Raw genomic sequence first — 41,562 nt, forward strand, 5'->3', positions numbered from 1 at the left:
GCCGGTGTGGTGCACGAAGATTTCCTCGCCCGTGCCGTCGGCGATGAGGAAGCCGAAGCCTTTGGCGTCGTTGTAGAACTTGACAGTGCCGGTGAGCATGGGGTAAGCCTGATTGGGATAAAACGGGGCCGAAGATACGGGCCGCCAGGCGGCTGCCGGGCCAACGGGGGGGTAGGGCGCCAGGGTGCCAGGCGCTGAGGAAGATGTCTAAAAACTTCGCTTGTGGGCCGGCGTATAGTTAAGCTGTCCAGTTACTCCCTTGTCCCACTCCTGCCACTCTTAGCCCCGTCTTTATGAAAAGCGAAGAACAAAACCAGAACACTGGCTCCAATGATATTGCCGGCAACGCTGAGGCAAACGCCCAGAACAAGCTGGCCAACAGCGCTACCCAGGCCGAAACGCCCGCCATGCAGCCTGGCGCTGCCGGCAGTAGCACCGCTGACCCGCAGAATCCCAGGTCGCCGGCCTCCGGCCAGTCGCTGGTCGCCTCCGCAATGAGCGTCGGCCGGGGCACCGCGGAAGGCGCAGGCGACCAGCAGGAAAACAAGGAGGCTGGCCCGGCCGATGTGACGGCCGCCGAGCCCGGCCGTCGTGGCCGCAAGCCCGGCACCCCCAACAAGCCCAAGGACGGCGCCCCGCAGGCGGGCAAATCGGCCGACGCGAAAAGCCCTACCCCCGGCCGGCCGCGCAAGGCCGTGCCGGAAGCCTCCTCCGACAGCCGCCAGCCCGATACTTACGGCGGCAACTTCGGCAACAGCGTCCAGACCAGCTTCCAGGACCAGGAGCGCTACCAGAACCAGGTGAGCGGCGCCGGCCGGGGCGAGTTTGGCGCCCCGGCTCAGCAGGGCGGCACCCACGGCGGCTACGGCAACCAGTACCGCGAGCTGGACTTTGAAAACCGCAACTCGGCCGAAGACCGCTACTACGGCGGTCCCGGCCGCTACGGCCCGCAGCACAACGCTTACCGCGACTACGACGGCCGCGACGAGCGCGGCGGCCAGCCCTACCGGGGCGGCAATCAGGGCAGTAATCAGGAAAACCAGGGTGGCAATGGTGGCTACGGAAACCAAAACCGCTACAATGACCACGGCTACGACCGCCACGGCTTCAACCAGCAGGGCGGCCACTACTACGGCCCCAACGAAGGCTACGACCCCCGCCACGCCGGCGGCTACGGCTACAGTGACCAGCAGCGCCAGGCAGCGGGCTATGACCAACGTAGCCAACGCGACCAGGACAGCTACTACGGCAATCGTAACCCGGGCAACTACGGCGCCGGTCGCAGTGGCTACCCGGACAGCGACAACCGCTATTCGCAGCCGCCGCAGCGCGGCTACGACGACGGCCGCGGCAACCGCCAGGATAACCGCAACCAGCCTGACCGCGACGACCGCCGCGCTAATTTTCAGAATGACAACGGCGCCGGGCCCGGCCGCCCCGGTCTCGGCTACGCCAACGACTACGGCCAGTCCAGCATCGGGGGTGGCGACTACGGCTACGGCCGGGGCCGCGAGCAGCGCCCCAACCAGAACTATGGCGGCTCCGGCTACGAGCGCCGCAACCAGGACGAGGACCAGCGCTCGTCGCGCGGCGGCTACGACAACCAAGGCAGCGGTGGCGGCCGGGCCGGCCACCGCGATGATGACCAGGGCCGCTACGGTCAGCAGGGCTACCAGGGCCAGGATGGCTATGGCAGCGGCGCCGACGAGCGGGGCCGCCAGCAGCAAGGCGGCCCGGCCCAGGACCAGCAGGGCGACCCGCGCCGCCGCCCCACCGAAGGCTACGGCTACGGGCACGGCCGCGACGAGCGCGGCGGCCAGGCCAACTACAACACCGGCGACCAACGCAACGGCTACGGCCGCAGCCACATGGGCGACAGCCAGCAGGGCTACGGCTCGCGCGGCGGCTCCTATAATGATGAGTATGACAATGGCAACGGTGGCCAGGGCGACCAAAATGGCCGCGCCGGCTCGCCCGCCCAGGGCGACTACACCCAGCAGGAGCGCAACCGCAACTACGGGCCGGCCGCCCGCCAGCAGTTCCGGCCCGACAAGGCTGAGGGCGAAAACGACGACTATGGCAGCGCGCCGCGCCGCAACCGCGGCCGCGACGGCGAGAAACAGGAGTAGCGGTTGGCTGAAAGCAAATAATAAAACGGCTCCCCGGACTTGGGGAGCCGTTTTGTGTTTTAGAACTTGCGGGCCAACCGGCAGTTTGCCGTCGCGGACGGGCAGAAGTGCCGGTTGGTGCCGCTGAACCGCACTTCCTGCCCCAACTAGTGGGCATGAGCAGGACACCATAGTGGTGGGAAAACCAGACGTAAGAAAGACCCGGCCCGGCGGCGAGCTGCCTATATTCAATATAGCCTGAACTGGCCGCGCCGCAAAAGCCAAATAAGGCCGTAAATTGTCGCGCCGGTTTAGAACCCCGGCTGATTGCATGGCCGCTGCCACTCCTCTTGCCACCGACGTCTTCTTTGATGAGCTGACCACCGAGCTGCTCAAACTGCGGGTGCTGGCCCAGCAGCGCTTCCGGCCCCTGAGCGAGCAGCAGCTCAACCGTCGCCACAGCCCCAGCCGCTGGAGCGTGGGCCAGTGCCTGGAGCACCTCAACATCGTGGGCGGCCACTATTTGCCCGAAATGCGTGCGCGCCTCGACCGGGCGCAGGCCCGCAAAACGTCGCCCGCGCCCCTGATCAAGCGCGGCGTTTTCGGGGCGCGGCTCGTGGCTCAGATGCGCAGCTCTGCGGCCGAGAAGCCGCTGGTTTCGTCCCAGCGCTACGCCCCCACCGGCAACCGCCTGCCCCGCACCGTGGCCGAGGTCTTCAGCCGCCAGCTCGATGAGCTGCTGCGTCTCGTGCTTCAGGCCCGGCAGGTCGATGCCAACGCCGTGCGCATCCCCAACCCGCTCGTGCCGCTGCTGGTGCGCCTGCGCCTGCCCGACACGCTCGAGTTTCTCGTCGCCCACATCCAGCGCCACGTCCGGCAGGCCGAAGCCGTGCTCGCGGCCATGCCGCCCGCGGCCCCCGGCAGGGAAGATGGCGGGACGGCCGCCGCAGACGCCGGAGAAGAATAGCTCCGCGAAACACTAAAACCGCCTTTCCAGGCGGCCCGCCTGGGTGCCGGCCAGCCGCTGGAGGCTAGTGCTCAGGTGGGCCGCTCCGAACACTTCACGGAATAAGGATTTTGAGGTAGCTGGAAAAATCTGACGGACAGCAGGTTAACATTATAAAGCGAGCTTACAAACCGGGTGAGCAAGAGCTGCCGGCTGGTAGCGGCAGCCTTTTTCTGGGCGGGCGTGTGGAAAGCGGCGCGGCCCGGCATCTTTACTCTGAACTTTCGGCCCACCCATTCCTTGCTGCCCATGCGCCCTTTGCTGCTCTGTTGTTTGCTCGCGCTGCTGGCATTCGCTCCCGATTCAGGCTCGTCGGGCGGTTCCCTACCCCCCCCCAGCGGCCCCTACGCTACGCAGTGGAAGCAGATAGACCGGCTGCTGGCCCAGGGCCGGACCGCTACCGCTGCTCCGCTGGTGGCTACCATCTACCGGCGGGCCCGGCAGCGCGGCGCCACCCCCGACTACGTGCGGGCGCTGCTCTACCAGGTGCGGCTGCTGGCAGCCAGGGAAGAAAACGCCGACGAGCAAGCCATTGCCCTGCTCGAAGAAGACCTGCGCACGGCCACCTTTCCGGCCCGGCCCATTCTGCACTCGCTGCTGGCCGAGCTGTATACTAAGTACTTAAACCAAAACCGCTACCGGCTCTACGACCGCACCGCCAGCGCCCAGCTCCCTACCCCCCCTCTCGGCGCCCAGGCCGGCGCCAATCTCGCCACCTGGGACCTAAGCCGGCTGGGCGCCGCCATCGTGCGGCACTACTACCAGTCAGTCGAAGACGAGCCGCAAAAACAGCTCGCCACCACCCTGGCCCAGCTTGGCGAGCTGGCTGTGGGCGGCGACGCCGCGGGCCGGGCGCTGCGCCCCACGCTCTACGATTTGCTGGCCCAGCGCGCCATCGCGGGCCTGCAAAACCAGGAGCTGTCGGTGACCCGGCCCGAAGCCCAGTTTCAGCTCACGGAGCCGCAGCTGTTTGGCTCCGCCGCGGAGTTTGCGGCCCTGCGCCTGCCGGCACCGGCGGCCGACTCGCTCAACGGCGAGCTGCACGCGCTGCGCCTGTTGCAACGCCTCACCGCCGCCCGCCAGCGGCTAACTCCGCGCACGCCGGCGCGCCTCGCCGCCCTGGCCGACGTGGACTTGCAGCGCCTCGACTACCTGCGCCGTCTCAGCGAAAACACCGGCCTGGCGGAGCTATACGAGCCCGCGCTGGGCCGAATGGCCGAAACCTATAAATCCCTACCCCTCAGCACTGAGTTCATCGCCCGCCAGGCCGAGGCGCGCCGCGAAACCGACCCCGTGGCCGCCGTCGCGCTGGCCCAGCAGGCTGAGCGACGCTTTCCCAGGTCGCGCGGCGCGGCGCGGGCCCGCGCCTTGCGCCAGCAGATTCAGCGGCCGGAGCTGGCCTTTTCGGCCGCCGATATCGTGCTGCCCAATCAGCCCTGGCGCCTGGACCTGACCCTGCGCAACGTGGGCGAGCTGCACGCCCGCGCCTACCGGATTTCGCTGAAGGAGTGGCAAAGCTTCAACTCCTACGAAACCCGGCCCGAAGACGACCAGCCGCGCTACCTCCGCTGGCTGCGCACCGCGCCGGCCGCCACCTGGACCGTGCCGGCGCCCCCGCAGCCGGCCCAGTTTAAGGAGCAAAAGCTAGCGGCGGCCGGCCCGGCGCTGCCCGCCGGGTATTATCTGGTCGTCATCAGCAACCAACTCCCTACCCCCCTCCGCCAGAAGCAACCCGGTACGGCCACGGCCTACGCCGTGCTGGGCGCTAGCAAGCTAAGCGCCCTGAGCCGCCGCGACCCCGGCACCGGCGCGCTGCGCTTGCTGGCGCTGCACCGGCAGAGCGGCGCCCCGCTGGCCGGCATCCGAGCGCAGGCCACGTATACGCGTTACGACCGGAAGGCCCGGCGGCAATTAAGCCGCCAGGGGGGGGTAGGGGAATCGGCGGCTACTGGCGAGGTAACGCTGCCGGCCCCTGCCAATAGCGGCAGCGAACCAGCCGTTTCTGATGAGCGGGTCAGCGTTGCGCGCATCTGGCGCGGTGCCGACACCCTAGCGCTGCGCAACGTAGGGGGCTATTATCAACCTAGCCGCAACGAAGCGGAGCCCTCTCAGCGCCAAACCTTTCTCTTCACCGACCGCGCTATCTACCGGCCGGGCCAAACGCTTTATTTTAAAGGGATTTTCACCGAAAACCGGCGTGGTCAAGCCCGGCTCCTCCCCGGCCAGCCCGTAAGCGTGCGCCTGACCGACGTGAACGGCCAAACCGTGCAGACGCTGCCCTTCACGACCTCGGAGTTCGGCTCCTTTCACGGCTCGCTGGTGCTGCCCACCGGCTTGCTCAACGGCGAGATGAGCCTGCAAACCGACCACGGCAGCTTCAGCTTTGCGGTCGAGGACTACAAGCGGCCGACCTTCCTGGTGCAGCTCGACTCGGTTCCCGGCCGGCCGCAGCTGGGCCAGCCGCTGAGCGTGAGCGGCCAGGCCCGCGCCTACAGCGGGCAGGCCACTGATGGCGCCAAGGTCAGCTACCGCGTCACGCGCCGCGAACTGTGGGCGCTGTTCGACTACGATACGGGAGGCGGCAGGGGCCGCAGCATTTACCCGCCGCGGGGGGGTAGGGAAACCCAGGAAATTGCCCACGGCACCGCAACGACCGACGCCGAGGGTCGCTTTGTCATCCGCTTCACGCCGCCGTTGGTGCTGGCCGGGCCGGGTCGGCGCGGCGGCTGGGAGCCGGGCTACCTGTTTGAAATCACGGCCGACGTGACCGACGCGGCCGGCGAAACCCGCACCGGCACGCGCAGCTTCCCCATCGGCCGCAACCCGCTCAGCCTGCGCCTGATTGGCCCCGATATGGCTGACCAGCAGCGCCTACCCCCCTTCACGCTGCTGAGCACCAACGCGACCGGCGAGCCGCTGCCCGCCGCCGGCACCCTGCGCTTGTCGCTGATTCGCTACCGCCCTAACCCGCCCGGCGTACCCGGCCCCGCCCCCGAAACCGCCGACAACGAAGCCGCGCCGGAGCTGGTCAAAACCCTACCCTTCGACACGAAAAACGGCCCGAACCTGAACCTGAGCGCCACGCTGGCCGCCCTGCCCACTGGCCGCTACCGCCTCGAAGCCCTGGCCGCCAGCGCCGATTCGGCCCGCGCCCGGTTGGATTTTACGCTCTATGACTCGCGGGCCGCTACGGTGCCGTTTCCTACCCCCGACTGGTTTGTGAGCCTGCAAGACAGCGTGGCGCCCGGCCAGCCGGCCGCGGTGCTGCTGGGCAGCCGCGCGGCCGGCGCCCGCATCCTGCTCGAAGTGGAGCGCGACGGCCAGCTGCTGCGCCAGGAGTGGCTAACGCTGACCGCCGGCGAGCAGCGCCGCCTGGTTCTGGATAGCGGGCCCGCCACGGCCGCTGGCCCGCTCTACATCCACACCACGCAGGTGCGCGACAACCGCCTTTACCGCCACGATGCCACGGTGCAGGTGGCCGAGCCGAGCCAGCCGTTACGCCTGAGCATCAATACCTTCCGCGACCGGCTGCTGCCCGGCGAGAAAGAAACCTGGCGCCTCACCATCCGCCAGGCCAACGGCCAGCCCGCCGACGCCGAACTGCTGGCGACGCTCTATGACCAGAGCCTGGACGTGTTTCGGCCGCACAGCTTTATGGGGCTGGAAAGGGGAGGAAGCTATTACTCATCGCAGCTTGAGTGGCAAGGAGCTTTTGAGGAAGTAGCATCTACCCCGTTTGTGCCGACCGATGAGACGGAAGTAGCGGCAATCGACTATCCTGAGTTGAACACCTGGCAAGGGGGTAGGGAAAATTACCGAGGCCGGCCTTTATCAAGGCAGGCGCGGGCTGGCCGCGTAAGTGGTGTGCAACTGAGTGAGGCGGTAGTAGCCGACGCTGCGATGGCGGCTCCCGCTCCGAAAATGGCGGCAGTTCGGTTCACGGTCCCAGTTAGTAAAAAAGACGAGGAAGTATCAGCGGCCGGAGCATCAGCTAAAGCTGCGGATGCTACCGGAGAGCCCAAGGACCGTTCTGCGGCCCCTGACCTCACGCTCGTCCCCACCCGGCGCGACTTCCGCGAAACCGCCTTCTGGCAGCCGGCCCTGCGCACCGATAAAAACGGCGATATCGTGCTCGAATTTCAGATGCCGGAGGCCGTGACGCGCTGGCAGCTGCTGGCGCTGGCCCACGATAAGAGCCTGCGCAGCGGCCAGCTCGCCCGGCAGCTCGTCACCCGGAAGCAGGTGCAGATTACGCCCAACGCGCCGCGCTTTTTCCGGCCCGGCGACTCGTTCACGTTCCAGGCCAAGTTCTCCAACCTCACCGACCAGGCTGCTAGCGGCACGGCGCAGCTCTTCCTGCTCGATGCCGCCACCGGCCAGGACATCACCGGCCAGTTGCTGAACAGCCCGGCGCAGCAAGCCGTGACGGCCGGCGCGCATCAGAGCGCCGCTGTGGGTTGGCAGCTTTCCCTACCCCCCGATTTTGCACCAACCGCCGTGACGTACCGCGTGGTCGCGCAAAGCCAGTTAGCAGTGAACAGTGAGCAGTTAACAGGAAGGAAAAGCAAGCGCGCCAGCAAACTCATACCTCATACCTCACAACTCATAACTCATACTGACGGCGAGGAAAATACGCTGCCCGTGCTCCCCAACCGCATTCTGGTCACCGAATCCCTACCTCTGCCACTGGCCGGCGCCGGCACCCGCACCTTCGAGCTGAGCAAGCTCACGAGCACCAGCAGCCCCACGCGCCGCAACCACGCCCTGACGCTGGAGCTGACCGCCAACCCCGCCTGGCTGGCCGTGCAAAGCCTGCCCTACCTGCTGGAATACCCCTATGAGGGCTCCGAGCAAATATTTAGTCGCTTGTATGCCAACCTGATAGCGGCCCACATTCTGAAAGCTAACCCGCGCCTCCAAACTGTGCTGGCCGAGTGGCAGCGCCAGGCGCAAAGCGGCCCGGTGGCGCAGCAGAACGCCCTGGCCGGCAAGCTGGCGCAGAACCAGGAGCTGAAAAACCTGCTGCTCCAGGAGACGCCCTGGGTGCGCGACGCGCAGACTGAAACCGAGCGGCTGGCCCGCCTCAGCACCCTTTTCGACCAGCCCCGGTTGGCCGCCGAAACCAGCCGCGCCCTGGCCCAGCTGCAACGGATGCAGCAGCCCGGCGGCGCCTGGCCCTGGTTTGAGCGGATGCCCGACGACCGCTACATCACCCAGCTTATCGTGGCCGGCCTGGGCAAGCTGCGCCAGCTCGGCGTCTTCGATTCCCGCCAGGATGCCACGGCCAAGAACTTGCTCGACAATGCCTTGCGCTACGTGGACGCCCGGCTGGCCGACGACTACGCGGCCCTGCGCCGCCTTAAAAGCTTTAAACCCAGCAACGATTACCTCAGCGATTTGGCCGGGCAAGCGCTGTACGCGCGCAGCTTCTGGCCGCAGGAGGGGGTAGGGAAAGCGGCTCAGCCCGCCTACACCTTCTTCCGGCAGCAGGCCGCCGCGCACTGGCTGCGGCAGCCGCGCCAGCTGCAAGCGCAGCTGGCGCTGGCCGCGTTTCGCACCGAGGGCGCCCGGTCGGCCACGGCCGCCGCCATCCTGCGGGCGCTGCGCGAAAACGCCCTGCACTCGCCCGAGCTGGGCATGTACTGGAAGGAGGTGCGCGGCGGCTACTACTGGCGCGAGGCGCCCACCGAGACGCAGGCCGTGCTCATCGAGGCCTTCGCGGAGGTGGCTCAGGACCAAAAATCAGTGGCCGAGATGAAGCTGTGGCTGCTGCGGCAAAAGCAGGTGCAAAGCTGGGAGAGCACCCGCGCCACCGCCGACGCCTGCTACGCGCTGCTCTTGCGCGGCGCTGATTTGCTAGTCCCGGCCGCGCCGCTGCAAGCGCAGGTGGGCGCCGAAAACGTAACGTTCAGCAACGCGCAGGCCGGCACCGGCTACGTGAAAACCACCTGGCCTGCGGCCCACATTACGCCCGTACAGGGCCGGATCACTATCACCAAAACCGATTCTGGTGTGGCCTGGGGCGCCCTTTACTGGCAATATTTTGAAGACCTGGATAAGGTGACGCCGGCCGCCACGCCGCTGTCGGTCGAGCGGCAGCTTTTCCGTGAGACGCGCACGGCGGGCGGCCCGGTGCTGGCCCCGCTCACCAGTTTCCTACCCCCCCGCGTGGGCGAAACCGTGGTCGTGCGCCTCGTGCTGCGCACCGACCGCCGCCTCGAATACGTGCACCTCAAAGACCAGCGCGCCGCCGGCCTGGAGCCGCTGGCCCCCACCAGCGGCTACCGCTACCAGGGCGGGCTGGGCTACTACGAAAGCCCCCGCGACGCGGCCACCAACTTCTTTTTTGCGGAGCTGCCGGCTGGCACTCACGTGCTCGAATACCGCCTGCGGGCCGCCCAGGCCGGCGACTTTGCGGGCGGCCTGAGCCAGGTGCAGTGCCTTTACGCGCCGGCGTTTGGCGCCACTTCGGCCGGCGGGCGGCTGCGGGTCGGCCCCTGAGAGAAGAACTTGAGAAAGACAGGCTGCCAGGCAACGCTGGCGCCGCCGAGCCGTCGTTTTCAAGGCGGCGGCTGGGCTTCGGGCCGAAAGCCGGGGGTAGGGAATCAGGGCCTGACGGGCCGGATAATGCAGCCGGTCCGCCAGGGCAGCAGCCCGGCACGCTGGGTAAAAAGCAGCGGGCGAGTGGCCCATCTTTCGTTCAAGCGAATTGCACTTTTAGCCCCAACAGGCTATTTAATGAGCCTGAAACCGCCTTTGAAAACAGTACTGCCGCAATCATGGCTTGCATAAGTACTCAGGCCATAGTACTTTTACCATTTCCAAAGCTATTCTAAACTATGCTTATGCGGTTCCTACTCGTTTGCTTTTCGCTGTTTTTAAGCGCTTCCGCCGCCCTGGCCCAGACGGGCATGGTGCCCGCCACGGTCACGAAACTGCCGGGCGAGGAGAACCTTTCGGCCCGCGAGCGCGCCGAGCGCGACTTCCTCATGCCCGTGCGCCGCAAGCGCGCCGCTGAGGCCCCTAAGCCCGCCGCGAGCCCCGAAGACGCCACCGCCGCCCCCGAAAACGACGCCACCGCCCACTACGCCGAGGCCGCCCCCGAAGCCACCCGCGCCGAGGAAGCCGCCGCACCCGCCGCCCCTTCGCGGGCTGCCCGCCGCCGCGCCGCCTTGCTAGCCGCCCGCCGCGCCGAGCGCGCCGAAGAGCGCGCCGCCGAACGCCGCGCTGAGCGTCGGGCCGAGGCCCGCGCCGAAGCGCGCCGCGCCGCGCGCCATCACAGCAGCACGAAAGCTAAGAGCAGCAAGTCCGGCAAGAAAGCCAAGGCGGCTGCCGCTAAAAGCAAAGTCAAGACGAAGACCAAAGCTTCGGCCCATGCCAAGAGCAGCAGGAGCAGCGCAAAAGCCAGGAAGTCCTCCGCCCGCAAAGAGCCGGCGCGCAAGGTTAAAATGAAGTCGAAAGCGCCGGCCAAAAAGGCGAAGACCACCAGCAGGCGCCGCCGTTAAGCCGGGGCAGGGGGGTAGGGATTTCGATTTCAGTAGCCAGCTATAATCCATAAAAAAGGCCCCGCAGGTAGCTGCGGGGCCTTTTTTAGGAATGATGATATACGCCTACCCCACCGGGGCCAGCCGGACCACCAGCCCATCGGTGTGGGGCGTGAGGCGAATCTGGCAGCTCAGGCGGGAGCCCTCGAGCACGGCGGGCAGGGTTTCGAGCATGTCCAGCTCGTCGTCGCCGGGCTCAGGCAGCAGCGGGCCGGCCAGCACTTCCACGTGGCAGGTGGCGCACAGGGCCATGCCCCCGCAGGTGGCCTGAATGGGGTAGCCGCTGGCTTTGAGCAGCTCCATCAGGTTCAGGCCCATGTCGGTGGGCCCTTCGATTTCGCGGCGCTGGCCGGGGGCTTCTTCGACGTAAATGCGAACGTCACTCATAAGATTAATTATGAGTTATGAGTTATGAGCTATGAGTCTTTGGGCTGGCACCCGGCCAACTCATAGCTCATAACTCATAATTCATAACTGCCTAAAGACTGGGTGCTCCGTTGACAGTCGTGTACTTGAGCGTGTACTTTTTGTCAGGGAAAATGTACTTGAACGCGCCCTGGCACATGAGGGCGGCCTCGTGAAAGCCGCAGAGGATGAGCTTGAGCTTGCCCGGATACGTGTTGATGTCGCCGATGGCGTAGACGCCGGGCAGACTGGTGCTATAGTCGGTGGTGTTGACTTTCACGGCGTCGTCTTCCAGCGCCAGGCCCCACTCGCCGATGGGGCCGAGCTTGGGCGTGAGGCCGAACAGCGGAATAAACGAGTCCAGGGCTACGGTTTCGGCCTGCCCATTGTTGCCGGTGATGGTCACTTGCTCCAGGTGGCCATTGCCGTGCAGGTGCGTAACGTTGGAAGAGAGCACGAGCTTGATTTTACCCGCGTCAGCCAGGGTTTTTACCTTCTCAGCCGAGTCGGCGGCGCCGCGAAAGGTGGTGCCGCGGTGCACCAGCGTCACCTCCGCGGCCACGTTGGCCAGGAAGTTGGTCCAGTCCAGGGCCGAGTCGCCACCGCCGGCAATCACGATTTTCTTGCCCCGAAAGTGCTCCGGGTCGCGCACCATGTAGTGCACGCCCCTACCCCCCTCAAACTGCTCCAGGTTCTCGACGGCCGGCTTGCGCGGCTCGAACGAGCCCAGGCCGCCGGCAATGGCCACGGCCCGGCACTGAATCTCGGTGCCATCGGTGGTGTAGAGCTGGAACGAGCCGTCGTCGAGCTTGGCAAACCGCTCGACCCGCTCGCCCAGGGTGAAGGTGGGCTTGAAAGGCTCAATCTGCTTCATCAGATTGTTCACCAGGTCACCGGCCAGGATTTCGGGGTAGCCGGGGATGTCGTAAATCGGCTTCTTGGGGTAGATTTCCGAGAGCTGCCCGCCCGGCTGGGGCAGGGCATCGACCACGTGGCAGCGGAGCTTGAGCAAACCGGCCTCAAAAACGGCAAACAGCCCCACCGGGCCGGCGCCGATGATGCAGATATCAGTGGAAATAACGTTGGGCATGAACAGTAAAATTCGGGACGCGGAAACGGCCGCAACCGCGGCCAGCCGTTTTCAGGGGCAAAGCTACGGCCACCGGCCGGGGTATAACACCCCAGGGCGCCGAATCGTTGGCCGTCAGCCCGCTAAAGCCCCCGCCTTTTGCCAAAAGCTGCCGCGGCTCCCGGCGCGGCACGGCGCGAAAAGCCTGAGCTAAAACGAGAGCGCCACGCTCGCCGTCAGGTTGCCGTAGCGGCCGGGGTCGGCGCCGCTGCGGCGCCGGAAAATGCCGCTGGCGCCGTAGAGCGTGCGGCTTTCCAGCCGCACAAGTACGTTGCGCCCCGGCTGATAGTCCAGGCCCAGCGAGCCGCCCGCCACCCGGAAGTCGGCGGCGCCGCCCCGCGGCCGGATGCTGTTGATAATCACGCCGCGCTCGGCGGAGTAGTATTCGGCGCGCAAGATTGCCCCCAGGCCGTCGGCCAGCTTGTAGCGCAGCAAAGCAGCACCCGCGTGCCAGGTGTCGGCCCGCGCCCTGGTTTCGCTTTGCTGCTTGCCCACGTCGAAGACCAGGGCCAGGCTCAGGCGGTCGGTGGCGGCGTAGGTGAGGTAGAAATCGTGGAAGTAGCGGCGGCGCCGGGTTTCGCCGGGGGGCTGCTCGTTGCCGTAGAAGGTGCTGCTGTTGACCAGCACTTTAGCATTCGGCCGCCACTGAATCTGGGTGCCGAGGGCTTTGGCCTGATTGGTTTCGCGGATGTTCTGCCAGCCGTTGAGCACCAGGGCGGTCAGGGTCAGGCGGGAGCCGGTTTGGTAGGTGTAGGGGGTGGGGCCAAGCTCGTAGGTGAGGCGGGCGCCGGCCTCGTAGTAGGGCGAGTTTTCGGCCATCAGCGAGCGGGTCAGCGTCCAGTTATCCTTGCTGATGGCCGACTCAAACCCAATATGTGAGCCGAAGATGCCGACGTCGAGCCACGCTTTCTCGAAGGGCCGGAAGCCGGCGTAGGCCTCGTAGATGTGCCGGAACACCGGTTCCTCGGCCGCATAATTGGCCACCACGTAGGAGCCCGCGTGCAAGCCCAGCGCGCCGCGCACCCGGTCGTCGTCGTAGCGCACGCCGATGAGCGCCTGGTTGACGGTAAACTCGTTCTGGCGGTCGTGCGAGTAGAGGAAGCCGGGCCGCTCCTGGCCATTATCGGCCCGGAAGTCGTAGCCGTAGTAGGCGTCCACGAAGCCGTAGTAGCTCAGCGGGTCGGGCAGGGCCAGCGAGTCGCGGGTGGGGGCGGGCGCGGTTTGGGCCGCGGCGGCCAGCGGCAGCAGGGCCAGCAGCAGCGGCAAGTAGGCGGCAGGTTTCATGCGGGCAAGTTCTCACGTTTTCTCGCGCTTCAGCTCATCCCTACCCACCCTCGCCGGCTTAAGCCCCAACTGCCCGGCTCCGACTACCGGATGGCCCTGACGTACTGGTCAATCACGGCCCAGGTCGAGGTATCGGCGTCAAAGACCGAGTTGAGGCCCTGCTCCTCGCCGCCGGGGTCGCCGAGGTAGGCGTCGCCAGCTTTCCAGTACACCTGCCCCGGCCGGGGCCGCCCGGCGCCCGAAAAGGCCCAGAAGTTATAGCCCGCGATGACCTGGCCGGCCGGCGCCCTACCCCCCCGCATCAGCCCGAAGAGGGTGGCGTAGTACTGGTCGCGCAGCGTGGTGCTGGCCGCCGGCGTGAACACCTGCCCGTCGCGCGGCAAGCCAAACTCTTCGACCACCAGCGGCTTGCCGATTTTAGCGGCCACGGCCACGTGCCGGTCCACGTAGGCCGTGGCTTTGCCCAGCACCACCGGGAAGCCCTGAGCTGTAGCCGTGTCCTTGAACCAGCCCCAGTTTTTGGGCCAGATGTGGATGGTGGCGTAGTCGATGTTGGAGTCGGCGTGCAGGCGCTCATACACGGCCATATCGTTATCCGAGGCGATGTCGCCCTCGCTGCCGGTCGTCAGCAAGTGATTCTTGTCCAAGGTTTTAATCAGCGCCGCGGTTTGCTTCATCCAGGTTTCAAAAGCCGGAGTCGCCTCCCGTCGCATGGGCCGCGGCTCGTTGATAATTTCCCAGGCCATGATGGTCGGGTCAGCCACGTAGGTGCGGCCGGTGCGGCGGTTGGTGCGGGCCAGCACGTAGCGGATGGAGGTGTTCAGGGCGCTCTGGCACGGCGCGCAGGTGTAGAACTGCGCGATGTAGGTCCGGAACCGGTCCCAGCTGTAGTTCGGGTTTTTGGGCAATGAGGGGTTGGGGTAGCCGCGCCAGCTCAGGTACTGGCCCAGGCCGCCGCTCCACTCCCAGGTGTTGGTGAAGTGCAGCACGGCCTTCATCTCGCGCCGGGCCAGCTCGGCCAGCAGGTAGTCCAGCCCGGCCATAATCTGCTCGTCAAACTGGCCTTCCTGCGGCTGCAAGGGCTGAAGCACCCGAAACTGGTAGCCATTAGAGTAACCCTCGGCCCCGATCATCACGCGCAGGTTGGTCACGCCGTGGGCTTGCAGAAAGTCCAGCTCCTGGGCCAGGCGCGCCTGGCCGGCCGGCCCCTGCGTAGCCAGCAGCCCGCCGTACCAGTAGTTGGCGCCGAGGTAGCGGTAGGGCCGGCCGTTCAGCTCGAACTGCGTGCCCCGCACCCGCACGAAGCCCGCCGGCACCTGGCGTTCCCTACCCCCCCAGACCAGCGCCAAGCCGATAGTCAGGGCAATAGCCGCCCCGGCCAGCCACGGCGCGCTGCGGGAAGATAATTTACTCATGCTGCAAGTCAGGCCGCCATCCTATAGCGGCATATTGAGCCAGCAATTTAGCGGAACCGCCGCCCAGGTAGCGGTTGAAGCTCGCCTCGGCGCGGTGGCCGGTGCCCTACCGGTGTGTTGCAGCAGTTCGTCCAATGAAGGGTTCTAGAAACGGCCCCTGAAAACGGACCTGGCAGCGGTTTTTGAGGGGTGTAGTTTTCCCTCCAATAAAGATTCGTGGCTGTTGCAGAAGTGGCCCGTTGACTAGGGCGGTGCGTAGAGGGTAGATGCAAGGCCACAAGCAGTTTACCGATAAGGTCGTCGTGCACTTCCGCCTCAGCGAGCGCGTGCCCCGACACAATCTCTACCGCCGCCTCGACGAGGTGCTCGACCTGCGCTTTCTCTACCCGGAAACGCAAGTCCTCTACAGCCACACGGGCCAGCCCGCGCTCGACCCAGTCGTCTTTTTCAAGCTCCTCTTGGTGGGGCGCCTGGAAAACATCGCCAGTGACCGCCGCTTGCTGGCCCACTGTGCCCTGCGCCTGGATATTCTGCTGTTTCTGGGCTACGAGCTGGACGAGGAGCTGCCCTGGCACTCGACCATCAGCCGCACCCGCCAGCTCTACCCGACTGCCTTATTCGAGCACCTGTTTGACCGCGTCTTCCACCTGTGTGTGGCCCAGGGGCTGGTAGCGGGCGACACGCAAGCCATCGATTCGGCCCCCGTCAAGGCCAACGCTTCACTCGACAGCCTCTGCGAAAAGCAGGCCGCCGCGCCGCTGGTCCTGACCGTGGCCGGCCAGCCAGCCCCGGCGTCTACCCTCCCCACGGCCGCGCTGCTCTCGGCCCCGGCCCATCAGCTGCGCCGCGAAGCGGCGCGCAAGGCCAAGCATGGCTCGGAGCCCGGGGCCTTGGGCGGGAAGCGGCCCCACGCGCGCTTGGTGAGCAACAAAACCCATTACAGTCCCAGCGACCCCGAGGCCCGCATCTCCATCAAGCCCGGCAAAGCCCGGGCCCTCAACTACCTCTGTAGCTTGGCCGTAGACCCCGCGAAAGGCGTCATCAGCCATATCCAGGCCGATTTAGCCGACAGCCACGACAGCCTGCATCTGCCGGGCCTCATCGAGCGCTTGCAAGCTAGATTGACGGCCAATGAGGTGCCGCTACGCGAGGTGGTGGCCGACACCAGCTATGCGAACGGCTTCAACTACGCCTTTTTAGAGCAACGGGGCCTCACGGCTTGGATTCCAGCCTCTAAGCTCTATAAACCCACTATTGAGGGCTTTACCTACCTGCCCGACGTCAATGCCTACTACTGCCCAGCGGGCAAGCTGCTGCCGTTTCGCAACTATGGCAGCACGCCCGATGGGAGTTGGCAGAAGAACTACCGCGCCGATTATAAGGACTGCTCGCGCTGCCCGCTCAAAGCCCGCTGCGTGCCCAAAACGGCTCAACGCAAGATCACGCGCACAGCCTTCGATGCGCCTTACTTGCGGGCCTGGCAGCGGCAGCATAGTCGCCAAGGGCAGCACATGCGCCGGGTACGTCAAGGCACCGTCGAACCTGCCCTGGGCCAGTTGCTGCCGCACTACGGGCTGCGGCGCGTCGGCACCAAGGGCCAGGCGGGCGCTCACAAAACGATGCTGCTGGCCGCGGCGGCCTATAATCTTAGAAAGCTGCTCAAACACCGGGTGACACAGCCGCGGAGCATGGCCCTGGTCCTCCAGCCCGACCTGCTATCAGCCTTTAGTAGCCCATTTTGGCTCGCCTGAGAGCGAGTTGCCGGGCGGCGATAAGCAGGCTTAGACCGACCGAGCTATGCTACCCCGAGTTCTGCAACAGCCACATTCGTTTTTTGGAGGCACACTTGCAGTTGATGGTTATGTTTGTGGACACCTTACTTTAGCTATTTTCATGAAATTCCATCAGTTTGTCAATGTCACTCATTCTTGGTGGTCTAGCCACTTTAAAAAGGTTGCCCAGCATCAACAAGAAGGAACTTTGATAAAGCGCCGACCAATTGAGTATTCGGGTGGCGTCGAAATTATATTATATCCTAATATCATACTGGTCTCTGAAATAGGAGGCCTCTATGTTGCAGAGCTTATAGGAGCTTCAGAATTTTATCAGGGCTTGACGCTGAAACGCCACAAGGAGGATTCTCTTAATCGTTATCTTAATCAATTTGAAGATTCTGGTGAGAAGCAAAATCCGTCCATGACTATTAGCGGTACTAGTCGGGTAGAAGTTTTAGATGTGTGTCTTGCTCAAGGTGGCGATATAACCTCTTTAAGACATAGATTCCCTTATTTAGAATTGTATCCAACAATCCTCTCTTGGGGAGACGGAAGTGGAGGTCCCATTGTTTTTCAAGATGACTTCACTGGACATTTTACTATGATAAACGGGGTGTTAATAAATCATTCTGGCTCCTTATTTAGGAGTAAAAATATTTCATCACTATTTATTGTGCCCAATACCACAACTGAGGGATATCTGCTAAGTAATGTATTTGAAGCTGCTAACAAAGAATCAATAAGGGGAATTCAAGTGGTTGAAACGGACAAAGCAAAACTTCTTGTTGCTGGTCAGCTACAGAGTATGTATCTGTTCCCTGGCTTACGAGAAACTACAATCGGAGAGTTTATAAAACGTCACCCAGACATAGTGCATAAAGCATTTAAAACAGATTATTTCGAATATGAACCATCCTTTGAATGGTTGGAACATGACGGGACTTGTACTGACAGATTTATAAATCCTGACCTCATGATCAAAAGAGCAGATGGCCTATTTGATATTTATGACTTGAAAAAAGCTCTGTTAACTAAAGATAGCATAACGAGAGGCGAGAGGTCGAGAAGAACTTTTATCGCGGAGGTTGAAGATGGATTAGCTCAACTTGCTAATTATGCTGAGTACTTCACGTATAAAAGCAATATTGATTATGCATTTTCAAAATATGGTGTTGAGGTATCGAATCCTCGTTTAGTGCTCATAATAGGAAGTTTTGATAATGTTAACATTATAGAGGTGAATCAAGCCTGTCGTAAATATCGCACTGAAATCAGTGTTATAGATTATGATACATTCTGCAATATGTTTCTGGCTGCTAGTTAAAATTTAATGTAATAATTACCATTCATGCCCGTGTGTCAACGAAAGACAAAGGCCAGAGCATCGACAATCAGCTACCCGACCTGCGGCGCTACACCCAGGCCCACGGCTGGATTATCCATCAGGAGTAGACGGAGGAGTCCAGCGGCACGGCCCAGCGCAGCCAGTTTCAGCGACTCTTCGCCGATGCCCACCAGCAGCACCTTTTACAGGCGTTTCGGTGGCGACCATGCACCAGTGTACTCTTTCCGCAAAAAACTAACCCGTTCTGACACGTAGCAATAAAAAAGGCCTCTAGCGCAATGCTAGAAGCCTTTTTTGTGGTCGTGTAAGGAGTCGAACCTTAAACCTTCTGATTCGTAGTCAGATGCTCTATCCAATTGAGCTACACAACCATCTTCCCTGCTAAGGGAGCGCAAAGATAAGGGCCTAAAAACGGGTTGTGCAAATTTCAGGGGCATTTTCTGTTTCCCTACCCCCCGTCCGGCCGGCAACCGGCTGGCACTCAGGCGTCCATTTTTGCGGCGCCGTTTTTCCTCAGGGCGCGCTTGAGGGCCTGATTGAACACGAAAAACAGCCCGAACAGCGAGGCCGCCACCAGGCCCAGCAGCACCAGCTTGCTGAGCGCGCCCTGGTCGGGGTTGCGCAAGAGCGCCAGCACGTCCTGCGCCTGCGTGCCGAGCCAGTAGAAAAACAGGCTGCGCGGCAGCATCCCCAGCACCGAGGCCAGCAGGAAGCGGCGGCGCGGCACCTGCACCAGGGCCAGCACGAACGTCATGAGCGCGAACGGCAGCACCGGCGAGAGGCGCGTGAGCAGCACCAGCTGCCAGCTCTCGCTTTTCAGCTCGGATAGCACAGCGTCAGCCTTGGGGAAGTGGCGCACGAAGCCCAGCAGCTTGCCGTGGTCGAGGCGGCTGGCCAGCTCGTAGCCCAGGGCGGCGGCCAGCATGTAGGCCAGCACCATGCCCGGCAGCCCCGCCCAGCCAAAATAATAGCCCGTCACGATGGCCACGAACGTGGTGGGCGTGAGCGCAAAGGCCATCGTGAAGGCGATGATGGCGAAGTACAGCAGCACCTGCCCCCAGCTCAGGTGCTCCAGCAGCTGCTGGTTTTGGTAGAGCAGCCCCAGCAGCGAGGCCGAGCCCAGCAGCGGCACCGTCACCAGCGCCGCCATCGCCAGCAGGGTGGAAGTGTTTTTCTGGAAAAGCTCGCGCAGGAAGGCCATTGCTGTAAAGGTGGGGAGTAGGGAAGCAATACGGCGTTTGGCGTGTTAGTGCTGTTTCGGGCCGGACATCGGCCCACCGCCCCCCTACCTTTACCCCATGAAATTCGCCACCAAAGCCATTCACGCCGGCGTCTATCCGGACCCCACCACCGGGGCCATCATGACGCCCATCTACCAGACCTCGACCTACGTGCAGCGCTCGCCCGGCGACCACAAAGGCTACGAGTACTCGCGCACTCACAACCCCACCCGCACCCAACTGCAAGACGCCGTGGCGGCGCTGGAAAACGGCACCCACGGCCTGGCGTTTGCCAGCGGCATGGCGGCCATCGACTGCCTGATTAAGCTGCTCCAGCCCGGCGATGAGGTCATCAGCACCAATGACTTATACGGCGGCACCTACCGGCTTTTCACCAAAGTGTTTGAGCCCTACGGCATTAAGTTTCACTTCGTGCCGATGGGTGATATGAGCGCCGTGCGTGAAAAGCTCAGCGCGAGAACCAAGCTGATTTGGGTCGAGACGCCCACCAACCCGCTGCTCAACGTCATCGACATCCGCGCCGCCGCCGAGGTGGCCAAGGAAGCCGGCGCGCTGCTCGTAGTGGATAACACGTTCAGCACGCCTTATTTGCAAACGCCCCTCGACCTGGGCGCCGACGTGGTGATGCACTCGCTGACCAAGTACATGGGCGGCCACTCCGACGTGGTGATGGGCGCCCTGGTGGTGAAAGATGACCAGCTGCACGAACGCCTGCGCTTCCTGCAAAATGCCTGCGGCGGCACGCCCGGCCCCCAGGACTGCTTTCTGGTCTTGCGCGGTCTCAAAACCCTGCACCTGCGGATGCAGCGCCACTGCGAAAACGGCCGCGCCGTGGCCGAATATCTCCGGCAGCATGAGAAAGTGGAGAAAGTGTTCTGGCCCGGCTTCGAAAACCACCCCAACCACGCCGTGGCCGCGGGCCAGATGCGCGACTTCGGCGGCATGATTTCCTTCGTGCTCAAGGGTGATAAACAGGAAGACGCCGTGGCCGTGCTGGAGCGGTTCAAGCTTTTCGCCCTGGCCGAAAGCCTGGGCGGCGTCGAGAGCCTCTGCGGCCACCCCGCCACGATGACCCACGCCAGCATCCCGCCCGAAGAGCGCCGCAAAGCGGGCCTGAGCGATTCTTTGATTCGCTTGAGCGTGGGCATTGAGGATGCGGAAGACTTAATCGAGGATTTGGCCCAGGCGATAGGGTAACATGAGTAAGAAACTGCTTCTGCTAGGGCTGGGATTAGTTGGCTTTTGCACGGCTGCCCGCGCTCAACGCAATGGCGCTGAGGTGATGCCTTTTCGAAAAGCCAACGCGGTACTTTTATTTACCCGAATGGCGCCTGACTCTGTCTTGCGCCTGCTGGCAAATAATCTGCGGGAGCGGGGCTTCGAGACAGCAGAATTCAACCCATCAGCAGGCTATTTCCTTACCAAGCCCAGCATTGAAGCGGGTGGGAAGGGCTGGCCGCTAACCATTCGGGTAGCGCACATGACCGGTGGGGTAGTCCTGACTGGTCGGTATTTAATGCCTGAATTTATTGGTAATCCGGAATTTCCGGCTGAGTTCTTAGGCTTCGAGTGGTCGCCAGCTAAAAATAGCTTCCGTCAGCTTGAAAAAACGGCCCGCTTATTTGGAGGTGGGGAGGTGAGGTTTAGTCGGTGGCAGAAGTAACGCCAGCATTTTGGTTGTGAAAGCGCCGCTGAATTGCCGACCATTCAACTGGGTTTGCGCCCGCTCGCGGGGCGAAATAACCGCTAACTTAAATTGTCTTTTGGGCGGGGCAGGGTCAGCGTAGGTTTGAGTCATCATTCATTCCTGGTCACAATCCCTACCCCCCATGACAGCTGCCAACCTCTCCCGTTCCTTCGCCGCTGCCTTGCTGCTGGGCGCGGCCTGCACCCCACCGGCGCGGGCTACCTCGCCGCCGGCCCAACCAAGTTCAGCTGTCGCCGCCGCCGCCGATGACGACCCCGCCGCCCACCCCAGCTTCGCGGTGCGGGTCATGGGTCAGGGCCGGCCGCTGATTCTCATTCCGGGCCTGACCTACCCAGGGGCGGTCTGGGACGAGACCGTAGCCCGCTACCAAAGCCGCTACCAGTGCCACGTGCTGAGTCTGGCTGGCTTCGGCGGCGTGGCTCCGGCCCCGGCCCGCGCCAGCTTCTCCGAAACCGCCCCCGAAACCGGCACCGAAAGCTTTTTGCCCGCCGTGCGCGAGCAGCTGCTGGCTTACATCAAAACGCAAAAGCTCGACCGGCCCGCCATCATCGGCCACAGCCTGGGCGGCTTTCTGAGCTTGTGGCTGAGCACGGCGCAGCCCGATGCCATCGGCCCACTCATCATCGTTGATTCGCTGCCTTTCCTGGCCGCCATCCAAAACCCGGCGATGACCGCCGAGGCGGCCCAGCCGATGGCTGCCGGAATGCGCCAGCAAATGCGCGCCGGCCGAATGACGGCCGCCCAGCAGCGCCAGCTGGCGAGGGGCCTGGTCACGGACACCGCCCGCCAAAGCCTGCTTGCCCGCTGGGGCCAGGCCAGCGACCCCGCCAGCGTGGCCCAGGCCATGTACGAGCTGTACACCACCGACCTGCGCGCCAATCTCGGTGCCATCCGGCAGCCGGCGCTGGTGCTCGGTGCCTGGGCCGCCTACCAGCCCTACGGCGCCACGCTGGCCTCGACGCGAGCCATCTTCGCGGCGCAATACGCCCGGCTGCCCCAGCATCGCATCGAGATGTCGGCGGCCGGTCGGCACTTTCTGATGTATGATGACGCGTCCTGGTTCTTCCAGCAAACCGATGCGTTTTTAGGGGCGAACTACGCGGCGCGGAAGTAGCGCCGGCTATCTAGCTATTCATCCTTACACTACCCCCTTATCTTGGCCGCCCCCGCCGTGACCCCCACATTCGCCCTTAATCAGCTCCGCCTGGAGCTGTCGGTCAAAGCCAAAAATGGCCTCGACTTTATCGTGGCCGCCTTCGTTATCTGGGCCGTCATTGCCGTAGTCTGGACGCTGCCCAACTCAGCGGCCCGCAACGGCTTTATCACCTTCTTTGTGGGGGCGCTGCTGCTGCCGCTGGCCCGGCTGCTGTCCGGGCCGCTGCGCACCACCTGGACCTTGCCCCACAACCCCTTGCAGCCGCTGGGGCTGTGGCTGAACTTCGCCCAGCTGTTCTACTTTCCGCTGCTCATGTTTATTTACGGGAGCTACCCCCAGCACTTTATCATGGCCTACGGCATCATCACCGGCGCCCACTTTTTCCCCTACGCCTGGTTTTATCGCTCGCCGCCCTTCGCCATCATGGCCGGGGTGATAAGCGTGGGCTGCCTGGGGCTGGGGCTGCGCCTGCCGGCCACTCAGCTCTACTTGCTGCCCGCGTTTGTGGCGGCGGCGCTGGCCGTGCTGGCCGGCCTGCTCGTGCGCTCGTACCGCCGCAACCAACGGGCCTACGCATCGGCAGCCAGCTAGGAAAACTGAATCGACTTACGCTCATGCCCCTGTTTCACGCCCCACCGCCCCAGCGCTACTACTGGCTGACGCAGGGGCTGGCCTGGTCGCTCTACGGCGTTTTCAACCTGATTATGTTCTGGGTGTTCGTGCCCAAGGCAGCCGGGCCGCGGCCGGGCCTGCTGGGTGCGATGGGCGTGCTTATCGCGGCCGTGCTGCTGGGGGCCTCGCATCTGCTGCGGGAGCTGATATGGCGGGGCCAGTGGCTGGCGCGGCCCCCGCTGGCCTTGCTGGGCCGGCTGCTGCTGGCCAATGCCGCGCTGGCGGCAGGCAGCGTAATCGTGATTGGATGGATGCTGACGCTGCTCCCGTTGCCGCCGGCCGGTGCGGGCTCGCCGGCACGGGGCTGGGGCGCCAACCTGGGCTACGCCCTGAACATGAACATCCTGCTCTGGCTCTGGGCGGCGGCCTACGTGGGCTGGCACTACCTGCACCGCTCGCGCCAGGCCGAAATCGAGAAGTGGCGCCTGACGGCCGCCGTGCGCGAAGCCGAGCTGAACACGCTGCGCGCCCAGCTCAACCCGCACTTTCTCTTCAATGGATTGAATAATATTCGGGCGCTGGTCAGCGAAGACCCCGGCCGCGCCCGCCAGGCCCTGGCCCACCTGGCCGAACTGCTGCGCTACGTGATGCAGCACAGCGCCACGCCGCTGGTGGAGCTGGGCCAGGAGCTGGAAATCGTGGCCGATTACCTGGCCCTGGAGGCCTTGCAGCTCGAAGACCGCCTGCGCTATACCCTTGCCATTGACCCCGCCGCCCGCGCCGCCCGGTTGCCGCCGCTCACGGTGCAGCTGCTGGTCGAGAACGCCGTCAAGCACGGCGTGGCCCAGCGGCCGGCCGGCGGCTTTGTGGCAGTCACGGCCCAGCTCGACGCGGCCGGCTGGCTGAGCTTGCAGGTGCGCAGCACCGGCCACTTTGCCCCGCCGCCTACCCCCGCCGCTGGCGGCGGCCTGGGCCTGCGCGGCCTGCGCGAGCGCCTGACCCAGGCGTTTGGGTTGGCGGCTGAGTTCGACCTGGCCAACGACCCCGCCGCCCCCGACACCGTGCGGGCCACGCTGCGCCTGCCCGTCCCTACCCCCCTCGCGCCGTCCGAGGTGCCCGCCGCCCGGACAGAGCATCTGCCTGTCCGCGCGGCGCCCAGCCAAACCGAGCGTCATGCTGGGCAGCGGGAAGCATCTTGCTCGGGGAAGTAATTTGGTTGCCTTCGCGATTTGAGTACTACACTGCCGAGATGTTTCGCGCTGCTCAGCATGACGCTCGGTTTAAACTCTCAATCACCTATTCCCGGATGAACGTGCTGCTCGTTGACGATTCGCGCCTGGCCCGCGCCGAGCTGCGCCGCCTGCTGCAAGCCTTCCCCGACGTGGTGGTGAGTGGCGAAGCCCGCGACGCGCCCGCGGCCCGCGCCCAGCTCGCCGCCCAGCGCCCCGACCTTCTCCTGCTCGACATCCACATGCCCGGCGAAACCGGTTTCGAGCTGCTGGCCTCGCTGGACGCCGCCCCGCCGGTCGTGTTCACCACCGCCTACGACGCCCACGCCCTGCGCGCTTTCGAGGTGAATGCCCTCGACTACCTGCTCAAGCCCGTGCAGGAAGCCCGCCTGGCCGCCGCCCTCGACAAAGTCCGGGCGCAGCTCACGGCCGGGGGGCGGCCCAGCCCTACCCCCCCGCTGGCGTCCGAACCCGCCCCGACGGCCCCGCTCACCGAGCACGACCAGGTATTCGTCAAGGACGGGGAGCGGTGCTGGTTTGTGCGCCTGGCCGAGGTGCGGCTGTTTGAAATCAATGGCTCTCACACCCAGATTTACTTCGGCGAGCACCGCCCGCTCATCCCGCGCACGCTGGCCCAGCTCGAAGCCCGCCTCGACCCCAGGGTGTTTTTCCGGGCCAACCGCCAGCAGCTTATCAACCTCCACCACGTGGCCGGCATCGAGCCCTGGTTCAGCCATAGCCTGCGCCTGCGCTTGCGCGGCGGCCCGGAGGTGGTGGAAGTGTCGCGCCAGCAGTCCGTGCGCTTTCGCGAGCTGCTGAGCTTGTAGGCGCGCAGGGGGGGTAGGAAATGGTGGGTATATTTGGAAATCGAGTTACTCAGCGCGCTGACTTTTATTTCTACGCCCTTCATGACAAAGCCGCTACTCCTGGGCCTGCTGCTGGCCCTGGCCGGCCCCGCCGCCGCCCAGCACACCGAACTGATTGGCCGCGCCGGGCTGGGCCTGCTGCGGTTTGACGGGCGCGATGCGGCCCGCGTTTCAACCGTGAATTACGGCGGCGATTTTGAAGAGGGCGGCTACACCAACAATCCCTATGGGCGCCGGCTGGGCACGGGCTTTGGCCTGGCCGCGCGGGGGCCGCGCGTGGGGCCGCGCCGGGGGCTGGTCGCGCTGGAAGTGGGCTACGATTGGCTGCGCAGCCGCACCGACATTGCCTATGTGGACTATTTCGACCAGTTCGGTATCGCCCGGTATGCGGCCACTGGCACTACTCACCTGCTCACCAATCATATCGGTGCTTTCCTGGGGCTGGGACGCCGCTTCGGCCTGAAAAGTAAGAACATAAACCTGGACGTGCTGGCCGGCCCGGAGGCGGCGTTCGTTGTTGTTCTCTATGAGAAGGGCAGCGGCACCTTCAACGGCGCAGCCCGCTGGCGCACCGACCGGCCGCGAAATGGAGCGACGGCCGATGTTCGCCTGCGGGCCGACCTGACGGCCTGGCACCGGCGGCTGGGGCTCACGGCCAGCTACTCGCACGGCCTCAGCAACTACCGGCGCAATCTGGATGGCCTCGACCAGCAGCTATACTCCCGCGTCCTGCGCCTGGGTTTGGCGTACCGGCTGCGGGGCAAGCAGTAGGGCAAACGTTGGCATAGTCCGCGCGTGGACCGCTCGGACAAAGTATTCGGCGGACTATTCCAAGGTTGGCGCTACGGCCATTTCCAAAACAAATCAGTGGCTCCTGCGTCTGGCAGGAGCCACTTTGCTTTTCCTATGACCCCCAAAATCCAGGCCCGCTTCGACGGCACCCGCTATCACAACCCCGTGCCCACCACCGTCATGCCGCCCGGCGGCTACGCCGAAGCCCTCTGGCGCTGGGCGCGCACCGGCACCGGTCTGCGCGAGCCGGCCCGGCCGCTGGGCCCGTTTCGGCCCGACCCCACCGCGCTCGGCGCCCCGAGCGAAGACGTGGCCCTGACCTGGCTGGGCCACTCCACGGTGCTGATTGAGCTGAACGGCCAGCGCTTCCTGACCGACCCGGTGTGGGCCGAGCGCGCCTCGCCTACCCCCTACGTGGGGCCAAAGCGGTTTTTTGCCCCGCCGCTGCCGCTGCACCAGTTGCCGCACCTCGACGCCATCTTGCTCTCGCACGACCACTACGACCACCTCGATGCCCAGGCCATCCGCCACCTGGCGGGGCTCAACGTGCCGTTTTTCTGTCCGCTGGGGGTAGGGAATGTGCTGCGCAGCCTGGCCGGCCCGCGGGCCCGCGTCACGGAAATGGACTGGTGGCAGGAAACCGAGCTGGCGCCGGGCTTTAAGCTGGCTTGCACGCCGGCGCGGCACTTTTCCGGGCGTGGCCTGCTCGATAGGGACCACACGCTCTGGGCGTCGTGGGCGCTGCTGGGGCCGCGACAGCGGGTATTTTTCGGCGGCGACTCCGGCCCGTTCGAGGCGGGCTTCGCGGCGATTGGCCAAGCCTACGGGCCGTTTGACGTGGCGCTGCTCGAAATCGGGGCCTACGATGCGGAGTGGGCCGACATTCACATGGGCCCCACCGCCGCGCTGCAAGCGTATCAGCTGCTCGGCGCCCGGCAGCTGCTGCCCATCCACTGGGGCACGTTCAACCTGGCCTACCACGCCTGGACCGAGCCCGTGGAGCGCCTGCTGGCCGGCGCCGCGGCGGCGGGCGCCGCGTTGCTGCTGCCCCGGCCGGGGCAGCGCGTGCTGGCTGGCAGCGCGCCGCTTAACTCCGGCTGGTGGCGCTGAAAAACTGGAGTGCGGGCGCGCTGTCGTAAAATTGCAGGGTTAACTCCAGTCTGTATGCGCGCTGCTGCCCACCGGTTTTTGTGTTGTTGCGGCCCCGCTGCTGGCGGGAGCTGTTGTTGCTGAGGCCCACGAGCGCCGCACAAACGCCTTTCTACTGTACTTTTCCGGGAAACACTTGGCTCTTCGCCCTACCCCCTCGTCGGGGGCAGGCCGCAACTTTCGGGCGCGAGTCAGGTTGGGCTCCGGCAGCCGGCTGCTTTTCGCCAGGCTTCCTGCTTGTTCTTTCTTTTTCACTCTTTCTACCATTCACCAATTCTTTTCACTCATGAGAAATCTTTTACGCCTGTGGGTATGGCTGCTGCTGGCTTTGCCGGCCCTGGCGCAGGCTCAGCAAGTAACGGTCAGTGGCCGCGTAGTCGGTGCCCAGGGCGAGGCCCTGCCCGGCTCGACGGTGCTGGAGCGCGGCACCACCAACGGCACCAGCACCAACGCCGACGGCGGCTTCACGCTCTCCGTGGCGCCCGACGCAACGCTCACTATTCAGGCCATTGGCTTCACGGCCCAGCAAGTGCCGATTGGCGGCCGCACCGACTTGGGCAGCGTGCGCCTGGTTGCGGCCGCGCAGGATTTGAACGAGGTCGTCGTGACTGGCTCGCGCGCCACCGAGGGCCGCTCCAATATCCTGACCACCTCGCCGGTGGACGTGATTTCGGCCCGCGAAATCAGGGCCTTCGCCCAAACCGATGTCTCGCAGGTGCTCACGTATGCCGCGCCCTCATTTCAGTCGTCGCGCCAAACCATCTCCGACGGCACCGACCATGTCGACCCGGCCAGTCTACGCGGCCTCGGCCCCGACCAGGTGCTGGTGCTGGTCAATGGCAAGCGCCGCCACACCTCGGCCCTGGTGAACATCAACGGCACGGTCGGCCGCGGCTCGGTAGGCACTGACCTGAACGTGATTCCGCTGGCCAGCATCAAGCGCATCGAGGTGCTGCGCGAAGGCGCGGCGGCCCAGTACGGCTCTGACGCCATTGCCGGCGTCATCAACATTCAGCTCAAGGATGACTCGACGGGCGTGACGACGAGCGCCACCGCCGGCCAGACCTACGAGGGCGACGGCGAGGTATTTCAGGCCGACGGCAACGTGGGCGTGGGCCTGGGCGGCCGGGGCTTCCTGGATTTGAGCGGGCAGTTTCTCAACCGCGGCTACACCAACCGCTCGTTTGAGGACACGGCGCCGCTGATTTATCTGGGCGGCAACAGCGGTAACTACCCCGTCGGCACGGCCGCTGACACGGAGGTAGAGCGCCGGGCCCTGAAGGCGCAGGATGATGAGCAGGTGCGCCTGCGCGGCTTCGACCGCCGCAACCTGCGCGTGGGCAACTCGCAGACCCGCAACATCGGCGGCTTCCTCAACGGGGCTTACCGCCTCGGCGGGGGGGTAGAGGCCTACGTGTCGGGCGGCGCGACGCACCGCACGGGCAAGGCGGCCGGCTTCTATCGCCTGCCCAATCAGCTCACCCAGGTTGACTTGGTCGCCTTTCCCGATGGTTTTCTGCCCTTCATCAACACCACGATTAATGACCAGTCGGCCATCACCGGACTGCGCGCCACCTTTGGCGGCTTCGCCATTGATTTGAGCAACACCTACGGCCGCAACGAGCTGGCGTTTGACATTACGAACACGGTCAACGCCTCGCTGCTGCCGCAGGGCTTTCCGCAGCGCGAATTTTATGCTGGGGCGCTGAGCTTCAGCCAGAATACGACCAACCTGGGCGTGGTGCGCAGATTCAGCGAGGTCGGCCCGCTGGCGACGCTGAACGTGGCTTTCGGCGGCGAGTACCGCCGCGACAACTTCCAGATTGAAGCCGGCGAACCAAACTCCTACGTCAACGGTGGCCGCCTGATTGGCACCACGCCCGCGGCCTCGGGCTCGCAGGTATTTCCGGGCTACCAGCCGTCGGATGAGGTCGATAAGTCGCGCACCAACCTGGCCGGCTACCTCGATTTGGAAAGCGACATCACCGAAAGCCTGCTGGTGCGCCTGGCCGGCCGGGCCGAAGACTACTCTGATTTCGGCTCGAACGTGAGCGGGCAGCTGGCCGCCCGCTACAGCATCCTCAACGAGCTGGCGTTGCGCGGCTCCATCGGCAATGGCTTCCGCGCGCCCTCGCTCCAGCAGCGCTACTTTACCAACACCAGCACCCAGTTTGTGAGTGGCGTGGCCAACCAGGTGCTCACCGTGAACAACGACAACCCCATCGTGCGCAACAGCTTTGGCGGCACCGGCCAGCAGGGCTTCGGCGTGGGCTCGCTCAAGCAGGAAAAATCAGTGAACTACAGCCTAGGCCTGACCGCCCGCGTCGCGCAGTTCGTGACGCTGACCGTGGACGCCTACCAGATTGACATCGACGACCGGATTGTGCTGTCCTCGCAGTTTGCCAAAAGCAACCCGCCAGCCGCTACCCCCACGACGGTGGACCAGATTCTGGGAACGCTGCCCGTGAGCCGGGTGCAGTTCTTCGCCAATGCCATCGACACCCGCACCAGGGGCATTGATATCGTGGCCAACGGCCGCCTGCCGCTGGGCGACCGGGTCCGGGTGGGTTTGACGGCGGCTGCCAACTTTACCGAAACCAAGGTGCGGGGCCTCAACACCTCGTCTACCACCATTGATGCCGACCCACGCCTGCAAAACACGCTCTTCGACCGCCAGCAGGAGACCCGCATCGAGTCGGCCCAGCCGCGCAGCAAGATTAACCTGGCCGCCAACTTCAACTACGGCATCTTCGGCCTCGAAGCCCGCACCGTGCGCTTCGGCGAGGTGCAGTTCCGCGACGCCGACCCGGCCCGCGCCGAGCTGGTGGACCAGACGTTCGACGCCAAGTGGATTACCGACCTGACGCTGAGCGCCCAGATTCTGCCCCAGATTGGCCTCACCGTGGGCGTCAACAACCTGTTCGACGTGTACCCCGACCGGTTTCGCCTCAACCCGCGCAATGACCCCAACAACTTCTCCGTCGACCCCAACGCGAGCTTCAACTCCAGCCTCGACAATACCAACCGCGGCCGCTTCGTGTACAACGCCAACCAGTTCGGCTTCAACGGCGGCTACTACTTCGCCCGCCTGAACTTCTCGCTGCAATAGGGGGTAGGAAATTCGATTTGATGGTGCGAAAAAGGCCAGTCCCGGTGCGGGGCTGGCCTTTTTAATAGGTGTAGCGTGGACTCTGCGAGTCCGCGCGTGGGCAGGCTGGATAAGGTCGTGCGGGTATCGTTCCCGCGCGGACTCGCAGAGTCCGCGCTACTTGGCGCCGTAGCGCCGCCCGAAAAAGTCGCCCGCGTTCCAGGTGGGGCGGGCGGCAGCCTCGGCCACCTGGTAGCCGATGAGGAAGCTGAGCTGCACGTAGCGCCGGCCGGCCTCGAAGTCGAAGATGCCGCTCATATCGTCCTGGGGCTGGTGGTAAGTGGCCGCGCGCCAGGCTTTCACCTGCTCGGTGAGGTTGTTTTTGCCATCCGCCGTGCGGTCGCCATACTTGAGGTGCAGCGCCGGGATGCCCTGCGTGACGAAGCTGTACTGGTCGGAGCGGATAAAGCGGTTCTGGGCTGGCTCCGGGTCGGGCTCGACGGCGATGCCGAGGTAAGCGGCGGCCTGCGCCACGGGCGCCGCCAGCGTGGAGTGCGCCCCGCCCAGCGGCGTGACGGAGAGCAGCGGCGCGATAATCGTAGGCATGTCGGAGTTGATGTTGGCCACGATTTTCTCCCTGGCCACCGTGGGCCGGGCCGCGAAATAAGCCGAGCCCAGCAGGCCCTGCTCCTCGCTCGTGAGCAGCACGAACAGGACCGAGCGCCGCGGCTTTTCCTTCAGGCCCGCGTACAGCCGCGCCATTTCCAGCACGCAGGCCACGCCCGAGGCATTGTCGTGGGCGCCGTTGTATATCGAGTCGCCGCGCACCGGCGTGCCTACCCCCAGGTGGTCGAGGTGAGCCGAGTGCACCACGTATTCGTCGCGCAGCCGGGGGTCGGAGCCCGTGATTTTGCCGACTACATTATAGGAATCAAAATTCTGGTACGTGGCCTCATACTGCGCGCTCAGCGTGCCGTGCAGCGCCGCCGACGCCGGCCGCCCGGTCCGCAGCGCGCCATAAACCTGCGCCGTGTCCAGCGCCGACTGACTTAGAAACCGATTTAAGGTCGCCTCGCTGATGGCCGCGTAAAGTTGCAGGCCCGCGCCGGCCGCGTAGGTCCGCGAAGCTACCACCCGCCCATCGGGCCCGAGCGCCGCGTAGGTGCCGCGCGCCAGGCTGGGCACGGCGCCGGGCCCGGCCACCAGCAAGCCCACCGCGCCGTGCTGCCCGGCCGCCCGGAGCAAGCTCAGCAAATCCTGCGAGGCCGAGGCCACCGTGGACGCGAACGTGCCGGGCGCCCCGCGCCGCACCACCACGATTTTGCCCCGCACATCCAGCCCCGCGTAGTCGTCGTAGCCCAGCTCCGGCGCGCTGATGCCGAAGCCGGCGAAGGCCAGCGGCGCGTCGGCCACCCGCACGGCCGCAGTTTCCGGGTTAGGGTAGATAGCGGCGTCCTGGCCCAGGAGCAGGGGGGTAGGGACTGCGCTTTTCCAGCTCAGCGTGGCGCCCGGCCGCAGGGTGCTGCGGCGCAGGCGCACGCGCTGGGCGTAGGCGCCTTGGTCACCGGCCGGCTGCACGCCCAGCTTTTTGAGTTGAGCGCTCACGTAGTCTACGGCCAACTGGTAGCCGGGGGTGCCGGGCTGGCGCCCACGCAGGCGGTCATCGGCCAGGTAGGCAACGTGGCTTTTGAGGTTGGCCGGGCGCACAGTCTCCAGCGCCTGCGTCACGGGCTTGGGCAGGAGTAGGGGAGTGGGGGTTTGGGCCTGAATGTGGCTGCTTAGCAGCAAAGCACCGAAGACTAGGGAGCGGGGAAGCCGAGCCATTGAAAACTAAAAATTTACATAGTCAAAAGCGCCAACCAAAAAGAACGTCATGCTGAGCTTGCGAAGCATCTTCTCGCTGTAGAACGAAGTCAGATTACTGCGTCGCTCTAACCTGAGAAGATGCTTCGCAAGCTCAGCATGACGTTCTTCTAGTTCAATTGCTGCCGGACTACTTGGCCGCGCTGGAGCTGCCGTCTAGAATTTGAAACAGCTCGTCAAGCTTGGGCGTGAGGATGATTTCGGTGCGGCGGTTCTGAGCCTTGGCCTGGGGCGAGTCGTTGGCGGCGACGGGCACGTACTGGCTGCGGCCCGAGGCCGTGACGCGCGCCGGTGCCACGCCGCTGCCCGTGAGCAGACGCGCGATTTCAGTGGCCCGCAGCGCGCTCAGGTCCCAGTTATCGGTCAGGCCGGCCGTGCCGCGCGCGATGGGCACGTTATCGGTATGGCCTTCCACGACCACGTTGACGTCTTTTTGCTCCTGGAGCACGGCGGCCAGCTTTTTGAGCGCCTCCTGGCCCTTGGGGTCCACTTTCGTGGAGCCGGATTTGAACAGCAGCTGCTCGGAAAGCGAGACGTACACCTTGCCATCCTTGAGCCGGACCTGCAAATCATTGGAGTTGAAGCTGAGCAGCGCCTTGCTCACGCGGGCCTTGAGGTCGTTCACAGCCTGGTCTTTCTCGGCCAGGGCCTGGGTCAGCTCCGTGAGGCGGGTTTCGCGGACTTTGAGGTCGGCGGCGAGGCGCTGGTTGTCGGCCTCGCGGCGGGCCAAATCCTGGGCCACTTTGTCGTAGTCCGACGACTTGTTGGCCAGCTGCCGGTCGCTGTTTTTGAGCAGCTTGTCGTAGCTCTCGTTCAGGTCGCGGTTGAGGGTGCGGGTTTTGCGCAGGCTGAGGCCGGTCTGGGTCGAGTCGGTGACGAGGCGCTGGCGGTCGAGGCGCACCTGGGCTAACTCGTCGCTGGTTTTTTGCAGCGCCGCGGTGGCCGTGCGCAACTGGCGCTCGGCGCTGTCCTTGCCCTGGGCGTCGGCGGTTTGGCGGGCTTGCAGCTCGTCGTATTTGCGGGCGGCCACGCAGCCGGACAGTGTGGCCGCGCCCAGCAGCGTTGCGGCCACGAGCAGGGGTAGGGAAGCACGCTTAGTAGGGCTTGCTTGCATAGAGGGGGGTAGGGAATAGTGATGTTGGGTAAGAGGCTTAAAAGGCGGTCCTGCTTCATCTAGCGTCCGCTTGCCGAAGCATCTCGCCAGGGGAAGTAATTTAATCGTTGCAGTGCCAGTGACTACTACTGCCTGCGAGATGCTTCGGCAAGCGGACGCTAAATGAAGCAGGACCGCCTTTTATTTCAGATAAGCTTTAGAGGTAAAGCCCGATTTTTGGCCGGCAAGGTAGCGCCCCGCCGCTGCCTGGCGCAAGCGGCGGGGCGTTTCCCGCCGGCCCGCCAAGCGCTTTCCGGCCTATCTTTGCCGGCTGCCCGCTGATTTCTCTACCCCCTCTTTTCTGTCCGGCATGGCCCTGCGCATCACCTCCAGCGCCAACACCGGGCGGGCAAAGCCTGATGTCGGGCCGCAAAGCCTTCCCGTGCTCTTTCGCCGAAGGCGCCGGGCGGCTGCACGCCATCCAGGACGTGTACCTGGACGAGACTGTCACGCTCACTTAATTCAATTATGAGTTATAAATTATAAGTTACGAGTTACTGAATAGCTCTTTCTGCTTAGCCACTGCCTAAGCAGCTAATCAAACTCTGATTTAATACGATTCATAACTCATAACTTTTAACTCATACACTACAAAAGATGGCTTGGTTTAAGCGGCAGGAGAAAGGCATCAGCACGCCCACGGAAGAAAAAAAAGAGACGCCCGACGGGCTGTGGTGGAAGTGCCCGGAGTGCAAGACCGTGGCCACGATGGCCGAGCACAAGCGCCTGCACTACGTCTGCGGCCAGTGCAACCACCACGACCGCATCGCTGCGGCCGACTACTTTGAGCTGCTCTTTGATGAAGGCCAGTTCACGGAGCTGGACGCCAACCTGACTTCGGGCGACCCGCTGGACTTCGTGGACACCAAGGGCTACCCGCAGCGCGTGGCCGCCACCGAGAAAAACACCGGCCTCAAGGATGCGGTGCGCACGGCGCACGGGCTCTCGGCCGGGCAGCCGCTGGTGATTGCGGCAATGGACTTTAAGTTTATCGGCGGCTCGATGGGCTCGGTGGTGGGCGAGAAGATTGCCCGCGCCATCGACTATGCCCGCCAAAATCAAACGCCGTTCCTGATGATTTCGCGCTCCGGCGGCGCCCGCATGATGGAAGCCGGCTACTCACTCATGCAGATGGCCAAGACGTCGGCCAAGCTGGCCCTGCTCGCCGAAGCCGGCGTGCCCTACGTGAGCCTGCTCACGGACCCCACGACGGGCGGCGTAACGGCCTCGTTCGCCATGCTCGGCGACTTCAATATTGCCGAGCCGGGCGCGCTCATCGGCTTCGCCGGTCCGCGCGTCATCAAGGAAACCATCGGCAAAGACCTGCCCAAGGACTTCCAGAGCGCCGAATTTGTGCTCGAGCACGGCTTTTTGGACTTCATCGTGGACCGCCGCGAACTGAAGCAGCGCCTGGCGGATTTGCTGGGAATGCTGGCGCGTTGAATCAACAGGAGGAGGTAGGGCGCCCGGCGCCCGGACCGGCAGGCCAGTTCCCTACCCCCCTCCTATTAATTCAACGCATTGTGCCAGACTGGCTGGCTTTGGCACGCTCCTTGAAAAACCCGTTTCCACAACCGGAGCGGGTTTTTCCGTATAAGGCCCGGCTTGCCGGTGAGTTTCCACCGGATTTAAACTCATTTAACGATTCTCATGAATACGTCTCACAAATCTTTGCTGTCTGTGCTAATGGCCTTTGTGCTGCTGTTTAGCTCCTGCGCCACTTCGCAGCAGGCCAGCACCAGCGGCACCCAGCCCGACCTTTCAACCAGCAACGGCACGGGCGCCCGCAAAACGGGCATGAAGAAAACCACCAAGGGGGGCCTGATTGGGGCCGGCGCGGGTGCCGCGGCGGGCGCCGTGCTAGGGCGCGTGATTGGCGGCAAGGGCGGCACGGCCATCGGCGCCATCATTGGGGCCGCGGCGGGCGGCACCACCGGTGCTATTATTGGCCGCCGCATGGATAAGCAGGCTGAGGAATTGCAGCGCGACATGCAGAACGCCCGCGTCGAGCGGGTCGGCGAGGGCATCAAAATTACCTTCGACTCGGGTATCCTGTTCGATACTAACTCGGCCACCTTGCGGTCGGCCTCCAACACGGAAATCCAGAAGATGGCCGCTGTGCTCCAGAAATATCCGGACACGAACGTGCTCGTGGAAGGCCACACCGATAATACCGGCTCGGATGCCGTCAACCAGCCGCTGAGTGAGCGCCGGGCGCAGGCCGTGGCCAACTACACCACTTCGCAGGGCGTTGACGCTTCGCGCGTTACGACCAAGGGCTACGGCGCCAGCCAGCCTGTGGCCGACAACACCACGGCCGAAGGCAAGCAGGCCAACCGCCGCGTGGAAATCGCCATTTTCGCCAACGATAAAATGAAAAAGGCCGCCGAGGAAGGCCGCCTGTAAGCTTGCTGCGGCGGAGTTGATTTCAGCAGCTTTCACCTTCAAAAAACGGCTGTCCGCTTCGGACAGCCGTTTTTTTGCGGCGTGGCCTCGGTAACTCGGAATTCGGGGCTTGCGTTTAGAAATCCAACAGCCATCCAGAGGCTGGTGGTTCAGCTACGTTTCATCGAAATCCACTTGGTCATGAAAACCTTCAAACTGATTTTTGTCTTCCTGCTCAGCTTTTTTGTGCTCACCACGTCGGCCTACGCCCAGGAGGGCAAGCGCATGAGTGGTAAAAAGAAGGGCACGCTCATTGGCGCCGGTGCCGGCGCTGTCGGCGGGGCCGTGATTGGCAAGGGGGTAGGCGGCGCCATTATTGGCGGCGCGGCCGGCGCCCTCGGCGGCCGGGCGCTGGGCAAGCGCGCCGACCGCAAGAAAGCAGAGCGGGCGCGTCAGCAGCAGCGCTCAGTATCTAACCAGAACCTGTAGCCGCCCTGTCGCGGTTGGCCGGCTATCCGGCCTCTTTCATAGTTCAGGAGGGGGTAGGCGAACGAAGAAGCCTCGCTTATGGCGGGGCTTCTTCGTTGAGTAATCAAATATGAGGTCGGGACAGCCTGAGCTGTAAAGTTTGGCAAGGTGGTTGTCAATGGCTTATTTGCCGGCCTAACTGGCTTTTCAACCTTCCTGGCCCGGCATCTTTTTCACCAAACCCTTTTTCTGACATGAAAAATCTTCGTTCATCCATCGCCTTCCTGCTGACCCTGCTGATGTTGGGCACCAGCGTTGCGCAAGCTCAGGACGGCACGTCCAGCACCAGCACAGTAGGCAGCTCGCGGCCGAAAGGCACCATGAGCAAAACCGCCAAGGGCGGCATCATCGGCGGCCTGGGCGGGGCCGTGGCGGGCGGCGTGGCGGGCCGGCTGATTGGCGGTAAGAAAGGCACGGCTAAGGGCGCCATCATCGGGGCCGTCGTGGGCGGCTCGGCCGGGGCGCTCATTGGCCGCCGCATGGATAAGCAGGCCGCCGAGTTGCGCCGCGAGCTGGAAGGCGCCACGGTAGAGCGCGTCGGTGAGGGCATCAAGATTACTTTCGCCTCGGGCATTCTGTATGATACCAACTCAGCGGCTCTCAAGCCCGCCGCCGTGGCTAACATCGACGAGATGGCTGCTACGATGCAGAAATATGCCGACACCAACATCCTCATTGAAGGCCACACCGATAACTCCGGCTCGGACGCCATCAACCAGCCGCTGTCGCAGCGCCGGGCCCAATCGGTGGCCAACGAGCTGATGGCCAAAGGTGTTGAGTCCGAGCGGGTTGAGACCAAAGGTTACGGCTCGTCGCAGCCCGTTGCCGATAATACCTCCGCTACCGGCAAGTCGGCCAACCGCCGCGTGGAAGTGGCCATCTTCGCCAACGAGCAAATGAAGAAAGCCGCCAAGCGCGGCCTGCTGTAACGTCTGAACCACGAATCAAGCAGATTTAGTGGATTAGTCGGATTTTATAGTTGACCAACCCCCTAGCTCGGTTGATTTTCGTATCGCTGAAGGGCCGCTCATTAGAGCGGCCCTTTTTGCTGTTTACCCTTTAAGCTCGGCATCTTCCTCCGAACAGCATAAATAGCAAGCATAGACGATTGAAAGCCGATAAAATCTGAATCGTCCCCGAAATCCGACCAATCCGTTTAATCCGATAAATCCGTGGTTCAGACAACCTACGCCGCGCCGCCCGCCGAAAAAACCCTGGCCGACCACGCTATCCTCGACCACTTCTACGGCCACCTGCCGCCTACCCCCCGCCGCACGCCCATGCGCGAGCTGGTGTCGACTATTCTCTCGCACCGCACCACCCACGCCGACGAAGAGCTGGCCTACGACCGGATGCTGGCCGAGTTTGGCGACTGGGCCGGCGTGCTGGCCGCGCCTACCCCCGCCCTGGCGCACGCCATTCGCACCACGCGCTGGCCCGATACGCAGGCCCCGCGCATTCAGGAGGTGCTGCGGCGCATTCAGACGGAGACGGGCGGACCATTCTCGCTTGATTTCCTGGCCGACTGGCCCGTGGAGCGCGCCATGCAATGGCTGACCGACATGCCCGGCATCGGCCTGAAAACGGCTTCGCTGGTTTTGCTCTTCAACTTCTTGAAGCCCGTGCTGCCCGTTGATGCGCACGTGCACCGCGTAGCGCAGCGGGTCGGGTTTCTGGGCCCGAAAGTATCGGTAGAGAAAGCCCACGCCGTGCTGCTGGCCCTGCTGCCGGCCGATGGGGAGCAGCTCTACAACTTCCACAAGCACAATTACTGGCACGGGCAGCAAATCTGCTTTTTCCTCAAACCTAATTGCCCGCGCTGCCCGCTCAAGGGCTTTTGCAACTACTATTTAGAGCACTACGGCGAAGCCACGGCCGAAGCGCTGACCGCTACCCCCGCCAAGTGGAACGAAGCCTGGGGCAAGCTGCCGCACTAACTTCGTAGCGCGGACTTTGTAGTCCGCGACCGGGCCGTTCAGGCTTCGTTTACTCGCGAACTGCAAAGTCCGCGCTACTGCTAATGCGCCTCGTCAAACACCCCGTTTTGTGCAACTACTACGTCACGTACCGCTGCAATGCGAAGTGCGCGTTTTGCGACATCTGGGAAAAGCCCTCGCCCTACATCGAGCTGGCCGACGTGGAGCGCAACCTGCGCGACCTCAAAAAGCTGGGCGTCAGTGTGATTGACTTCACCGGCGGCGAGCCGCTGCTGCACCGGCAGCTGCCCGAGTTCCTGGCCCTGGCCCGGCGGCTGGGCTTTATCACGACCGTGACCACCAATGGCCTGCTCTATCCCAAAAACGCCGAAAAGCTGCGCGGGCTGGTCGATATGCTGCACTTCTCGCTTGACTCGGCCGACCGTGACACCCACGACCTCGGCCGCGGCGTGGCCTGCTACGATTTCGTGCTCGAAAGCATCCGCGTAGCTAGAAAGCTGGGCGAGCGCCCCGATATTCTGTTTACCGTTTTTCGAAAAAATCTGGCTGATTTAGAACGGGTTTATCAAGAAATAGCCCAACCCAATGGCCTGATACTCATCCTGAACCCCGCTTTTGAGTACGGCGACGTGGAGACCGGTGAGCAGCTAACCGAAGACGAGCTGGATTACCTCTCTGCCTTCGGTAAGCGCCGCGGTGTGTACTTGAATGAGGGCTTCATCAAGCTGCGGCGTGATGGTGGCAACCACGTGGCCGCGCCCGTGTGCCGGGCCGCGAGCACGACGCTCGTCATCTCACCTTATAATGAGCTGGTGCTGCCCTGCTACCACCTGGGCCAGCAAAAATTTCCGGTTGAGGGGCGCTTGTTTGAGCTATACAGCTCGGCCGAAGTGCAGCGTCTGGCGGCGCTCGAAGGCCGCCTGCCAGCCTGCGAGGGCTGCACCATCAACTGCTACATGCAGCCTAGCTTCGCAGTCGAAACCAGCAAATACTTCTGGTCGGCGCTGCCCAGCACACTGAAATATAACTGGGAAAAAGGCACCTGGAAGCGGCTTCTCTCAGTGAACAGTTATCAGTGAGCAATGAACAGTGTCGTTCTTGCGGCTTACCCGATAATTACTCACTGCTCACTGCTCACTGCTCACTAATAACTGTTCACCGCAAAATGTCCGCGCTTATCCTGCCCGTTCACGGCATCCTGCCCCAGATTGGACCTGACTGCTTCATTGCCGATAATGCCACCATCGTCGGCGACGTGGTATTGGGCCGGGGCTGCACGGTCTGGTTCACGGCCGTCATTCGCGGGGATGTGCATCGCATCCGCATCGGCGGCGAAACCAACGTGCAGGACGGCGCCGTGCTGCACTGTACGTATCAAAAAGCCCCGCTCACCATCGGCTCGCGCGTAAGCATTGGGCACCGGGCCTTGGTGCACGGCTGCACCGTCGAGGACGATGTGCTCATCGGCATGGGCGCCATCGTGATGGACCACGCCGTGGTGGGCGCCGGCTGCATCATTGCGGCCGGGGCCGTGGTGCTGGAGAATTTCCAGTGCGAGCCGGGCTTCCTCTACGCCGGCGTGCCAGCCCGCAAAATCAAGCCCGTGACCGAGGAGCAGCGAGAAGGGCTGCGGCGCACGGCCAGCAATTATCAGCTGTATGCGAGCTGGTTTGCGCCAGAATGATTTTTGCAATGTCCTTAAAATAAACGATGCATGTGGTTGTAGATTGCTGTTGAGCAGTTGTTTAATGGGACAGTAGCTTTGATTTAATCAGCAAAACAGAGTCTGATAAATTAAATTTTTGATTTGTTAATCAGCGTGAAGGGGTGTACTTGCCGGCGTAAGCTTTACCGACCTCAACCGAACGCGCCATGCTTCACTACTTCGCCCAGCGAAACGCTGCCAAGTTCTTCCTCATCTGCGCTCTCAGCGGTTGCAGCCGGGCCAGCTATGTTTTTAAGCCAGCTGTGCCAGCTTATCAGAATGGTGATTCAGCGACTCCAACAGTAATTAGAGTTTCTGAAATTATGGCCGTACCCGCGGCGCCAGCCGCGGCTTCCGTCTCAGCTATGGCAGCACAGCCAGTGATTGTCGGCAGTCCGGGCCCGACTATCTTAGCTAAGATAGATGAAATTGAAGCACCAGTTAAGCCTTCACCAACTCTACAGATTGTGGGGCATAAAGCACTTAAACAGTTCAGTAAGGTTCAAGGCCGAAGAAAGCAGAATGCTACTAAGGTCGTTCAGCCCACCTCAAAAAAGGGAGGTGCTACTGCATTAATTCTAGCTGGTTTATTACTCGTCTTATTCGTAGTTTTAATAAGTATAAGTTTGTAATCTAGGGAGATTAATCCCTACCCCCCCCACCAGTGCTTCGTCGCCGTCAACGCGCACGGGCTGCACGACGCGCAGCACAGAATTATTGGCTATATGCCAGCTGGTTTGACCCTGACTTCTACAAAGACGCCTTAACAAAAATGGCCGCGTCTGCCCAAAAGCACACGCGGCCATTTGAGGGCTGTCTAGCAGACTATTTAATAGCAGGAGTCGAAGCTGGCGCTACCGGCGGCGCGGTAGTGGCTGGGGCGGCTGCCGGGGCTGCCGCCGATTTCAGGGGGGTAGTCCCGCCCGATGGCAGAGTGGGGTGGGGCCGGTAGATGGCGCCCGTAGCAAAATCAACGCCGGCCCCAAGCAGGCCGACCAGTAGTAGGTCGGCCACTAAGGCGCCAACCCGAACTTCTCGTTGTGGCTGTCCCGGCAGCGGCTTCGTACGCTGATAATCGGTGATGGGGCCACCTAGAATAGTAGCGCAACTCGAAAGAGAAGAGGCAATCAGCCCGAAGGCAATCAACTGTCGAAGTTTAAACATATGTGAATGAAGAAAAGTGGAAGGAAGTTAAAGTGAGAATTTCTCGTGTAAGTAGCTGGCTGCAAGCAGACTATATTATGAAGCTGCCGTGTAGTCTCAGTAAAAAGCCGTGGCCTCCTGTAACAAGAGAACCACGGCTTCCAGAAGGCGGCTTTCGCAAGCTATTTGCTCGTCGGCTTGGGCTTGTATATAGCGCCGGTCGCAAAATCAATGCCGGTCCCGATAATGCCCGTCAGCAGAATATCGGCCACGAGCGCGCCAACCCTGACTTCGCGCTGCGGCTGCCCAGCGGCGGGCTTAGTCTTTTGATAATCGGTGATGGGGCCGCCAAGAATGGTGGCGCAACTGGAAGCGGAAACGGTCAGCAAACCAAAAGCAACGATTTGACGAAGTTTATGCATGTAAAGCGTTTGAAAAAGTGGAAAAGGACGATTTTGCTGCCAAGCTACGGCTAAATCTTCAATAGTCCATATACACCACCTTCGTGCCCGAGAGGGTATCGTGCCAGCCGAGGCCGCGCCGGCTGAAAAGCAGGCTTAGCGGCTCCAGGGGTAGAAAGCGGCACAGCGTGCGCAGCAGCAAGCGGCCGGTGCCGGGTTTGTCGTCATCGGCGGTAACTACCAGCGTGTGGAGCAGAGCCTTGCCCACTGTGCGCCTGAAAAGCAGCTCGGCCGTAGCGTAGTAGCCAAAGCTGATGGCCAGCACCAGTAGCCGAAAATGTTCTACCGGTACCATCCGCTCTGGTAAGGTGCGAACTACGCCGGTGAAAAGCAGTAGAATGCAGAACGCGTCAATAAGCCAAGTAGACAAGCGGCGCAGCTTTGAAACTTCCATGCTGCAAAAGTAGGCAGCAAACAGTTCAGCTACCCCCCGCCAGCGTCTCGTCGCCGTCAATCCGTACGGGCTGCACGACGCGCAGCTCGACCAGCTCCACGACGCGGCCCGCGCGGCTGAGCACCCGGAACTCGTAGGGGT

At 63.4% G+C, this 41,562-nt stretch carries 35 protein-coding genes and 1 tRNA gene (1 of these 36 cut by a window edge); 25 read left to right on the forward strand and 11 right to left on the reverse strand.

The genetic code is table 11. From position 1 onward, the window contains the following. Positions 1 to 99 carry the start of a cold-shock protein gene (locus ACFE70_RS01340; RefSeq protein ID WP_375415901.1) on the reverse strand. Its footprint begins 105 nt before the window's first position, so the window shows 99 of its 204 coding nt (coding positions 1–99); the start codon lies at positions 97 to 99; its stop codon lies beyond the left edge, outside the window. Positions 100 to 293: 194 nt separating this feature from the next. Here ACFE70_RS01340 and ACFE70_RS01345 point away from each other — a divergent pair, with 194 nt between their 5' ends. From ACFE70_RS01345 to ACFE70_RS01360, 4 genes are all read left to right on the forward strand, one after another. Then, positions 294 to 2,129 (forward strand): hypothetical protein, encoded by a 1,836-nt coding sequence (locus ACFE70_RS01345; protein ID WP_375415902.1) that lies wholly within the window; start codon positions 294 to 296, stop codon positions 2,127 to 2,129. Positions 2,130 to 2,439: 310 nt separating this feature from the next. Further along, the gene (locus tag ACFE70_RS01350; protein WP_375415903.1) at positions 2,440 to 3,075 is read left to right on the forward strand and encodes a DinB family protein; all 636 of its coding nucleotides are present in this window, start codon (positions 2,440 to 2,442) and stop codon (positions 3,073 to 3,075) included. A gap of 288 nt (positions 3,076 to 3,363) precedes the next feature. Then, a complete protein-coding gene (locus ACFE70_RS01355) occupies positions 3,364 to 9,615 on the forward strand; it encodes an alpha-2-macroglobulin (RefSeq protein ID WP_375415904.1) in 6,252 nt (2,083 codons plus the stop codon). A gap of 344 nt (positions 9,616 to 9,959) precedes the next feature. Beyond that, a complete protein-coding gene (locus ACFE70_RS01360; RefSeq protein WP_375415905.1) occupies positions 9,960 to 10,619 on the forward strand; it encodes a hypothetical protein in 660 nt (219 codons plus the stop codon). A gap of 105 nt (positions 10,620 to 10,724) precedes the next feature. Here ACFE70_RS01360 and ACFE70_RS01365 read toward each other — a convergent pair whose 3' ends face one another. From ACFE70_RS01365 to ACFE70_RS01380, 4 genes are all read right to left on the reverse strand, one after another. Next, positions 10,725 to 11,045, reverse strand: a complete 321-nt coding sequence (locus ACFE70_RS01365; RefSeq protein ID WP_375415906.1) for a 2Fe-2S iron-sulfur cluster-binding protein — start codon at positions 11,043 to 11,045, stop codon at positions 10,725 to 10,727. A gap of 91 nt (positions 11,046 to 11,136) precedes the next feature. Continuing rightward, positions 11,137 to 12,153 (reverse strand): NAD(P)/FAD-dependent oxidoreductase, encoded by a 1,017-nt coding sequence (locus ACFE70_RS01370; protein WP_375415907.1) that lies wholly within the window; start codon positions 12,151 to 12,153, stop codon positions 11,137 to 11,139. A 189-nt stretch (positions 12,154 to 12,342) separates the two neighbouring features. Continuing rightward, entirely contained in the window at positions 12,343 to 13,476 is a 1,134-nt protein-coding gene (locus ACFE70_RS01375; protein WP_375415908.1) for a porin, read from the reverse strand. Between the two features lie 83 nt (positions 13,477 to 13,559). Beyond that, entirely contained in the window at positions 13,560 to 14,891 is a 1,332-nt protein-coding gene (locus ACFE70_RS01380) for a cellulase family glycosylhydrolase (RefSeq protein ID WP_375415909.1), read from the reverse strand. 266 nt (positions 14,892 to 15,157) lie between these two features. Here ACFE70_RS01380 and ACFE70_RS01385 point away from each other — a divergent pair, with 266 nt between their 5' ends. From ACFE70_RS01385 to ACFE70_RS01395, 3 genes are all read left to right on the forward strand, one after another. Continuing rightward, positions 15,158 to 16,642, forward strand: a complete 1,485-nt coding sequence (locus tag ACFE70_RS01385) for an IS1182 family transposase (RefSeq protein ID WP_375415910.1) — start codon at positions 15,158 to 15,160, stop codon at positions 16,640 to 16,642. A 142-nt stretch (positions 16,643 to 16,784) separates the two neighbouring features. Further along, on the forward strand, positions 16,785 to 17,990 hold the full coding sequence (locus ACFE70_RS01390; protein ID WP_375415911.1) for a Shedu anti-phage system protein SduA domain-containing protein: 1,206 nt from the start codon (positions 16,785 to 16,787) through the stop codon (positions 17,988 to 17,990). A gap of 32 nt (positions 17,991 to 18,022) precedes the next feature. Further along, complete coding sequence (locus ACFE70_RS01395) at positions 18,023 to 18,118, forward strand: hypothetical protein (RefSeq protein WP_375415912.1); 96 nt, start codon at positions 18,023 to 18,025, stop codon at positions 18,116 to 18,118. Between the two features lie 190 nt (positions 18,119 to 18,308). On the opposite strand, the gene ACFE70_RS01400 is transcribed toward ACFE70_RS01395, so the two are convergent. Continuing rightward, a tRNA-Arg gene (locus tag ACFE70_RS01400) sits at positions 18,309 to 18,382 on the reverse strand. A 110-nt stretch (positions 18,383 to 18,492) separates the two neighbouring features. Then, a complete protein-coding gene (locus tag ACFE70_RS01405) occupies positions 18,493 to 19,212 on the reverse strand; it encodes a TVP38/TMEM64 family protein (protein ID WP_375415913.1) in 720 nt (239 codons plus the stop codon). 97 nt (positions 19,213 to 19,309) lie between these two features. Between ACFE70_RS01405 and ACFE70_RS01410 the strand changes: the two genes are divergently transcribed. From ACFE70_RS01410 to ACFE70_RS01450, 9 genes are all read left to right on the forward strand, one after another. Continuing rightward, the gene (locus tag ACFE70_RS01410) at positions 19,310 to 20,449 is read left to right on the forward strand and encodes a cystathionine gamma-synthase (RefSeq protein ID WP_375415914.1); all 1,140 of its coding nucleotides are present in this window, start codon (positions 19,310 to 19,312) and stop codon (positions 20,447 to 20,449) included. A gap of 1 nt (position 20,450) precedes the next feature. Beyond that, positions 20,451 to 20,915, forward strand: coding sequence for a hypothetical protein (locus ACFE70_RS01415; RefSeq protein ID WP_375415915.1), 465 nt, complete (start codon positions 20,451 to 20,453; stop codon positions 20,913 to 20,915). 166 nt (positions 20,916 to 21,081) lie between these two features. Then, on the forward strand, positions 21,082 to 22,074 hold the full coding sequence (locus ACFE70_RS01420; protein ID WP_375415916.1) for an alpha/beta fold hydrolase: 993 nt from the start codon (positions 21,082 to 21,084) through the stop codon (positions 22,072 to 22,074). Between the two features lie 42 nt (positions 22,075 to 22,116). Further along, the gene (locus ACFE70_RS01425) at positions 22,117 to 22,707 is read left to right on the forward strand and encodes a DUF7010 family protein (RefSeq protein ID WP_375415917.1); all 591 of its coding nucleotides are present in this window, start codon (positions 22,117 to 22,119) and stop codon (positions 22,705 to 22,707) included. Between the two features lie 23 nt (positions 22,708 to 22,730). Beyond that, entirely contained in the window at positions 22,731 to 23,939 is a 1,209-nt protein-coding gene (locus tag ACFE70_RS01430) for a sensor histidine kinase (RefSeq protein ID WP_375415918.1), read from the forward strand. A gap of 95 nt (positions 23,940 to 24,034) precedes the next feature. Further along, on the forward strand, positions 24,035 to 24,784 hold the full coding sequence (locus tag ACFE70_RS01435) for a LytR/AlgR family response regulator transcription factor (protein ID WP_375415919.1): 750 nt from the start codon (positions 24,035 to 24,037) through the stop codon (positions 24,782 to 24,784). Between the two features lie 81 nt (positions 24,785 to 24,865). Continuing rightward, on the forward strand, positions 24,866 to 25,594 hold the full coding sequence (locus tag ACFE70_RS01440; RefSeq protein WP_375415920.1) for a hypothetical protein: 729 nt from the start codon (positions 24,866 to 24,868) through the stop codon (positions 25,592 to 25,594). Between the two features lie 135 nt (positions 25,595 to 25,729). Next, complete coding sequence (locus ACFE70_RS01445; RefSeq protein WP_375415921.1) at positions 25,730 to 26,725, forward strand: MBL fold metallo-hydrolase; 996 nt, start codon at positions 25,730 to 25,732, stop codon at positions 26,723 to 26,725. A gap of 325 nt (positions 26,726 to 27,050) precedes the next feature. Beyond that, entirely contained in the window at positions 27,051 to 29,873 is a 2,823-nt protein-coding gene (locus tag ACFE70_RS01450) for a TonB-dependent receptor domain-containing protein (RefSeq protein ID WP_375415922.1), read from the forward strand. A gap of 156 nt (positions 29,874 to 30,029) precedes the next feature. Here the strand turns inward: ACFE70_RS01450 and ACFE70_RS01455 are convergent, their stop codons facing one another. Together ACFE70_RS01455 and ACFE70_RS01460 are read right to left on the reverse strand one after the other, a co-directional pair. Beyond that, entirely contained in the window at positions 30,030 to 31,676 is a 1,647-nt protein-coding gene (locus ACFE70_RS01455; protein ID WP_375415923.1) for a M28 family peptidase, read from the reverse strand. 169 nt (positions 31,677 to 31,845) lie between these two features. Next, positions 31,846 to 32,829, reverse strand: coding sequence for an OmpA family protein (locus ACFE70_RS01460; protein WP_375415924.1), 984 nt, complete (start codon positions 32,827 to 32,829; stop codon positions 31,846 to 31,848). Between the two features lie 636 nt (positions 32,830 to 33,465). Between ACFE70_RS01460 and accD the strand changes: the two genes are divergently transcribed. The 8 genes from accD to ACFE70_RS01500 all read left to right on the forward strand — a co-directional run bounded on the left by accD (position 33,466) and on the right by ACFE70_RS01500 (position 40,055). Next, positions 33,466 to 34,311: an acetyl-CoA carboxylase, carboxyltransferase subunit beta gene (gene accD, locus ACFE70_RS01465; protein ID WP_375415925.1), complete on the forward strand. Its 846-nt coding sequence runs from the start codon at positions 33,466 to 33,468 to the stop codon at positions 34,309 to 34,311. A 207-nt stretch (positions 34,312 to 34,518) separates the two neighbouring features. Further along, positions 34,519 to 35,274: an OmpA family protein gene (locus ACFE70_RS01470; protein WP_375415926.1), complete on the forward strand. Its 756-nt coding sequence runs from the start codon at positions 34,519 to 34,521 to the stop codon at positions 35,272 to 35,274. Positions 35,275 to 35,454: 180 nt separating this feature from the next. Further along, positions 35,455 to 35,742, forward strand: a complete 288-nt coding sequence (locus ACFE70_RS01475; RefSeq protein WP_375415927.1) for a hypothetical protein — start codon at positions 35,455 to 35,457, stop codon at positions 35,740 to 35,742. A gap of 233 nt (positions 35,743 to 35,975) precedes the next feature. After that, positions 35,976 to 36,710 (forward strand): OmpA family protein, encoded by a 735-nt coding sequence (locus tag ACFE70_RS01480; protein ID WP_375415928.1) that lies wholly within the window; start codon positions 35,976 to 35,978, stop codon positions 36,708 to 36,710. A 243-nt stretch (positions 36,711 to 36,953) separates the two neighbouring features. Continuing rightward, positions 36,954 to 37,718, forward strand: a complete 765-nt coding sequence (nth, locus tag ACFE70_RS01485) for an endonuclease III domain-containing protein (RefSeq protein WP_375415929.1) — start codon at positions 36,954 to 36,956, stop codon at positions 37,716 to 37,718. A gap of 83 nt (positions 37,719 to 37,801) precedes the next feature. Further along, positions 37,802 to 38,797 carry a radical SAM protein gene (locus ACFE70_RS01490; protein ID WP_375415930.1) on the forward strand — a complete coding sequence of 332 codons (996 nt, stop codon included), beginning with the start codon at positions 37,802 to 37,804 and terminating at the stop codon, positions 38,795 to 38,797. A gap of 86 nt (positions 38,798 to 38,883) precedes the next feature. Next, positions 38,884 to 39,402, forward strand: a complete 519-nt coding sequence (locus ACFE70_RS01495; RefSeq protein WP_375415931.1) for a gamma carbonic anhydrase family protein — start codon at positions 38,884 to 38,886, stop codon at positions 39,400 to 39,402. A gap of 188 nt (positions 39,403 to 39,590) precedes the next feature. Next, a complete protein-coding gene (locus ACFE70_RS01500; protein ID WP_375415932.1) occupies positions 39,591 to 40,055 on the forward strand; it encodes a hypothetical protein in 465 nt (154 codons plus the stop codon). Between the two features lie 193 nt (positions 40,056 to 40,248). On the opposite strand, the gene ACFE70_RS01505 is transcribed toward ACFE70_RS01500, so the two are convergent. Further along, positions 40,249 to 40,587: a hypothetical protein gene (locus tag ACFE70_RS01505; protein WP_375415933.1), complete on the reverse strand. Its 339-nt coding sequence runs from the start codon at positions 40,585 to 40,587 to the stop codon at positions 40,249 to 40,251. Between the two features lie 2 nt (positions 40,588 to 40,589). On the opposite strand from ACFE70_RS01505, the gene ACFE70_RS01510 reads away from it, so the two are divergent. Then, complete coding sequence (locus ACFE70_RS01510) at positions 40,590 to 41,042, forward strand: hypothetical protein (protein WP_375415934.1); 453 nt, start codon at positions 40,590 to 40,592, stop codon at positions 41,040 to 41,042. A 4-nt stretch (positions 41,043 to 41,046) separates the two neighbouring features. Here the strand turns inward: ACFE70_RS01510 and ACFE70_RS01515 are convergent, their stop codons facing one another. Continuing rightward, positions 41,047 to 41,421, reverse strand: a complete 375-nt coding sequence (locus ACFE70_RS01515) for an RDD family protein (RefSeq protein WP_375415935.1) — start codon at positions 41,419 to 41,421, stop codon at positions 41,047 to 41,049. Between the last annotated feature and the right edge of the window lie 141 nt (positions 41,422 to 41,562).

Source organism: uncultured Hymenobacter sp. (assembly GCF_964243305.1).
Taxonomy (GTDB): Bacteria; Bacteroidota; Bacteroidia; order Cytophagales; family Hymenobacteraceae; genus Hymenobacter.

Excerpts from the sequence above, each read along its gene's own strand:
- ACFE70_RS01345 (WP_375415902.1), top strand. The coding sequence starts at position 294 with ATGAAAAGCGAAGAACAAAACCAGAACACTGGCTCCAATGATATTGCC.
- ACFE70_RS01350 (WP_375415903.1), top strand. The coding sequence starts at position 2,440 with ATGGCCGCTGCCACTCCTCTTGCCACCGACGTCTTCTTTGATGAGCTG.
- ACFE70_RS01355 (WP_375415904.1), top strand. The coding sequence starts at position 3,364 with ATGCGCCCTTTGCTGCTCTGTTGTTTGCTCGCGCTGCTGGCATTCGCT.
- ACFE70_RS01360 (WP_375415905.1), top strand. The coding sequence starts at position 9,960 with ATGCGGTTCCTACTCGTTTGCTTTTCGCTGTTTTTAAGCGCTTCCGCC.
- ACFE70_RS01365 (WP_375415906.1), bottom strand. The coding sequence starts at position 11,045 with ATGAGTGACGTTCGCATTTACGTCGAAGAAGCCCCCGGCCAGCGCCGC.
- ACFE70_RS01370 (WP_375415907.1), bottom strand. The coding sequence starts at position 12,153 with ATGCCCAACGTTATTTCCACTGATATCTGCATCATCGGCGCCGGCCCG.
- ACFE70_RS01375 (WP_375415908.1), bottom strand. The coding sequence starts at position 13,476 with ATGAAACCTGCCGCCTACTTGCCGCTGCTGCTGGCCCTGCTGCCGCTG.
- ACFE70_RS01380 (WP_375415909.1), bottom strand. The coding sequence starts at position 14,891 with ATGAGTAAATTATCTTCCCGCAGCGCGCCGTGGCTGGCCGGGGCGGCT.
- ACFE70_RS01385 (WP_375415910.1), top strand. The coding sequence starts at position 15,158 with ATGCAAGGCCACAAGCAGTTTACCGATAAGGTCGTCGTGCACTTCCGC.
- ACFE70_RS01390 (WP_375415911.1), top strand. The coding sequence starts at position 16,785 with ATGAAATTCCATCAGTTTGTCAATGTCACTCATTCTTGGTGGTCTAGC.
- ACFE70_RS01405 (WP_375415913.1), bottom strand. The coding sequence starts at position 19,212 with ATGGCCTTCCTGCGCGAGCTTTTCCAGAAAAACACTTCCACCCTGCTG.
- ACFE70_RS01410 (WP_375415914.1), top strand. The coding sequence starts at position 19,310 with ATGAAATTCGCCACCAAAGCCATTCACGCCGGCGTCTATCCGGACCCC.
- ACFE70_RS01415 (WP_375415915.1), top strand. The coding sequence starts at position 20,451 with ATGAGTAAGAAACTGCTTCTGCTAGGGCTGGGATTAGTTGGCTTTTGC.
- ACFE70_RS01420 (WP_375415916.1), top strand. The coding sequence starts at position 21,082 with ATGACAGCTGCCAACCTCTCCCGTTCCTTCGCCGCTGCCTTGCTGCTG.
- ACFE70_RS01430 (WP_375415918.1), top strand. The coding sequence starts at position 22,731 with ATGCCCCTGTTTCACGCCCCACCGCCCCAGCGCTACTACTGGCTGACG.
- ACFE70_RS01435 (WP_375415919.1), top strand. The coding sequence starts at position 24,035 with ATGAACGTGCTGCTCGTTGACGATTCGCGCCTGGCCCGCGCCGAGCTG.
- ACFE70_RS01440 (WP_375415920.1), top strand. The coding sequence starts at position 24,866 with ATGACAAAGCCGCTACTCCTGGGCCTGCTGCTGGCCCTGGCCGGCCCC.
- ACFE70_RS01445 (WP_375415921.1), top strand. The coding sequence starts at position 25,730 with ATGACCCCCAAAATCCAGGCCCGCTTCGACGGCACCCGCTATCACAAC.
- ACFE70_RS01450 (WP_375415922.1), top strand. The coding sequence starts at position 27,051 with ATGAGAAATCTTTTACGCCTGTGGGTATGGCTGCTGCTGGCTTTGCCG.
- ACFE70_RS01455 (WP_375415923.1), bottom strand. The coding sequence starts at position 31,676 with ATGGCTCGGCTTCCCCGCTCCCTAGTCTTCGGTGCTTTGCTGCTAAGC.
- ACFE70_RS01460 (WP_375415924.1), bottom strand. The coding sequence starts at position 32,829 with ATGCAAGCAAGCCCTACTAAGCGTGCTTCCCTACCCCTGCTCGTGGCC.
- accD (WP_375415925.1), top strand. The coding sequence starts at position 33,466 with ATGGCTTGGTTTAAGCGGCAGGAGAAAGGCATCAGCACGCCCACGGAA.
- ACFE70_RS01470 (WP_375415926.1), top strand. The coding sequence starts at position 34,519 with ATGAATACGTCTCACAAATCTTTGCTGTCTGTGCTAATGGCCTTTGTG.
- ACFE70_RS01475 (WP_375415927.1), top strand. The coding sequence starts at position 35,455 with ATGAAAACCTTCAAACTGATTTTTGTCTTCCTGCTCAGCTTTTTTGTG.
- ACFE70_RS01480 (WP_375415928.1), top strand. The coding sequence starts at position 35,976 with ATGAAAAATCTTCGTTCATCCATCGCCTTCCTGCTGACCCTGCTGATG.
- ACFE70_RS01490 (WP_375415930.1), top strand. The coding sequence starts at position 37,802 with ATGCGCCTCGTCAAACACCCCGTTTTGTGCAACTACTACGTCACGTAC.
- ACFE70_RS01495 (WP_375415931.1), top strand. The coding sequence starts at position 38,884 with ATGTCCGCGCTTATCCTGCCCGTTCACGGCATCCTGCCCCAGATTGGA.
- ACFE70_RS01500 (WP_375415932.1), top strand. The coding sequence starts at position 39,591 with ATGCTTCACTACTTCGCCCAGCGAAACGCTGCCAAGTTCTTCCTCATC.
- ACFE70_RS01505 (WP_375415933.1), bottom strand. The coding sequence starts at position 40,587 with ATGTTTAAACTTCGACAGTTGATTGCCTTCGGGCTGATTGCCTCTTCT.
- ACFE70_RS01515 (WP_375415935.1), bottom strand. The coding sequence starts at position 41,421 with ATGGAAGTTTCAAAGCTGCGCCGCTTGTCTACTTGGCTTATTGACGCG.